The organism is Spirosoma aerophilum, from assembly GCF_054782495.1.
Map to the genome: position 1 here is coordinate 1 of NZ_BAAGSJ010000050.1, position 57,671 is coordinate 57,671.

General features: G+C 51.3%; 46 protein-coding genes and 1 pseudogene (1 of these 47 running past the window's edge). 25 read left to right on the top strand and 22 right to left on the bottom strand.

What is annotated here, in order from left to right; translation table 11 throughout:
• Both ACYVK4_RS32505 and ACYVK4_RS32510 read right to left on the bottom strand, forming a co-directional pair.
• Positions 1-1,360: SdrD B-like domain-containing protein (locus tag ACYVK4_RS32505; protein ID WP_461131749.1), on the bottom strand; the 1,360-nt coding region annotated here is incomplete at its 3' end.
• 115 nt (positions 1,361-1,475) lie between these two features.
• The gene (locus ACYVK4_RS32510; protein ID WP_461131750.1) at positions 1,476-1,715 is read right to left on the bottom strand and encodes a hypothetical protein; all 240 of its coding nucleotides are present in this window, start codon (positions 1,713-1,715) and stop codon (positions 1,476-1,478) included.
• 394 nt (positions 1,716-2,109) lie between these two features.
• Here ACYVK4_RS32510 and ACYVK4_RS32515 point away from each other — a divergent pair, with 394 nt between their 5' ends.
• Positions 2,110-3,030 carry an RluA family pseudouridine synthase gene (locus tag ACYVK4_RS32515; RefSeq protein WP_461131751.1) on the top strand — a complete coding sequence of 307 codons (921 nt, stop codon included), beginning with the start codon at positions 2,110-2,112 and terminating at the stop codon, positions 3,028-3,030.
• A 122-nt stretch (positions 3,031-3,152) separates the two neighbouring features.
• Here the strand turns inward: ACYVK4_RS32515 and ACYVK4_RS32520 are convergent, their stop codons facing one another.
• Positions 3,153-3,836 carry a glycosyltransferase family 2 protein gene (locus ACYVK4_RS32520; RefSeq protein WP_461131752.1) on the bottom strand — a complete coding sequence of 228 codons (684 nt, stop codon included), beginning with the start codon at positions 3,834-3,836 and terminating at the stop codon, positions 3,153-3,155.
• Positions 3,837-3,875: 39 nt separating this feature from the next.
• Entirely contained in the window at positions 3,876-5,339 is a 1,464-nt protein-coding gene (locus ACYVK4_RS32525) for an ArnT family glycosyltransferase (protein WP_461131753.1), read from the bottom strand.
• Between the two features lie 273 nt (positions 5,340-5,612).
• Here ACYVK4_RS32525 and ACYVK4_RS32530 point away from each other — a divergent pair, with 273 nt between their 5' ends.
• From ACYVK4_RS32530 to ACYVK4_RS32545, 4 genes are all read left to right on the top strand, one after another.
• Positions 5,613-8,384 (top strand): TonB-dependent receptor, encoded by a 2,772-nt coding sequence (locus tag ACYVK4_RS32530; protein ID WP_461131754.1) that lies wholly within the window; start codon positions 5,613-5,615, stop codon positions 8,382-8,384.
• Positions 8,385-8,547: 163 nt separating this feature from the next.
• A complete protein-coding gene (locus ACYVK4_RS32535; protein ID WP_461131755.1) occupies positions 8,548-9,264 on the top strand; it encodes a DUF4405 domain-containing protein in 717 nt (238 codons plus the stop codon).
• 461 nt (positions 9,265-9,725) lie between these two features.
• Positions 9,726-12,251: a DUF5686 family protein gene (locus ACYVK4_RS32540; protein ID WP_461131756.1), complete on the top strand. Its 2,526-nt coding sequence runs from the start codon at positions 9,726-9,728 to the stop codon at positions 12,249-12,251.
• A 335-nt stretch (positions 12,252-12,586) separates the two neighbouring features.
• Positions 12,587-13,441 carry a hypothetical protein gene (locus tag ACYVK4_RS32545; RefSeq protein WP_461131757.1) on the top strand — a complete coding sequence of 285 codons (855 nt, stop codon included), beginning with the start codon at positions 12,587-12,589 and terminating at the stop codon, positions 13,439-13,441.
• A 172-nt stretch (positions 13,442-13,613) separates the two neighbouring features.
• Here ACYVK4_RS32545 and pgmB read toward each other — a convergent pair whose 3' ends face one another.
• From pgmB to ACYVK4_RS32560, 3 genes are read right to left on the bottom strand one after another with little or no spacing between them, the layout of a single operon-like run.
• A complete protein-coding gene (gene pgmB, locus ACYVK4_RS32550; protein WP_461131758.1) occupies positions 13,614-14,267 on the bottom strand; it encodes a beta-phosphoglucomutase in 654 nt (217 codons plus the stop codon).
• A gap of 41 nt (positions 14,268-14,308) precedes the next feature.
• Positions 14,309-15,040 carry a DUF4386 domain-containing protein gene (locus tag ACYVK4_RS32555; RefSeq protein WP_461131759.1) on the bottom strand — a complete coding sequence of 244 codons (732 nt, stop codon included), beginning with the start codon at positions 15,038-15,040 and terminating at the stop codon, positions 14,309-14,311.
• Between the two features lie 29 nt (positions 15,041-15,069).
• Complete coding sequence (locus tag ACYVK4_RS32560) at positions 15,070-15,519, bottom strand: hypothetical protein (protein ID WP_461131760.1); 450 nt, start codon at positions 15,517-15,519, stop codon at positions 15,070-15,072.
• A gap of 280 nt (positions 15,520-15,799) precedes the next feature.
• Here ACYVK4_RS32560 and ACYVK4_RS32565 point away from each other — a divergent pair, with 280 nt between their 5' ends.
• Positions 15,800-16,417, top strand: a complete 618-nt coding sequence (locus ACYVK4_RS32565) for an OmpH/Skp family outer membrane protein (RefSeq protein ID WP_461131761.1) — start codon at positions 15,800-15,802, stop codon at positions 16,415-16,417.
• A 170-nt stretch (positions 16,418-16,587) separates the two neighbouring features.
• Positions 16,588-17,385, top strand: coding sequence for an SDR family oxidoreductase (locus ACYVK4_RS32570; RefSeq protein ID WP_461131762.1), 798 nt, complete (start codon positions 16,588-16,590; stop codon positions 17,383-17,385).
• A 39-nt stretch (positions 17,386-17,424) separates the two neighbouring features.
• Here ACYVK4_RS32570 and ACYVK4_RS32575 read toward each other — a convergent pair whose 3' ends face one another.
• The 3 genes from ACYVK4_RS32575 to ACYVK4_RS32585 all read right to left on the bottom strand — a co-directional run bounded on the left by ACYVK4_RS32575 (position 17,425) and on the right by ACYVK4_RS32585 (position 21,831).
• Positions 17,425-17,988: a Crp/Fnr family transcriptional regulator gene (locus ACYVK4_RS32575; protein WP_461131763.1), complete on the bottom strand. Its 564-nt coding sequence runs from the start codon at positions 17,986-17,988 to the stop codon at positions 17,425-17,427.
• Positions 17,989-18,088: 100 nt separating this feature from the next.
• Entirely contained in the window at positions 18,089-19,687 is a 1,599-nt protein-coding gene (locus ACYVK4_RS32580) for a sensor histidine kinase (protein ID WP_461131764.1), read from the bottom strand.
• A gap of 266 nt (positions 19,688-19,953) precedes the next feature.
• Complete coding sequence (locus tag ACYVK4_RS32585) at positions 19,954-21,831, bottom strand: glycoside hydrolase family 13 protein (RefSeq protein ID WP_461131765.1); 1,878 nt, start codon at positions 21,829-21,831, stop codon at positions 19,954-19,956.
• A gap of 152 nt (positions 21,832-21,983) precedes the next feature.
• On the opposite strand from ACYVK4_RS32585, the gene ACYVK4_RS32590 reads away from it, so the two are divergent.
• The 3 genes from ACYVK4_RS32590 (at position 21,984) to ACYVK4_RS32600 (ending at position 25,918) form a co-directional block, all read left to right on the top strand.
• On the top strand, positions 21,984-23,717 hold the full coding sequence (locus tag ACYVK4_RS32590) for an alpha-amylase family protein (protein ID WP_461131766.1): 1,734 nt from the start codon (positions 21,984-21,986) through the stop codon (positions 23,715-23,717).
• A gap of 60 nt (positions 23,718-23,777) precedes the next feature.
• On the top strand, positions 23,778-24,659 hold the full coding sequence (locus ACYVK4_RS32595; protein ID WP_461131767.1) for an N-acetylmuramoyl-L-alanine amidase-like domain-containing protein: 882 nt from the start codon (positions 23,778-23,780) through the stop codon (positions 24,657-24,659).
• Positions 24,660-25,051: 392 nt separating this feature from the next.
• Positions 25,052-25,918 (top strand): hypothetical protein, encoded by an 867-nt coding sequence (locus ACYVK4_RS32600; RefSeq protein WP_461131768.1) that lies wholly within the window; start codon positions 25,052-25,054, stop codon positions 25,916-25,918.
• Between the two features lie 277 nt (positions 25,919-26,195).
• On the opposite strand, the gene ACYVK4_RS32605 is transcribed toward ACYVK4_RS32600, so the two are convergent.
• From ACYVK4_RS32605 to ACYVK4_RS32615, 3 genes and pseudogenes are all read right to left on the bottom strand, one after another.
• Positions 26,196-27,803 carry a S53 family peptidase gene (locus ACYVK4_RS32605; RefSeq protein WP_461131769.1) on the bottom strand — a complete coding sequence of 536 codons (1,608 nt, stop codon included), beginning with the start codon at positions 27,801-27,803 and terminating at the stop codon, positions 26,196-26,198.
• 92 nt (positions 27,804-27,895) lie between these two features.
• Positions 27,896-28,347 (bottom strand): annotated as a pseudogene (locus tag ACYVK4_RS32610) (EamA family transporter).
• A gap of 153 nt (positions 28,348-28,500) precedes the next feature.
• Positions 28,501-28,713 (bottom strand): hypothetical protein, encoded by a 213-nt coding sequence (locus tag ACYVK4_RS32615; protein WP_461131770.1) that lies wholly within the window; start codon positions 28,711-28,713, stop codon positions 28,501-28,503.
• A 186-nt stretch (positions 28,714-28,899) separates the two neighbouring features.
• Here ACYVK4_RS32615 and ACYVK4_RS32620 point away from each other — a divergent pair, with 186 nt between their 5' ends.
• The 6 genes from ACYVK4_RS32620 to mnmE all read left to right on the top strand — a co-directional run bounded on the left by ACYVK4_RS32620 (position 28,900) and on the right by mnmE (position 35,060).
• Positions 28,900-30,477: a serine hydrolase domain-containing protein gene (locus ACYVK4_RS32620; protein ID WP_461131771.1), complete on the top strand. Its 1,578-nt coding sequence runs from the start codon at positions 28,900-28,902 to the stop codon at positions 30,475-30,477.
• 3 nt (positions 30,478-30,480) lie between these two features.
• Positions 30,481-31,005, top strand: a complete 525-nt coding sequence (locus ACYVK4_RS32625) for a GNAT family N-acetyltransferase (RefSeq protein ID WP_461131772.1) — start codon at positions 30,481-30,483, stop codon at positions 31,003-31,005.
• 163 nt (positions 31,006-31,168) lie between these two features.
• Positions 31,169-31,549 (top strand): response regulator, encoded by a 381-nt coding sequence (locus ACYVK4_RS32630; protein WP_461131773.1) that lies wholly within the window; start codon positions 31,169-31,171, stop codon positions 31,547-31,549.
• A gap of 100 nt (positions 31,550-31,649) precedes the next feature.
• A complete protein-coding gene (locus tag ACYVK4_RS32635; RefSeq protein ID WP_461131774.1) occupies positions 31,650-32,411 on the top strand; it encodes an MBL fold metallo-hydrolase in 762 nt (253 codons plus the stop codon).
• Positions 32,412-32,528: 117 nt separating this feature from the next.
• On the top strand, positions 32,529-33,620 hold the full coding sequence (locus tag ACYVK4_RS32640; RefSeq protein WP_461131775.1) for an oxygenase MpaB family protein: 1,092 nt from the start codon (positions 32,529-32,531) through the stop codon (positions 33,618-33,620).
• A 63-nt stretch (positions 33,621-33,683) separates the two neighbouring features.
• On the top strand, positions 33,684-35,060 hold the full coding sequence (gene mnmE, locus ACYVK4_RS32645; protein ID WP_461131776.1) for a tRNA uridine-5-carboxymethylaminomethyl(34) synthesis GTPase MnmE: 1,377 nt from the start codon (positions 33,684-33,686) through the stop codon (positions 35,058-35,060).
• Positions 35,061-35,296: 236 nt separating this feature from the next.
• Here the strand turns inward: mnmE and ACYVK4_RS32650 are convergent, their stop codons facing one another.
• Complete coding sequence (locus ACYVK4_RS32650; RefSeq protein WP_461131777.1) at positions 35,297-35,863, bottom strand: DoxX family membrane protein; 567 nt, start codon at positions 35,861-35,863, stop codon at positions 35,297-35,299.
• A 177-nt stretch (positions 35,864-36,040) separates the two neighbouring features.
• On the opposite strand from ACYVK4_RS32650, the gene ACYVK4_RS32655 reads away from it, so the two are divergent.
• Positions 36,041-36,598, top strand: coding sequence for a hypothetical protein (locus tag ACYVK4_RS32655; protein WP_461131778.1), 558 nt, complete (start codon positions 36,041-36,043; stop codon positions 36,596-36,598).
• 19 nt (positions 36,599-36,617) lie between these two features.
• Here ACYVK4_RS32655 and ACYVK4_RS32660 read toward each other — a convergent pair whose 3' ends face one another.
• From ACYVK4_RS32660 to ACYVK4_RS32680, 5 genes are all read right to left on the bottom strand, one after another.
• A complete protein-coding gene (locus ACYVK4_RS32660) occupies positions 36,618-37,154 on the bottom strand; it encodes an arsinothricin resistance N-acetyltransferase ArsN1 family B (protein ID WP_461131779.1) in 537 nt (178 codons plus the stop codon).
• Positions 37,155-37,169: 15 nt separating this feature from the next.
• Complete coding sequence (gene mgtE, locus ACYVK4_RS32665; RefSeq protein WP_461131780.1) at positions 37,170-38,522, bottom strand: magnesium transporter; 1,353 nt, start codon at positions 38,520-38,522, stop codon at positions 37,170-37,172.
• Positions 38,523-38,583: 61 nt separating this feature from the next.
• Positions 38,584-39,402, bottom strand: a complete 819-nt coding sequence (rsmA, locus tag ACYVK4_RS32670) for a 16S rRNA (adenine(1518)-N(6)/adenine(1519)-N(6))-dimethyltransferase RsmA (protein ID WP_461131781.1) — start codon at positions 39,400-39,402, stop codon at positions 38,584-38,586.
• A gap of 199 nt (positions 39,403-39,601) precedes the next feature.
• Positions 39,602-40,063, bottom strand: a complete 462-nt coding sequence (tnpA, locus tag ACYVK4_RS32675; protein ID WP_461131782.1) for an IS200/IS605 family transposase — start codon at positions 40,061-40,063, stop codon at positions 39,602-39,604.
• A 304-nt stretch (positions 40,064-40,367) separates the two neighbouring features.
• Positions 40,368-42,137, bottom strand: coding sequence for an Ig-like domain-containing domain (locus ACYVK4_RS32680; protein ID WP_461131783.1), 1,770 nt, complete (start codon positions 42,135-42,137; stop codon positions 40,368-40,370).
• A 213-nt stretch (positions 42,138-42,350) separates the two neighbouring features.
• On the opposite strand from ACYVK4_RS32680, the gene ACYVK4_RS32685 reads away from it, so the two are divergent.
• The 7 genes from ACYVK4_RS32685 (at position 42,351) to ACYVK4_RS32715 (ending at position 53,205) form a co-directional block, all read left to right on the top strand.
• Positions 42,351-43,862 carry a hypothetical protein gene (locus tag ACYVK4_RS32685; protein ID WP_461131784.1) on the top strand — a complete coding sequence of 504 codons (1,512 nt, stop codon included), beginning with the start codon at positions 42,351-42,353 and terminating at the stop codon, positions 43,860-43,862.
• 82 nt (positions 43,863-43,944) lie between these two features.
• Entirely contained in the window at positions 43,945-44,388 is a 444-nt protein-coding gene (locus tag ACYVK4_RS32690) for a hypothetical protein (protein WP_461131785.1), read from the top strand.
• Positions 44,389-44,526: 138 nt separating this feature from the next.
• Complete coding sequence (locus ACYVK4_RS32695) at positions 44,527-46,017, top strand: hypothetical protein (protein WP_461131786.1); 1,491 nt, start codon at positions 44,527-44,529, stop codon at positions 46,015-46,017.
• Positions 46,018-46,142: 125 nt separating this feature from the next.
• Positions 46,143-49,577 carry a hypothetical protein gene (locus ACYVK4_RS32700; protein ID WP_461131787.1) on the top strand — a complete coding sequence of 1,145 codons (3,435 nt, stop codon included), beginning with the start codon at positions 46,143-46,145 and terminating at the stop codon, positions 49,575-49,577.
• An 89-nt stretch (positions 49,578-49,666) separates the two neighbouring features.
• Complete coding sequence (locus ACYVK4_RS32705) at positions 49,667-51,010, top strand: hypothetical protein (protein ID WP_461131788.1); 1,344 nt, start codon at positions 49,667-49,669, stop codon at positions 51,008-51,010.
• Positions 51,011-51,116: 106 nt separating this feature from the next.
• Positions 51,117-51,692 carry a retropepsin-like aspartic protease family protein gene (locus tag ACYVK4_RS32710; protein WP_461131789.1) on the top strand — a complete coding sequence of 192 codons (576 nt, stop codon included), beginning with the start codon at positions 51,117-51,119 and terminating at the stop codon, positions 51,690-51,692.
• Between the two features lie 49 nt (positions 51,693-51,741).
• Positions 51,742-53,205: a WG repeat-containing protein gene (locus tag ACYVK4_RS32715; protein WP_461131790.1), complete on the top strand. Its 1,464-nt coding sequence runs from the start codon at positions 51,742-51,744 to the stop codon at positions 53,203-53,205.
• Between the two features lie 198 nt (positions 53,206-53,403).
• Here ACYVK4_RS32715 and ACYVK4_RS32720 read toward each other — a convergent pair whose 3' ends face one another.
• Genes ACYVK4_RS32720 through ACYVK4_RS32730 form a run of 3 tightly spaced genes read right to left on the bottom strand, consistent with a single transcriptional unit; the run spans position 53,404 to position 55,691 of the window.
• The gene (locus ACYVK4_RS32720) at positions 53,404-54,261 is read right to left on the bottom strand and encodes a hypothetical protein (protein ID WP_461131791.1); all 858 of its coding nucleotides are present in this window, start codon (positions 54,259-54,261) and stop codon (positions 53,404-53,406) included.
• A 35-nt stretch (positions 54,262-54,296) separates the two neighbouring features.
• Positions 54,297-55,349 carry a hypothetical protein gene (locus tag ACYVK4_RS32725; RefSeq protein WP_461131792.1) on the bottom strand — a complete coding sequence of 351 codons (1,053 nt, stop codon included), beginning with the start codon at positions 55,347-55,349 and terminating at the stop codon, positions 54,297-54,299.
• Positions 55,350-55,355: 6 nt separating this feature from the next.
• The gene (locus ACYVK4_RS32730) at positions 55,356-55,691 is read right to left on the bottom strand and encodes a PKD domain-containing protein (RefSeq protein ID WP_461131793.1); all 336 of its coding nucleotides are present in this window, start codon (positions 55,689-55,691) and stop codon (positions 55,356-55,358) included.
• A 143-nt stretch (positions 55,692-55,834) separates the two neighbouring features.
• On the opposite strand from ACYVK4_RS32730, the gene ACYVK4_RS32735 reads away from it, so the two are divergent.
• Positions 55,835-57,671: the 5' end (the start) of a PAS domain S-box protein gene (locus tag ACYVK4_RS32735; RefSeq protein ID WP_461131794.1), read on the top strand. It continues 1,868 nt past the right edge of the window; the window shows 1,837 of its 3,705 coding nt (coding positions 1-1,837); the start codon lies at positions 55,835-55,837; its stop codon lies off the right edge, out of view.

Here is a 57,671-nt window from a genome sequence, read left to right on the forward strand (position 1 = left end):
GGGTACCGCTGGTGCCGTTACAGATCGTCAGGCTCGACAAGGTGGCCGTCACCGATGGGTTCACCGTTACGGTTGTCGACGTTACCCCCGGACAGGTTCCATAGGCTGTTGGGGTACAGGTTACGGAATAGACTGTCGTTAAGGTTGGAGCGACTAAAACACTGGTGGTAGTCGCACTAGACGTGTTAGCACTCCACAGTAAGGTTCCGCCCGTACAGCCAGATACCGATAGGTTTGTACTCTGTCCCTGACAGATCACCGGGTTCGTGGGTGTAATAGCCAGTGTTGGTACAAGTCCATCCTCTACAATAATAGGACAACACCCATTGGCAGGGCAACTAACATTAGCGGTCGTCGTAAATGTGTAACTGCCCGACTGCACAATTGTAAAGCTGTTTCCACTACCAACAGGTGTAGTACCGCCATTTCTAAACCATTGAACGTTGGTATATTGAGCCGGCAAACTGGCCACATACTCCTCCCCGGCACACAGCTTGATTGGAACGGTAACACACGTTCTGGCCGAATTATTGGCGGTACTGCTCTCGGTATCCGTTGTCGTTGCATAAGCTGTGTTATACAGAACACCCTCAGCACGTGTTGTGGTTGTGACAGTCAAACTCGTACTGGCACCGGCGGTTATTGTACCGATATTCCACGATAAGATACGGGTAGCTCCATAAGCCGCCGTTGTGGCTGTTGGCGACGAGGACACATAAGCAAGCCCAACATCGAGCGTGTCCCGTACAATTACGTTTGTAGCGGCTCCGCTTCCCGAGTTGTTTACCTGTATCGTGAAGGTTGCATTGCTGCCCAGCGTGGTCTGGGAGACATTCGTCGTTTTTGTAACGATCAAATCTGGATTACCTGCCACGAAACCAATGTCGTAAGAATTATCCTGCGTATTTGTGCTGTTGGTTGTCAGAAAAATAACAGCGTTCCCACCAATTAACTGAGCGTCACTGTCCACTTCCCGGTTACTTCCCTGCTGATAACCGGTCAACTTCAATCCAGTAGGAAAGTCAGTGGGATCAATACGAACTTCATAAGCGGTATTGGCAACAAGTCCCGCGGCAAATGTGTACTGACCGTTGTTATCCGTTGTTGTCTGGGCACGTTCGATCCCGCTTTGGTACAACCGAAGACGAACGTTTGCAATACCTGGCTCTCCGGCGTCCTGTATACCGTTTCTATTGTAATCCAGAAAGACAAAGTCACCGATGCCCAATAGCTTGGGGGCTGATTCCTTATGGGGCACATAGCCCTTCGTCAGCTGGCTCATCAGCAGTAAGGCCAATAGCCAACAGTACATCATCATCTGCCTGGGCAGGGGTAGATTAAATTGTAGAGTTTTATTCATTGGTTAAGCGAGTAAAATATTCATCAAACGGCAAGCACATATCTACTATAATCATTACTTAAACTATTCATTTTTAAGGCGTTACCGAAACTATCACGCAAGCAGGCGCGGGACATTAACAGGTTATAGAATCAAGCGTAACGACGGCATCCAGATAGCAAATCCCCGATGTGGCGTATAAACGAATGGCATAGGCCTGGTCAACGACAGGATTAGGCAGATTACTGAATGTAACGGCCCCTGCGGTAACCAGTGGATTCGTCGTTGCCCCTCGTGTCAGGAAGATCATTACGATAAACCCAGCCCCAGTGCAGCGGTGGATTGAAGCCGTAAATGAGCGATACACGTCTTTCATAGATTAACACAAGAAGACTTCATTCAAAGCCTCGAGCGAAGTTTCTTAGTTATAACTTATCAATATAAACTGACTATTTATTAATATTAAATACCATTGATTAACATATTATCCAATTTCGTGCCAATAGTGAACATTTTATTACATATAGAATTATGTAAAATAAATTTTCAGTAACTTGTTTATTATCAGAGCAGGATGCCAAATTGTGTTCATTAATATCCTTAAATCTTAAATTTTGGCACCGCGTTTTTGTATCCACTAATCAATATTACATTGATAAAATGAACTTGCTTATTCATTAATAAAGAAGAAGCAGGAGGTTCAGTAAATAGTCGGGTAGAAGAAAAGAAGCCTACAGGTAAGATCAGGAATGAAAACGTACCTTTGTAGCATGGACAATGCAAAAGAGCCCCGGCGGCAACGCGGCCAGCGAACAGATGTTAAACTGACGGTATCAGAACCCATCGAATTGATGGCCTTTCTGCTTGCTCAACTACCGCACAAAAACCGAAACAATATCAAGTCATTACTCAGTAACAAACAGATTCTGATCGATGGCAAAGTTTATACTCAATTCAATCACCCACTCAAAGCCGGTCAGATCGTTACTGTCGCCGGAAACCGGGCTCCTGAAACCTCTCAGTACCGGGGGCTGACCATTCTCTATGAAGATCAGAGCCTCATTGTCATTAACAAACAGGCAGGGTTGCTTTCCATGGCAACCAATAAAGAACGGGATCGCACTGCTTACGGCATTCTGAGCGACTACGTCAAAAAGGAAAATCCGAAGAACAAGATATTTATCATCCACCGACTGGATCGTGAAACATCGGGGGTTATGATGTTTGCCCGGAGCGAACAGGTTCAGCGGCCGATGCAGGAATCCTGGAATGCAACAACCAAAGAGCGTACCTACGTGGCCCTTGTAGAAGGGGTTCCCACGTCTGAGAAAGGCCGGATCACCTCCTACCTCCGCGAAAGCAAAGCGCTCATCGTGTACTCGAGCCAGAACCCTGACACCGGCCAGTTGTCCATTACCAACTATACCATTTTGAAGGCGAATAACGGGTATGCCTTACTGGAGCTGGAACTGGAAACAGGGCGCAAAAATCAGATTCGGGTACATATGCAGGACATCGGCCACCCCATCGCGGGCGATACCAAATACGGGGCGACCACCGACCCCATCGGTCGGCTGGGTCTTCACGCCGAAACACTTGCCTTCGAGCACCCCATCACCGGGCAGCCCATGCGTTTCAGCGCCCCCGTCCCCAAGTTATTTACGAGTCTGTTGAAAGAACGGGAGGAATAAGTCCGTAAGCGGCTTCGCCCAGGTTGGTAAGTCAGTAAGTGGCTGACGCAGGACTGCAAAACTCATGCGTCAGCCACTTACCGACTTACCAACTTGGGCGAAGCCGCTTACGGACTTACTAACTATTTCACAATCCTATATTTCAGCAATACCCAGATTGCTTCGATGCCATCCAGCCAGGATATTTTTTTTCCTTCGGCGATAGAGCGGGGATAATAGCTTATGGGTAACTCCCGAATACGAATACCCTGCTTGGCTACTTTGGCCGTAACCTCAGGGCAGAATTCAAAGCGTGTGCATTCTAAAGGAATTGAGCGGAGTAAGTTGGCATCAAACACTTTATAACACGTAGGCTCGTCGGTGAGCCGCTGATTAAAGAGGATATTGGTCAATAGGGTAACGACCTGCCCACCCACGTAGAAGCTGAAGTAAGAATGGCGGTTTTCCGGTTTGAGGAACCTTGAACCGTAAATTACCTTCTCTTTCCCGTCGACAATTGGCTGTACCAACGCCAGATAATCCTGAGGTTCATATTCCAGATCAGCATCCTGAACGATTGCTATTGTGCCGGTCATGTGTTGTATGGCCGTACGAATAGCAGCGCCTTTACCCTGATTCTTTTCGTGGAAAACAACCCGAACGTTAGGCACTGAGCGATAGGTGTCGAGTCGTTCGCGGGTACCATCTGTAGAACCATCGTCAACAATAATGATTTCTTTGTTTATGGGAACCGCCTGAATTTTTTCAAGTAATATATCAATAGACTTAATCTCGTTATAAGCAGGAATGAGAACAGATAGCAGCATAAAGCAAAGATAAGCGATAACAGAAGAACAATATTCAGGTTACTTACGTACCCAATAAATCAAGGGGAAACGGGGATTTTTAACCTGTACGAAATTTTTTCTCAATCCAGCCTGAAGTTGTCGGATGGCATAGGCATTGACGGGCTTTGCCAGTGCCGTACTATCATCAATCAAACTTGACCGATTGCCAAATATAACCAGCTTCAGGCTGGTGTCAGCCAGTGCCTGTCCGTAGGTATCCGGATGCGACTCGATATAATGGGTCGTCTGCATTTCCGTAAAAATAAAGGGCACATTAGGCTCCCGATCCGACAGGTAATACAAGCTCATCGCATTATCAAAGATCAGTACCTTGCCGGTAGGACCGGCCAACTCCCGGATAAAACTACCAGCCTGCTCTTCGCCCGAATAATCGGCAATACTAACGAACCGTTTGATAGCATCGGGGCGATACAGAAATCCGCTGATGAGTAACAGAACGCCTGCCAGACCACCCCCAATCATTACCAGTCGGTAAGGAATATGTGTATGACGAGCTTCGTAGCGGATTAACCATTGGTCGATGATATACCCCAGGTGCAGGGCAAAAAAGACCGCTGCCGGGAAGAAGTAATGACTGGCCTGTGTTTTCAGCATGGCTACACAGGAAAACCCCGCCATCAATAAAGCCAGCCAGAGTGCTGGTGTCTGCCGGTACAGGCTCCGATACGGCTCCTTCCAGACAAGCACGAATGATACAAGAAGGAGCGTGAGCAGCCAACTCAGTTTAATGATAAACTTCAATAGGAAGATCGTGTGAGAAGGATAGCCGCTAAAGGGATAGATATACGTCCATTCCAGGTGAGCCTCCAGCCGATTGGTTGCGTAGAAATAGAGGGCTGAACCAACCAGCGGCAGGGCAAAGCCCAGAAGCACCAGCATACCCCGCCCCACCATGGGTCCGAATGTTAGACGACCGGTCAGCCACAGAACCAGGATAAAGGCGCCCAGGCCGGCCACGTAGAAGGCGGCAACACTTTTAAAGCACATCGCAACACCCAGTAAGACACCGGCAGCCAGCCATCGCCAATTCGGACGGCCGTTTTCACGAACGACCACAGCAAAGGCGTTCAGGCCAAAGATGGCCACCCAGCTTTCGGGCTCCAGGAAATTCATTTCCATGAAAAAACAACTACCGGCGCTTATAGCCACCGCCAGCAAAGCTGCCCGGTTACCAAACACCCGCCCGGCCCGCCAGGCCGACACGACAACCCCGGTAGCCAGCAGCGTTATCAGGGCCGAAACGCTCACGTGATTATAGCCCCCCAACAGGTTGAGAAGCACGCTGGTTGACGAGTACAGCAGGTATGATTTTGAGGGAATGAAGTCGTAGAGGGAATAGCCTTCGCTGAGGGTACGGGCAAGTACCAGGTATTCATAGGCGTCGTAACCGTAACCTGAATTATAGGCAAATAGAAAAAAGACAGGACAGAACAGGGCCAGAAATAAAAAAAGTCGCGTCATATAAGCCCAAAACGGCGTTGGCTAAGTTACTAATAAACCGACAAATGTACTCGATTACGAACAAGCCTCCACGTCTCCATTCACCTTTTTGTTGACCGATCACTCATTGTTTCAGTTACCAGGCCAGGGATAGCCAAGCGAAAAACCCCGGCATTTAGTTTATTCTTCGCACGGCTATTCTTCGCTTTCGACAACAAAAAAACGGCATTCAGCCAGATTGGTTTTCGGTTGTAGTAATACAGGTTCAATTTTGACCCATTAATAAAAGAACTCATGAAAGCCCTGTTACTATCTGTACTCATCGTTAATGCGACTGCTAGTTTCGCCCAAAATCCTACGCAACCCGGAGCACCTGCCAGCGGTACAGTAGTGACGCCGGCAACCACGGCTCCGGTAGCCGACCCTTTCGGGGCAAGACCCGCTACCACCCGCCCGGATAATTTCACTGCGCCAGGTGGCCCCACAACCATTGGGGTACAGCCACAACCGGGCAGCACCCCCTCAGAAGCCGAACCCATTGCCCGTGGCAACGGAAAGATCAGTGGTGTTCTGATGGATTCGACAACCAGCAAACCCGTTGAGTTCGCCACTATTGCCCTGCTCAACTTAACAACCAACAAACCGATAGACGGAACAACCGCCGATGCCAAAGGGAAATTTACACTTGGCAAAGTGGCACCGGGTCGGTACCGGCTTCAATACTCGTTCATCGGCTACAAAGACAAACGCAGTGCCGTGGTTACCATTGACCGGGGCAGTGATATTAACGTGGGCACCATTAAACTCTCGGCCGACGTTCGTACCCTGAATGAAGTAAACGTAGTAGGCCAGGCCGCTATGATCGAAGAGAAAGTAGACCGGCTCGTTTACAATGCCGATAAAGACATTGCGGCCAAAGGGGGCGATGCGGGTGATATTCTACGTAAAGTTCCCATGCTCTCTGTCGATCTGGACGGTAACGTAAGCCTCCGGGGTAGCAGCAACGTAACGGTCCTGATCAATAACAAGCCCTCGACCATTGTCGCCAGCAGCGTAGCCGATGCCTTGAAGCAGATTCCGGCCGACATGATCAAGACGGTAGAAGTTATTACCTCACCATCTGCCAAATACGATGCGGAAGGGTCTGCCGGTATCATTAATATCGTTACCAAGAAAACCACCTTACAGGGCGCTACGCTCGATGTAAACGGTGGTGTTGGCAACCGGGGCTCTAACCTGGGACTGAGCGGTAACTACCGCACCGGCAAAATGGGCTTTTCGCTCAGCGGATTCGGACGGGCAGAATACAACGTTAAAGGTGCATTCGCCAACGACCAGACAACCCGAAATTACGACGCAGCTACCAACACTTATTCAGCCAGCACCCGCACCACCCAAACGGCCAACACGCTCAGCCAGCGTCTGTTTGGCAACTACCAGCTGGGTTGGGATTACGACGTTGACAAGCGCACCTCGCTTACGGCCAGCGTTCGCTACGGCGCCCGTAACGGGACTGCCAATCAGTACAATCTGTTTACACAAACGATCAGCCCCAACAGCTACTTCCCGATCGTTAATAACCGGAACGTACAGACAAAAGACCTGTCGGGAACAGTAGATGCGAACCTGACCTATACCAAAATTTACAAACCACAGCAGGAATTCAGCATCCTGGCGCTCTTCAGCCGGAATAACCGAACCAACAATTTCGTCGCTGACATCCTGGGCGGTACCGATTTCCAGACGATTACGGCTCGTCAGAAAAACGATAACCTCAGCTACAACCAGGAATCAACCCTGCAAATTGACTATCAAACCCCTATCAAAACCAACCAGTTGCTGGAGTTTGGCGCAAAAGGTATCTTCCGGCAGGTGAACAGCCAGTTCCAGTATTTCCTGGCCAATGGCGATACCGGCGATTTCATTATCGATAATAGCCGCCTTGGCAACACGCTGGACTACGACCAGAATATTGCAGCTTCTTATTTGTCGTACACAATGACGACAAAGAGCAAGTTTACCATCAAAGCTGGCGCACGTTACGAATATACCTTCATCAATGCCCGGTTCAGCAACGAAAGCGCCGGAGCGGCCTCGTCCATTCCAGATTACGGCAACCTGGTTCCGAGCATCAATATTTCGAAAAGCCTGAAGGGCGGTAAGATCATCAAACTGGCTTATAACCGCCGGATTCAGCGTCCGGGTATTCAATTCCTGAACCCGAACATCAACGCAGCTAACCCAACTAACATTACGATCGGTAACCCATACCTATCGCCCGAATTGACCGACAACGTCGAGTTCAGCACCAGCGCCAACATCAAAGGCTTATACCTAAACGCATCGCTGTTTGCCCGTCGTACGGCCAACGAAATCACCGCTGTCCGTGATGTATCGAGGGAGTCGTTCGGCGACATTACGAACCCGGTTCTTCAACAAGTTATCCGAACCACCTATCAGAACGTGGGTCGTCAGGATGCCGTTGGCCTGAACCTGTTTGGTAATGGTACGCTGTTCCGTAAACTCCAGTTGGGTGGTGGCCTCGACCTCTACCATGTCAACCTGACCAATAACAACGCGAATCCAATTTATTCAGCATCGAACTCGGGTTGGGTAATTGGAGGCCGGATTCAAAGCAGCGTTTCGCTCACAAACGGCTGGGGCTTCCAGTTGTTCGGTGGCGGCCGGGGCAAGCAGATCCAGTTGCAGGGTTATCAGAGTCCCATGTATTTTTACAGCATTGGTGTCCGGAAAGAATTCAATAACAAGAAGGCCAGCCTGGGTATTGCCGGAGAGAACATCTTCAACCACCCCTTCACGCAGCGCTCCGAATTATCGTCGCCTATCCTGACGCAGAATTCTCAAACGAGCTTTTACAACGCGGGGGTTCGTATGACGTTTAGCTACAAACTTGGCAAAATGAGTTTCGATGCCCCACAGAAACGCCGGAAGTCGGTTAATAATGACGACGTAAAAGATGGCGAAGGCGGTGGCGACAACCAGCCACAAGGCACACAGCAGGCGGCTCCGGCTAGTGGTGGTGCCCGCGGTGGACGCCCACGCTGATAACAAGACATAGCTCCCGTACAGAGCTGAATGCGACTATACGGGAGCACAATCAATTAGATTAGGTTGGTGATCAATCCCTCTTGCTTTGCAGGAGGGGTTTCTCGTTTGCTCCCAATTGTGTTTATTTTACCTTTACCGTAACATTCACTTTAAGACTATTATGAAATCAAAAAACCTGGTTAGCCTGTCCGTTTCTGCCGTCTTCTTCGTGCTGTCCATTACCGGTCTCCTGATCTATTTTGGCCAGGGTGGTTATGTGGTTGACCATACCCACGCCTGGTTTGGCATTCTGTTTTTCACGGCTGCCGTGTTTCACATCGTCAATAACTGGGCGTCGATTGTTGGGTATTCTAAAAATCGACGGACGGGCAGTATCCAGAAAGAGTTAATCGTTCCGGTCGTTATCGTTGCCATTTTTGCCGCTGGCATCGGTTTCGATGTCCCTGTCTTCAAGAAGTTAGGCAACGCGGGCAAAGACCTCGTTCGGGGTAGTCGGCCACGCGGTGGACCACTGGCACAAACCGCCGTTGATTCCATTGCCAATGCCGTTGAAACTGCCTATGCAACAGCCTATACGAAAGGTGATACCGGTGCTCTGGCTGCGGTAATGCCCGTTAAAACAGCCCTATTGACCGAGGCTGGTACTATTTTGAGCGGTTCTGATCTTCAGAAGAATATCCTGAAACGAACGACACCGGAAGTGATAAAAACAAAAGTAGATCGTGCCGAAGCCCTTGACGACCACACGATTCTGGTATATGGTACATCCACCAACTCAACCGCCACATCGCCGTCCGTTTATTCACACGTGCTGAAGGAGCAGGAGAAGAAATGGAAGATCATTGCGGCACAACGGGCCTTCCCATCAGTGCAGTAAGAGCCGTTGACCCTGTTAAAATCCATCTAACTGAAAACATTTCAACTGGAGTTAGATGGATTTTTCATTTTATACAAGTGCTTAACAGGCTTCCTCTTTCCTAAATGCAGCCTATACCGATCGGTCTGTCTATACGTTTAACCCTGGATACGATCGGAAAAAGAAAACCCTTCACGCATTTGTAGCGCTGGTCGAGAAAGGGGATTACTATTGCCTGGGGTAAGCCAGCTTATTTTACACATGCCTAAAAAGGCTGCAACAAAACGACTGAACAAAGCGTACAGACATATATAAACCGAGACCTATTTCCTGGAAAAAGTCAATTTTCTTTTCCTTTATTACACTTATCCTTAACTGATTACGCCTTAACCTACCTTGCTAAGTTAAGTTTTTGGTATCGAGTAAACTCTATTGCTAACTCAGGGGTTAGTGAAGTAAGTACCTGTACGCCTGACTATTGAATGAAGCAAATTTTACGACTTACTTTCTGCCTGCTATTCATCGGTCCGGCGCTTTCAGTTATGGCCCAGACTACCTATGTGGTGTCGGGCCAGGTAACGAACGCGGTAACTGGTGAGGGTATTCCGTTTGCCAGCATTGCAGTAAAAGGCAAAACGTCAGGTACAACGTCGGATGTCAATGGCCGATACTCATTGCGCCTTACGCAGCTCTCCGATTCACTTCTGGTGCTCAGCTTAGGGTATAAGACGGCCTCTTACCCCCTCCTGCCGCAAGCCAGCCAAACGATCCATGCCTCCTTAACGCCGGCATCTACCAAACTAAAGGAAGTAAAGGTTTACGCGAAAGGAGGTGACCCGGCCTATCGTGTTATGCGGGAAGCCATTCGTCGGCGCGATGAGTATAACCCACTACGGTTATCGGCCTACCAGTACGACAGCTACACGAAAGTGGAAGGGTACATCAACAATTTTGCCGGGAAGCGTAAAAATAACAAGCGGTCTGGTCCCATCAGTCGGCTGCTGGGCAAACTGCCAGCCATTACGGATGCGAATGGCAAACCCGCCATACCGGTCTTTATTTCCGAGACAATCTCTAATTTTTACGCCCGTTCCAACCCCGAAAAAGTAAAAGAATATGTGCAGAAATCGCACGTAACCGGGGTGGGCGTTAGCGATGGCGGTCTGATCGCGCAGCTCACCGGTGCTTCTTTTCAGCAGTATAATTTCTACCGAAACTCGCTCAATATCCTCCGAAAAGATATTCCATCCCCCATTGGCAGCCAATGGGAAACCGTCTATACCTTCCGGATGCGGGATACCGTTGTGCTGAACAATACCGTTTGTTACACCATTGACTTTGGCCCCAAGCGAACCAGTGATCTGGCGTTTACCGGCACCATGCTCATCGATACCCTCCACATGGCGCTGACCCAGATGGACGCGCGCGTTGATAAGCAGGCTAACATTAACTTCGTCGATGAACTTCATATCGAGCAGGACTGGAGTGTAACCCCATCGGGGCTTCGTTTTCCGGTCCAGACGCAGGTGACCATCGACACCGACGAACCAACACCACGGGCTCCCGGTGCGTTGATTCGCTTCATTACATCTGCCAGTAATATTATCGAGAACCTCCCCAAGGATGTGGGCTTTTACGACCCGTCTCTCGAACTGGCCGATGACTTTAAAGAAACCGATGCGGCTTATTGGCAGAGCGTTCGTCCGACGTCCCTCTCGCCTAATGAGTTCAGGGCAATGAAGGTGGTCGATTCCGTACGCAGTATTCCCATTGTAAAGGTAGCGGGCGAGATCATTGCCCTGGGTGTTCTTGGCTACAAACCACTTGGCAAGCTGAACATCGAGCTAGGGCCGCTCTTATACTCCTATGCCAGAAACTCGATTGAGGGACAACGATTTCGCCTTGGCCTGCGCACCAATACGGGCTTTAGCCGGAAGTGGCAACTCAATGGTTATGTGGCTTACGGCACGCAGGACCAGCAGCTGAAATACAGCGCTAACATCGAATACATTCTGAGCCGCAAACCCTGGACTGTGGTCGGCGTTCGGCAGAGTTATGATCTGGAACGCGTTGGCGTATCGGCCGATAACATCGGCAACAACTCCCTCTTTGGTGCATACGCCCGTTTCGGCAACATCCGCCGACCGTATTTTCAACTTGAAAATCTGGCTTATTTCCGTCGTGAACTGGGGCGAGGATTTACGCAGACTGTTGCTCTCCGCAATCGCAGTTTTGAGCCCATGTTTCCCTTTGCGTTCAACCCGCAGCTAAGCGATAGAGACCAGTCTGTCCGCAGCCAGTATCAGATCACCGAATTAATTTCTGAAACACGCTTTGCGCCGGATGAAGTTATTCTGCAAAATGACAACGTTCGGGTGAGTGCCGGTGCCACGCGCAAACCAATTTTCACGCTGCGGTATTCCCTTGGCCTACAGAATGTACTGGGCAGCGATTTCAACTACCAGCGAGTGGCGTTAACGATGAAGCACTCGTTTCGGATGGGAGTTCTGGGCCGAACCTATTATACCGTTGGCGCGGGTATTATTCCGTCGACGGTCCCCTACCCGCTGTTGTATACTCCTTTGGGCAACGAGTCATCGTTTTACGTAGGTAACGCCTTTAACCTGATGAACTACTTCGAGTTCATCTGCGACCGCTGGGCTACCCTACAGTTTGAGCACAATTTCAGCGGCTTACTGTTTAACCGGATTCCGGGACTTCGCCGGCTCAAATGGCGTGAACTGGTCACAGCCAAGGTACTTGTCGGGAGCGTAACAAACACGAATCTAGCCGTTATTCCAGCCGCCACCGAAGCCGGGCAGGCTGTTGAAGGTTTTAGTTCGCTAAACCGAACGCCCTACATAGAAGTAGGTTACGGCATCGATAACATCTTTAAAGTTCTTCGTGTCGATGCCATTCACCGGCTTAGCTACCGGGACAATGTCGGACGAACGGGCATTCCCGTTACGCCGTTCGCCATCAAATTTTCGGGCTGGCTTTCCTTTTAGCCTTGTGCCAGGGGTTAAAAGAGTAAACATGGAACCCGCCCAGCCAAACATCTGACTACTCAGAAGGCTTCCTTTTTACCTTGCAGAACCAGTTGGGATCAGACAAAAGCTTTGATGGAATAATTCTGAAAATACTTCACATAGGCTGGCATTTATTTGTCGAATTAATAAAAACAAAATTAATGGTGTGGAAAGAATACGAAAAGGCCGCTTTTGTATGTAAACAAAAGTAACCGCTAATGCAGCGCCCGCATTTCGTTTTTGTTTATTTTTACGTTCAGTATCTTTCCATTTTTGCTTCTATCCTTTCCTAAAAATTCCCTTTTTTCATCGGTATGGAAAACCCAGCCAAATCAACCACCGAAAATGAGGTGGAAGCCCTTCGGCAGGCCATCAAAAACAAATATAAACAGTACCATCTTTTAGATAGAGACCGATTTCCCGAATTTGAATACAATACAAACAGAACTAACTACGAACCGCTGCGAGAATCTTTTAATGAGGAGTTTTATGCGGTAAGAGGTCTGGATCGGGCGAATAATACCATTCACATCCCCAGCACAAACACACTGGCCCTGCTCTTCACAGGCGACGGCTACCTTCCAAAAGGGAAAATTCTCAACACCTGTCGCTCCTATGCGGAAGGACGAACGCAAAAGGTGATTACGCCAGCCGTTTCTGATCCAGTAGCCCCCACACCAATAACACAATTAAAGGTCACATTGAGTAGCCGAATCAACAGGCGTACTCTTCTTCTGGTAAGTCTTGGCATCGCGGCCGGTCTTCTGACCTACGCGAGTATTTTTTATTCCCGCTCAGCGTTGCCCGCTGGTAAAGTAATCATTACGAGTCCTACCAGCGGCATGACCGTTCCCCGGATCATGATTGCCCAGGGGAAAGCACCCGGTGCAAAGCAGGTCTGGCTTGTTGTTCATAACCCGAAATATCCCGAGTACTACGTACAGGACCCAATTGGTGTCGCTAAAGATGGCGTGTGGGAAGGGTTGCTCTATACAGGAAGCGTTGCCAAAGGGAACATTGGCATGCGATTTCAGGTACGCGCCTTTGCCAATCTGACCCAATCCTTACCAGAAGATCAAATCATCGATGCCTGGCCCAAAGCCGAGTTTTCGTCTGACATCATCGAAGTGGTAAGAGGAGCACAGGATGTCCTTACCCCTGCTCCGTAAGGGTTTTCGAGGTTACACTTCTTACTGATCTGTAACAGACCGTGCTACTGACCTGACTTTACAAACTATTCAGCGTGAATAACGGACATGGAGCAGCTTGATAACCAGCTGCTCCATGTCCGTTATTCACGTTGGTTTCTACAAATAGATTGACAATAAACATCAAACGTAATTAAGAGGCTGCCAGGACGGTATCTACGGTCAGGCTTTCCAACGAGGGAGCCACCAGATCCGCATGGGCCAGCGTCTCGGGGGAACCCAGTCCAACGACAAACATGCCGCCCCGCTTGCCGGCTTCAACACCCGCTACGGCATCTTCGAACACGACGCACTCATCCGGACGAACGCCCAGTTCATCGGCGCCTTTCGTAAATACTTCCGGATCGGGTTTGCCTTTGCTGATTTTAGTACCATCAATGATTGCATCGAATGCATCAGTCATGCCTATACGCTCCAGAATTAGCGGAGCATTCTTACTGACCGAGCCCAAAGCCGTTTTCAGCCCGGCTTTACGTACCTGTGAAAAAAACGTAGCGACGCCAGGCAGAATATCATCGGATGTCATTCGACTGACAAGTTCAAGATACCAATCATTCTTCTTGGCAGCTAATTCGGCTTTCTTGTCATCGGGCAGTGAGAGTCCGCCATGCGCCAGAATGAGGTCCAGTGAATCTGTCCGGCTCACGCCTTTAAGCCCTTCATTGAATTCTTCGGAGATGTCGAAGCCGAGTTCATTGGCAAGCCGTTTCCAGGCCTGATAATGGTAAATAGCGGTATCGACAATGACCCCATCAAGGTCGAAAAGAAATGCTTTTATCTGACTCATTTGTGCTTTATCGGCTAAATAAGGCGCAAAGGTAGACAGTTTTAGTCAAGAGCGGCCATGTGCTCACGGGTAGCCAGTCGCAAAAACTGAACGCCTACCATGATCAGCCAGATCAACCAGCCGGTACTCCCCATTAGCCCGGCCAGCTCCCAAACCGGAAAACCCGGAATAACGGTAGCAAACAACTCCCCTTGTGCCAGCAAATAGATAGCTGAAGCTGCATAACCAAACCAGCTCACCCAAACAGGAAATAGTTTTAGCTTATTGAACGCCGACGCCATCATAACCGTCCAGGCAATGGTGAAAAGCTGGCCCAGGTGTTCGCCCAGCACCACACCGCCGTATTGGTGAATCAGTTTAAACGATACCACGGTAGCCGCCCGAATGGCTGGATCGGTCGTGTGGACATAGGTCGAAGCCAGCACGGGAACAACGAAGGTCCACCGCAGGAGGCCAATGATCTGTACCAGACCCGACACGACGCCCAGCATGGTAGCCCAACGAACAAAATAGAGTTTGCTTTCGAATCGCTGACCGATGAGCACATAGGCTTCGAGCAACGGTAGGCCTGTCATGGCAAAGGCCCACCAAACCGCAATGAGGGTAGCTCCACCCGCCTGAAAACGTGTTAAGAGCAGGCCGGCATCCTGCCGGAGAATAGCCGGATAAGCGAAGATCACGGTCAGAACGGTGTACGGGATCATAACTAAAACAGCACCCAGTATCAGTAAATTACCAATAAGGCGGCTGGAAGGCTGACTGGTCGTTTTCATGGTTGGAATTGTTCGTTGCGTATCCATGATTACCAGGCAAATGCGTAGCTGATTCCCGGCGTCGGGTTTACTTTCAGGTCTTGTCCGGGTGCGGTCAGCACCGCTACGCCAATGCGGAGGTTAAGCCCTTCCCAGATCATCCATCGAAAACCAACTTCGCCCATGGCTCCATTTTTAGCTTCATAGTCCCGATCCAACCCCCGAACGTACGACGCAGACAGGTAAAAAGAAGATGGATTTGGCCGTTTGCCTACGGGCAGGAACCAATAGGTAAGGCCCGTTCGAACAAACGAGGTTGTAACACCCGACGTAAAGTTGGTCGGGTAATAGCCCGCATGAACGGAAACATGACTTCGGCGGTATTCAAGCCCGATAGAGGGGTTTCGGAAGCCATTGACACTGATTTCGTGCCGGGAAAATTGCTGGGCAACGAGGGGGCTTGATAAAAAAAGAAGGCAGGCAAGCAGGATAGCTTTCATATCGTCTTTTCGATTTTGATTAACGATACAAAGTTGGCCGACTGCCCGGCGCGTCTACTAGACAAATGTCTAATTCGATCAACGACTGCGTTTTATCCTCAGCCTATGCGGGCGATCACGCGCAGGCAGGAAGTTGTAAAATCGTCCATAGGAGACGATAGTCGATTGACATTGGCTTGTTTACTGACCCGTAGTGCTGTTAAAAAGTGTTAAGCTTGCCGATGAGTTAAAGTTTCTCTATAACTTGTTACTTAACAAACGTCCTCTTAGATAACCACCAATGAATTCGCCAGTCCACCCGTTTCGTTTCCAACTACACCTCACGCAAACACGTATTACTACATGCCTGGCAGCACTGATCCTGTTTTGCCTCAACACACACGCCCAACACTTAAAAGTTGGCTTTACCCGAATCGACTATATTATCTCCCAGCTGCCGGAGTCGAAACAGGTAAACGACCAGTTGACCATTCAGCAGACACAAGCTGAAAACGAATTAAAACGGCTGCAAAAAGAATTCAACGACAAGTACGCTGATTACCAGTCGAATGGCCCAAAAATGACTGAACCAATTCGACGGGATCGGGAAACGGAATTGCAGTCCTTACAAACCCGCGTCCAGGAGTTCAGCCGGACGGCTCAGGAATCGTTGCAGAACAAATACAAGCAATTGATGAGCCCTATCCTGAGTAAGGTTCAGCAAGCCATTGATAGTACCGCGAAGCAGAATGGTTATCATTATATTTTAAATATGGGTACGGGCGGCTCTTCCGATATCCTGTACGCATCGGAAGAAAACGACATTACAAACCTGGTACTTTCCCGTTTGAGTGTTGTGCCCACCACCACACCGAAGCCGTCAACGAAACCCACTCCACCGGCTCCAAAGAAAAAATAGTCGGTAGCGCTCCCTAAACTTTCTTCGATTCTCCAAAGAACGAAGGCAAATAAGAACGGCTTTCATACTTTAGGGGCCTAATTCCAATTAATAGTCCCACCGTTGCGCAGGGGTACCTGGGCGGCATCAACTTGTGTGGCTTTTAACAAACGTATTCAGCCACAACGCTTATGGCAAAAATTATTCTAATAACGGGTGCGTCGACCGGGCTTGGCGAGCACATGGCGAATTATCTGGTTAAGCAAGGTTACATCGTGTATGGCACATCGCGCCAGGCCGGACCGTCGAAGTCATTTCATGCGCTGAGTATGGACGTATGCAGCGAGGAAAGCATCCAACAGGCTATCGAACAAATAAAATCGGAGCAGGGTCGACTCGACGTATTGATCAACAATGCGGGTCTGGGCATTGCCGCGCCCATAGAACTCGTTTCGCTCACCGATGCCCATCGTGTGCTCGACACCAATGTGGTGGGCGTTATTCGGACCATACAGGCCGTGCTGCCGCTCATGCACCAGCAAAAATCGGGGCTCATTATCAACATCAGTTCAATAGCGGCCGAAGCGGGTTTACCCTACCGGGGCGTTTATAGTGCCAGCAAAGCAGCCCTCGACCGCCTGACGGAAGCCCTCCGCCTGGAAGTGGCTCCGTTTGGCATACAAGCCTGTACCGTACAACCCGGTGGCACAAAAACAGCCATCAACAAAAACAGATTGCGGGCCACTATCCCCGCTGCCAGCATCTATAAAGAAACATTTGACCGGACGTATGATCTGATCGATCAGAGCGTTAGCGAGGGAATTGATCCCGATGTATTCGGGCCGTTGATTAACCGGATCATCCAGTCAGATCGGGTAGACCGGCTTTATCGGGTAGGAAAACCCATCGAGAAGTTGTCGGTTCTGCTCAAACGCCTTTTGCCCGTTGGTATGTATGAGCGTATGATTCGCAACCACTACAAAATGTAACTTCGAACGATTTCATTCGCTTCGAACCACCTATCCCGCTCACCGAATCTGTCCGCGAATTCGGCTTAAGTGACGGGGTGTTACGCCCAGAATAGAAGCCAGATGATGGAGGGGCACTTCCTGTAACAGGCGGGGCTCCTCCGCCATTAGCTTTTGATAGCGTTCTTCGGCGGTTAGCGTCAACAGGTTAAACCGGCTTTCATCAATACAGTTGATCTGCTCCTCCAGCATACCCACATAAAACACATCGAACATCGGGATTTCCCGCCGTAGCTGGTCGAAGGCGGGCTTGTCAATGATCCAGACGTCACTATCAACCAGGGCGCGGATGGATTCGCGGGCGGGTTTTTGTTTCAGAAAGCTACTCAGCGACACAATGAAACCACCCGAACCCGTGGTGTAGGTGGTTATTTCTTCGCCTTCACGCGTGCAGAAATAGTGAAAAAGTCCCCGGTCAATAAAACCCAGTTGCTGACTGATTTGGCCTTCTTTCAGGTAGTACTCCCCTTTACTCACGACCCGACAACGGAACTGCCGGGTAATGACACTCCGCTGTTCCGGCTCGAAGCCACTTTCCTGAAAGAATGCCTCAAGCTTTTCCATGTTTTTTTGGATTGACGCGACCTGAACTACCCGGCGCGCTGCTCTCCTGCTCCAGGGTACAGGTGAATATAAGGCATAAATCAAACGAATACCAATTGATTCAGGCGGGCAGATAAACCGTGAAGACAGTCCCTTTCCCCATTTCACTGCTAACGCGAATAGCGCCGTCATGCTGCTCGACCACTTTTTTAACCACGGCCAGCCCAATGCCTGTGCCCTCAACCTGCTCCCGGTTGTGCAGCCGCTGAAAGACCTGAAAAATAAGGTCGGCATGCCGTTGATTGAACCCCACACCATTATCCGCTACGCTGATGGACCAATAGTCGCTATCAACCGATAAGTCCTGCAGTAGGTCCGTTGACAGGTCGATTCCCTTTACGAATACCGCCGATACCCTCACGACCGGCGCAATGGGCTGCGCCACATCATCCGTCCGGTAGAACTTAAGGGCGTTTGACAAGAGGTTGTGAAATAACTGCCGGAGTTGAAACCGATCGCCGGTCAGATCGGGCAGCGGCTGCCCATCGCCAAATTCAAGCCGGGCCCTGGTAAGTTGGATAGGGTGCCAGAGATCTTCGGCAATATCTTCGAGCAATTGGGTCAGTGAAAAAGGTCGAAACATCTCCCGCTGCGACGCAATGCGCGAGTAATCCAGTAAATCCCGAATAAGGGACGACATACGCTCCGAGGCTGCCTGCATTCGCTCGATCATGTAACGCCCCTCCCCGTCCAGCACCGATCCATACTGCTCTTTCAACAGGTCGCCAAACGACTGTATTTTTCGCAACGGTTCCTGCAGGTCGTGCGAAGCGATGTAGGCAAACGACTGAAGATTTTCGTTAGACCGCTTTAACTCCATATTGGCCGCTTCGAGTTGCTGGCGATAATGCCGGTTTTCCGAAATATTCATGTTCGAAATAACAATGCCATCACCTGATTTGGCGGCTACCCGCAGCCACCATTGCTCCCCATTGGCAAACTCAGCCAGATCCGGCTCACCCGTTTCTATAACACGAACATACTTAGGAAAATCGACCTCCCGCATAGCCGGTGGGGCCACCTCCGAAAACCGCTGGGTCATAATCGGTTCGGCCAGATCGCCCCACATTGCTTTTGCCTGTCGATTGGCCATTCGTGTTCGGAAATCGACAATCCTGTTGTCCTCGTCGCGAATCGCTTCGTGAAGCGAAATCGCTGCCTGGGCATTATCAAGCACCGTTTGAAACAAATCGGCCTGCTGTTTGATCGCCAGTTCTGCCTGTTTACTATCGGTAACATTTATGAAAGTGACAACGACCGTGTCTACCCCCTGCCGAACTGCCGACACCGTAAACCAGGCTTCCAAGCCGTTGGCGTCTTTATAGTATTGGGTTGTTTTTTCGGGCTGTCCGGTCTTGATGACCCGGATATACAGATCGAACAAGCCCGATTCGATATTACCGGGAAAGGTATCGAGCAGGCGTGTGCCAATAATCTGATCCGGTGTCATGGCTAAACTCTGTTCAACCGCCGGATTAGCCGATTGCATCAGGAAGTCTACCACCTGCCCGTTGGTGTCATACATAGCTGACATCGAAACAACGCTGTTCAGTGATGCATCGAAAGCCGATAAAGCCAGTCGAATCGCTTCGGGGGAACGGTGCGCGAACGGGTCAGTAAACGCTTGACCGCCCTGGCTACTAACAGACGACAAACTCATTAAATGATATTGTTAAAGGCTGGTTTATTATTAATCCATAAAGTCCCTAAATGACTACAAAAAGAGGATTTTGTTCAACAGATAACGACTATTTACCTTAAAATTATTGGCTATCCTTTTTCAGATATGCCGTTGCCATCCGGAGAGATCTTGCCCATAGACTTGCGTTAAGATCACTCAAATTTACAACGGCACATCAAGTTTTTACGAACAATATTTGAAGGCATAGCTCTGTAAATCAACATCGTATGGGGCCGCTAGACTGTTTATTTCAGCAACTCCAGTACAACCGCCGATTTGGCGGGTAACTTCACTAGTTTCAGATCGTTCAGTTTAGCGTCGGTCAGAACATCTCTGGCAGACGTAAAGCCTTTCATCCGTTCGGCAAAGCGGTTCGTGTCAATCGAGATTTCCTTATCGCCGGTGTTCGTTGCCACCATTACCGTTTTACTGGCATCGTAGCGAAAATACACATAGGTACCGTCCTGCGGCACAAATTGCATGAGTTTGCCGGTATGCATAACCGGATTATCGCGCCGGTAGGTGGCTAATTTCCGTACGAACTGAAAAGCGGCATTTTCCTGATTTGTTCGGCCAGCCGTCTCGAACTTGTTCTCCTTATCGCCCGGAAATCCTCCCGGAAAATCTTTACGAACTTCGGCATCACTCGGGTTTTTGGTCCCTTTCATTAAAATTTCGGTGCCGTAGTACCAATGTGGGATACCGCGGGTGGTCAGCAGCCAGGTAACCCCGATTTTATATTTATCGAAGTCATCACCAATGACTGACAGATACCGGTCGGTATCGTGATTTTCGAGAAAGGTGACCAGCTTATTGGGGTCGGCGTATACATCATCCTGCGCCAGCACCTGGTGAATTCTGTTCACGCCCGAGTCCCAGTCGAATCTCTGATTCAGGGCATCGTTAAAGGCATTATACAGCACGAAATCCAGCGCCCCCGGCTGGTTGCTTTTAAAGGGAAATCCAACGGTATTCTTAACAAAAAAAGCCTGCCCCACGGGGTTGTTCACCACCGACTCACCAAAAAGATGAATGTTCGGATACTCATACATCAGCGCTTTGTTACAGCGATTCATAAACGCAAGGTCGTTGTATTTGTAGGTATCAATCCGCCAGGCGTCGAGGCTGAACATCTCCGTCGACCAGATGGCATGTTGGATCAGGAAATTGGCAACGTAGGGATTGCGCTGGTTCATATCGGGCAAAAAAGCCGTAAACCAGCCATCCAGCAGTGTTTTCTGATCGGCTGAGGCCCCGTGCGGATCATAGAGGGACTGCTCTTTGTGCGTTGAGCCAGTGTAGGTTGGCCAGACGTTGACCCAATCTTTCATGGGCTTATCTTTAAAAAACCAGTGATCGTCGCTGATGTGGTTGTAAACGGCATCCTGCACCAGTTTCATACCCCGTTTGTGCAGGGCCGCTGCCAGGTCAATATAGCCCTGGGTGCCGCCGAATCGCTTATCGATCTTATAGTGATCGGTGAAGTGATAGCCGTGGTAGCCCGCCTGATTGCGGTCGGGGCCTTCCTTTTTCAGCGTTTCGTCATTATCAAGTACCGGCGTTAGCCAGAGGGCGGTAACCCCCAGGTCTTTCAGATAATCGAGCCGGTTAATGATCCCTTTAAAGTCGCCCCCATGCCGCAGATATGGATTTTTGGTATCGGCCTGCGTATCCAGCATATCAGGAAATTTGTCATTCGACGGGTCGCCGTTGGCAAACCGGTCGGGCATGATCAGGTAAATAAAGTCGGCGGCCGTAACTCCCTGCCCTTTCGGCGATTTGTCGCGCGCTTTCAGTTCAAATGGCTGCGTCAGGGTTTGACTTCCCCGTTTCCCAACGACCTTAAGGGTGCCCGCTTTGGCCGAGGGCGTAATGGTCAAATCCAGAAACGCATAATTTGGATTTTCGACCGTATGGGTTTTCACCAGCTTCACACCGGGATAGGAAACCGAATACGTCAATGAACCGGCATTGGGCCCGTAGACCAACAGTTGCAGGTTCGGGTTCTTCATTCCTACCCACCAGTTGGTGGGGTTCAGACGCTCGATCCGGGCAGGCTGCGCCTGTATCGGGTGGAAGCCTATGGATAGGATGACAACCAATGTAAAAATGATCCTTTTCATATATTGATCAAGCATAAACTCACTGAATTCTGATTTTGACTAAAAATAATGCAACAATAATGCAAAAATAACCCATCATTTTCGTCAAAAAAGGGCATAGTTTTGTATTCAGTGATTGTACAGGTTTCCGTAGTCCGATTCAACCTACCTCTATGCATACGACGTCTGTTGTCCCCATGATGGATAAACTGATTATTTATCAGATTTTTACACGCCTGTTCGGCAATCAGTCGATCACCAATAAATGGAATGGTTCGTACGCTGAAAACGGTGTTGGTAAATTCAATGACATCAACACCGCAGCCCTACAATCAATTCGCCAGTTTGGGGCTACACACGTCTGGTATACCGGTGTTATCGAACACGCAACTCAAACCAATTATTCGGCCTATGGTATCCGTCCCGACAACCCGGCGGTGGTAAAAGGCCGGGCCGGTTCTCCCTATGCCATCAAAGACTACTACGATGTTGATCCGGATCTGGCGGTTAGTGTGCCCGATCGCATGGCGGAGTTCGAAGCCCTCATTCAGCGGACCCATTCGCATAGTCTAAAGGTCATTATTGACTTCGTTCCCAACCACGTAGCGCGACAATATCAGTCGGATGCCAAACCCAGCCCTGTTGCCGATCTGGGTCAGAACGATGATACATCGGTGGGCTTTTCGCCAAATAACAATTTTTATTACCTGCCCGGCCAGATTTTCAACTCCCCGGTTCCGAACCAGCTAACCAGCGATACGCCCGTTGGCGGCTGGGGTATTGAATCGCCCGCCAAGGTCACCGGCAGCGGCTCGATTACGGCCAACCCTGACATTAACGACTGGTACGAAACGGTAAAGCTGAATTATGGCATCAACGTCTTTGACTGGAGCCATCACTTCGACCCCATTCCGGACACCTGGCACAAGATGCTCGATATTCTGCTGTTCTGGTCAGCCAAAGGAGTCGATGGATTCCGGTGCGACATGGCGCATATGGTGCCCATTGAATTCTGGAAGTGGGTCATCCGTCGGGTCAAACAGCAGTATCCACATATCATCTTCATTGCCGAGATTTACGACCCCGGCTTATACCGGTCGTTTATTTTTGAAGGGGGTTTCGATTACCTCTACGACAAGGTAGGTCTGTACGACGCTGTCCGGCGGCTGATGGAAGGGCATGGCTCATGCTACGAACTTACGCGCGTGTGGCAGCAGGAATCAGGCGATTTTGCGCAGCATATGCTTCGTTTTCTGGAAAATCACGACGAGCATCGCATTGCCTCCCGTTTTTTTGCCAACAACCCCTGGGCGGCCGTTCCCGCCATGACGCTGTCCGCAACAATGCATACCGGCCCTATCCTGCTGTATTTCGGTCAGGAGGTGGGCGTTCGGGCCGAGGGTTCGGAAGGGTTCAGTGGCGACGATGGCCGAACAACCATTTTTGACTACTGGGGCGTAACCGAATGGCAGGCCTGGGTGAGCCATGGGCGGTATGATGGCTCGGACCTGACGGATGACCAGCGCCAGCTTCGGGCATTCTACCAGCAATTGAATTACCTGATCAGTGGCTCTGATGCTATTCAGAATGGGTATTTTTATGACCTTCAATATGTGAATGACAATGGGCAAAGCCCCGGCTATGATGCGCATCGGCTCTTTACGTATCTGCGGTACACCGACCGTCAGAAACTATTGATTGTCTGCAACTTCTCTGAACAAAACAGTTATGATACGGTAATACGTATTCCTTCTGCTGCCTTCGATGCCATGGGCCTTAACGCATCGAAACCCCTTCAACTGCAAGATATTTTTCTGACGAATGATAAAATTGAGGCAGTTGGATTGTCAGGGGTACCGTTATTCCTACCCCCGTGGAGTGTTCGGGTACTGGAGATTAAATCGTAAAAATTTGGTACTTTTTTAGCCTGTCTTCGTCCTATGAACAGGCTACCCAACTATTAATCCATGGCGAAACTGTTTACTGCATTATTTATTCTGATAGCTTCTGTACTTGTACATGCGCAGGATAGCACATCCGGCGATTTGCGATCGTTGACGCTGGTCAGTGGCAAAACTCCCGCTGAGTTGGCAATCAGTATCGGAAAGCAGTTTCTGGGAAAGCCTTATATTCCGCATACCCTCGATCAGAATCCGACCGAACAACTGGTTGTCAACCTTCGGGAGTTTGATTGTACGACCTATCTGGAAAGCGTACTGGCGCTCACCCTTGCCTGGCAGGATGTGGCCAGCAAGCCCAACGCAACCCTCTCCGAACCGGCATTTCGGCAATACTTAACCCGGCTCCGCTACCGGAACGGCCGAATCGATGGGTATGCCAGCCGATTGCACTATTTCTCGGACTGGCTCCGCGACAACGAACAGAAAGGACTGATCAAAGACGTAAGCAGCGAACTACCCGGCAACCTGACGGTGGCCAAGCCGGTTTCCTACATGACAAAGGCAACCTACAAATACCCGCACCTCAGCAATCCAGACGTCTATAAACAACTGGCGTTAACCGAAGCCTCCCTCAGTCAACAATCGTTTTCATTTATCCCCACAAAAAACATCCGCCAGGCAGAGTCCCAGCTTCGCGAGGGGGATATTGTCATGCTGTTGGCCGCCCGGCCCGGCCTGGACATGAAACATGTGGGACTGGCCATACGACAACCCAACGGCAGAATGCATCTGTTACATGCCTCCTCCGAGCAGGGCACTGTTGTCATTTCTCCCTACCCCATCAGCGATTATTTGCTGCTGCACAAACGCCTGTCGGGCATTCGGGTGGCACGATTGCGGCCAGATGCCATCAACTCCGGGCTCTCGGGAGCCGTACAGGGGAAGTAAACTTTTCCGGTAAACACCATCTCGTCTTTCGTCTGGTCAATATACTGAACAGCCAATGAACTGCCGGCAGGCTGCCTCAGCGTGCTGATAACGCCTGGTTAAAACCAGACTGTTCATTCTTGTATCGAATCAAGAATTAGCAGACTCCATTTTAGAAAATACACCGATTTCAAGATAAACCCGTTACCTTTTGCGAAGCTTCTATTTACTTTATAAAAATAAGTATACAAATATACAATATAGTACATTTTTCAGCGCTCATGAGATTAACACATGCGTTATCTATTCTCTTAATCGGATCACTCTGTAGTTGTAATCAGGCTAGTCAAAATAAACTTCTTACAATAATTGGTTTACCAAACAAAACGTCAGGTAACTCCCTGGCGGACAAATTGATTACTGTTCCGTACACGATAAATGATATAAAAGCAGACTCAACGCTTTTCAGTGAACCCCGGAAACTTGTTGATCTAACCGATGAAACCCTGTCAGAATCATCGGGTCTGGCATTGAGCCATCGAAATGCCGGCTGTTTATGGACGGAGCAGGATTCGGGCAATTCAAACCAGATTCAATTATTGAACCAGGACGGCTCGGTTGTAGCCCGCTTCACACTCGACGGTCTGGAAAATCGGGATTGGGAAGACATCGCCGTAGGGCCTGGACCGATACCCGGAGAATCGTATATTTACCTGGGCGAGATAGGCGATAACCGACGCCGAAACCCCGAAAAGATCATCTACCGGTTTCTGGAACCAACGATCAGCGGACGCCAGCTTCCCGTTGACGGGCACATCTCGACCATTGACGCCATCCGCCTGCAACTTCCCGATGGGCCACAAAATTCAGAGGCCTTCCTGATCGACCCAACGACCAAAGACCTGTTCATTTTCTCAAAAAGTGACAAGACAACACTATATCGGGCCCCCTACCCGCAGTCGGTAACGAGGACCACGCTGATGGTCCGCCAGTTGATTATCCCTTTTGAGCGGATAACGTCATCGGCGATCTCAACCGATGGCAGCGAAATTCTAATGCGCAACTACACCCAGCTTTTCTATTACAAACGCCAGCCCGGTGAATCAATCACCAAAGCGCTCACACGAAGGCCCCGGTTAGTACCCCTTGCCAAGGAGGCACAGGGCGAAGCTGTTGGCTGGGCCCCCGACGGGTCCGGTTACTACACGACTTCTGAAGAAACTTTTGACACAACACCCGCCCTTTCGTACTACGGGCGTAAAGGATACGGTCGTCCGTAACAATTTCATAATACGGATGATAAATACCTGATTTATAATTTTACGCCGAAATCATGATCTTCTGAATTGCATGGTACGGCACTGGATAAACGAGTTAATGAACCTGGTGGCAGGCAATAGCCGGTATGTTATGTATTCGCCTACAGGTCAGCTTTTGTTCATTTTGCTTATTCTGTTCATTCTTTCAATACCGCTGCTGTTATTTTTCTTTCTCTAAAACACACGGATGGTTCACCGTGCGCCCCAACCATCGCACGACAAACCATCGGCTAAGACCCTAGGCAACGGTACCTTTGTTCCCTAGCAGGGCCGCCAGTTTCGTTCCATCGGCTACTCCTAATCCAGTACAGGCGTCCCAGCCAACTGAAGCTGCATACCCTTTGTTTCCGTTCGTTGTGCTGTTGTTACCCTGAGTAATGTCTCTGAAAACGCCCGGATTAGCATAAATGACCGGGTGGATATACCCCACTGGCTTCCCCCCCCGTTTTTGATTGATCAACGCAATCAGTCCCGCCATGAGGGGAGCCACGGCACTGGTACCGCCAATGACTAGGTTGGAACCATCGACCCGAACGGCATAGCCCGTAGCAGGGTCGGCAACGGCCGCTACATCGGGAACGCCCCGGCCAATACGCGTTTTATCATTGACCGATGGAGGCACGTGGCTCGCCTGCTGGTAGGCAGGTAGATCGAATACATCGCTGATGCCACCACCAGTAGCGCTGGTTTTACTTTCGTGCCAGACGATCTCTTCCGTTATGGCATTGCCGGTAGCGGTGAGTTTCGTGCCCCCACAGGCTAACACAAAGGGACTCGATGATGGAAAATCGACGTGCGCTTTTCCATCGCCCACGCCGTCGTCGGAACCCGTATCACCGGCAGCGGCACAAACCGTTATCCCTAAAGCGGCTGCCGCCTGAAACGCCTGATTATAGGACGTGAGGGCTTGTGGGGTCCAGTTTACCTCGGCCGCTCCCCAGCTAATGGAAATAACGGATGGTTTATTGGTAGTGTCATGAATGGCCGTGGTAATGGCATCCAGGAAGCCTTGATCTGTATTCGGAGCAAAATAAACTACGATTTTAGCCCCAGGTGCAACGCCCCCCGCTACTTCAATGTCGAGCATCACTTCGCCGTCGGCCCCGTCGGCAGTACCGGGTGCATTGTGCCCCCCATCAACCGAAACAGCAACGACCGTGGGGGCTTTAATGCCCAGTCCGGCAAAGTAGGCCGTAATATCTGCTTTTCGGAAGCCCCCGCCCAGCTCGATAATAGCAATGGTCTGCCCTTTACCGGTGGCCCCCACCGGGTAATTATACAGGCGGGCCAACTGGGGGGGCGTAAAGGAAACACTACCTGCCCGGGGAGCAATTTGCGAACCATTGCCCGACGTTGGGCCATAGACCTGAAAATGCGGCCTGGCCAATGGTCGGTTATCTAAGCCAAAAACCCCCTCAATGCTATCAACAAGTTCGGCCGGCACGCTGATTGTCCCCGTCCGCCCTCTGAAGACGGTTCCATCAGCCAGGCGGTAGTTTTGGAGGGGCACCCCAAAGGCCTGTTCCATCTGGGCAACGGTGCCCCGAAGCAAAACACTGCGTCGGGCGGGACTGCTTTCAACCAGACTTAAGTCATATGCAGAGGCAAATTCTTCCACCAACTTCACAATGGCCGGGTCGGCACCGTATTGGCTGGCATAAGCCGTTCGGCTCACGGGTTTTGCTACTTCGGAGCCCGTATTGACCAAAGGTGTCAAAGACTTTTTCCGGCGAATCCGGACGGTTACGGTTACGATCTCATTCGGGTCCAGCGTATTGGATGCTGTAGCCTCTGGTACCGGCTTTTCACTGCCGGGCAGCATAACAAGTTGATCAAAAGCGCTCATAACAGTTGGGTTATAGGGAAGTGTGATGTCAGTTTGTAATTAACCAATCATAGCTTCATTTGTCAGATTAAATTTTAACGGGAAGGCCTTGCTCACAGGATCAACACCAGCGTTCCGGCAATGATCAGTGCCGCGCCAAGAGCGGCTTTCCAGGTCAGTACCTCGCCCAGAAAAAGAACCGAAAGCAGAATGGCGATCGCTACGCTCAATTTATCAACAGGGGCCACCTGCGAAACTTTACCAACTGTAATGCTCTAAAATAAAATACCCAGGATAAGCCGGTAGCTACCCCGGATAAGAGCAGGAAAATCCAGTTTTGGCGGGTCAGGGTGGGTAATGACTCGATGCCTCCGCGCCAGAACACCAAGCCCCAGGCCACCAGAAGAATGACTACCGTGCGAATGGCCGTTGCCAGATCGGTATTTACTCCCTTAATACCAACCTTAGCCAGTATAGCGGTTAAAGCCGCAAACAGGGCAGAAAGCAGCGCGTATATCCACCATATAGTCCTCAATTTTAGACATGACTCTGTTAACGGGTTCAACGAACCCGTCTGACGAACAACGTACCATAACTAATTAAAGGCCCCACCCTTGTGACTCATCCACGGTGCGATCAGTCTAAACAAATACAAAAACCAACCTATGATAATTGCCAGAATATAGCCCGGATAGCCTGTTGGACTCCGGGCTATTTCTTATTCTGACTTCCCCATTGTTTCCAGCCGCTGCCGAACTCGTTTAAGTGTCTCCCGGCTAGCACCATCACCCGCCCGAAGGCCGGTTATCGCTAGCTCTACCGTATTTTTTAAATCGAATGTTGAGTCCCAGGCCGCGATCTGGAAGTAGCCTTTGGGCGGCAATTTGCGTCCTTTGAAGAACGCGATCAATTTTTCATCCTCACTGTTCATTCGGCAAAAATAGGTACCGGTCAACCCCGAAGCCGCGCAAAAAATGACTATCTGATTCAGCGGGACAGATGCATGCTTGAGCGTCAGCTACGATATAAACACCCCATTTCGTACCCATACAAGGCTCTTCCGGCGGTTATTTTGTATGTTAGCAGGTCTGAACTGTTATACATCTCACGGGTCGATATGAGACTAATTTTTCCTGCTCTGTTTTTTACTGCCTCCACTGCCCTGGCGCAGCCATTGTCACCCAACCGGACGGTACTACATACCGCTAATTACCAGCCGCCCGTTTTCACCGATGCTGACCGACTGAACAAATTGGGAGCGGCTTTCTCCCTCGTCGAAAAGCTTTACAAAAACGAAGCGGAGAAACGTCACATACCTGGCCTGGCCTTCGGTATCGTGCTCGATGGCAAGCTGGTCTATTCAGGTGGGTTTGGGTACGCCAATGTAGCCACCAGGACACCGGCAACGCCTAAATCGCTGTTTCGCATTGCGTCGATGACCAAGAGTCTGACGGCCATGGCGGTTCTAAAACTCCGCGATGAAGGGAAGCTGCGGCTCGACGATCCCGCCGAAACCTATATTCCCGAGCTAAAGAACCATAAATACCTTACCGCCGATGCCCCCCGGATTCTGGTTCGAAACCTACTCGCTCACTCGGCGGGTTTTCCGGAAGACAACCCCTGGGGCGACCGCCAGCTGGCCGACTCAGATGATGACCTCACGAAGCTGATTAAAGGGGGCATTTCGAACGCTAACGTACCGAATTTCGCTTATGAATACAGCAACCTCGCCTTCGCCATGCTGGGGCGGATCATCAACGTTGTATCCGGGAAGCCCTACCAGCAATACATTACCGAAACCATTCTGAAACCGCTGGGGATGAACGATACCCAGTGGGAATATGCTAACATCTCGGCCGACAAACTGGCCCTGGGCTACCGTTGGCAGGATGACGGCTCCGCAGCGGGCACCTGGCTTGCGGAACCTCTGCTGCACGACGGCTCACACGGCGCTATGGGTGGTCTGATCACATCCATTGAGGATTTCAGCAAGTATGTGGCTCTTCACCAGGCCGCCTGGCCACCGCGTAATGATGTCGACAACGGACCTGTCAAGCGTAGTTCTATCCGGGAAATGCAGCAACCCTGGACCTTCGCGGGTTTGTCGGCGCAGGCCAAAAACGCAGCCGGTCAGGTGTGCCCTATAACGAGCGGGTATGGCTATGGCCTGCGCTGGAATAAAAACTGCATCGGTCAGGTCGACGTCGGGCACAGTGGCGGATTACCCGGCTTTGGCAGTCAATGGCGTATCCTCCCCGACTATGGCCTTGGCGTTATTGCGTATGGCAATGTTACCTATGCTAGTTTGGGCTCGGTGAACTCGGCGGTACTCGATACGCTGGTGGCTATGGCGAAGCTACGTCCCCGGCAGTTACCCGTTTCCAGTATACTGGCCCAACGAAAAGCCGAACTCCTCAAACTTCTTCCTAACTGGACAAACGCCGAGCAGAGCGGCATATTCGCCGAAAATTTCTTCCCCGACAAGTCGGTGGCCACCCGCCGGAAAACGGTGCAGGACCTGTATGCCAAAGTGGGCACGATTAAACGTGTAGGCGAATTGATACCCGAAAACCAGTTGCGGGGGCACTTCTTGCTGGAAGGCGAGAAGGCAAACATTGATGTATTTTTCACACTGACTCCCGAAACCCCGGCCCTGATCCAGCAACTGGATTTTCGGGAGGTAGGTAACGAATAGCGCATGAACCAGGTTTTCACGACTACGGCCACCGAAGCGGATATTCCCGCGTTGGAACAACTGGTCAATGGGGCCTACCGGGGCAATAGTTCCCGTCAGGGATGGACGACGGAAGCGGATTTGCTTGATGGTATTCGCACCAGTGAAGAATCGTTGCGGGCCATGATCCAAAATCCCAACGCCCAGATTTTAACTTACAAAGACGCGGGACGCCTACTGGCCTGCGTCTATCTGGAGTTGAAAGCGAGCGACCTTTATCTGGGTATGCTAACCGTTTCGCCCGATGTTCAGGCCAGCGGCATCGGCCGGCAACTGCTGCTGGCGGCAGAGCAGATCGCTCAGCATCGAGGATGCCGGGCCATCACCATGACGGTCATTACGGTCCGGCATGAACTCATTGCCTGGTACGAGCGACGTGGCTATACCCCTACGGGCAAGGTTGAGCCATTTCCCGATGACCCCCGGTTTGGCATCAAGAAGCAGCCGCTTGAGTTCATGGTGATGGAAAAAGTTCTATCAAAAATATAACGGTCTCTTCTACCCTATTTGTTAGGCGATTACAGGCAACTGGCAGAATTGTATGGCGTAAAAAGCGTACGTAGCGGCCTTTTGTGTGTAATGCCTTTTTGCGTTTGCCGATTTAACTCTATAATTTCACCACAGTATAACGATTCACGATCTCTCAAGCCTTATGTCAGCTTCCAAACGCGTCCTGATTGCCGAAGATAGCTCTGTTATCCAGAATCTGGCCCGCAAAATTCTAGAGTTTCAGAATTACGACATCACCGCCGTCAAGAACGGTGAGCAGGTACTGCAAATTCTCGAAAAAGAAGATTTCAGTATTCTCCTGTTAGACATCAACATGCCGTTGATGGATGGCATGGAATGCGTTCGGCGCGTTCGGGCCCTGTCCGACCAGGAAAAAGCCGGTGTACCCATCGTTGCCATCACCGGTAACGCCAAAAACTACACCGAAGAAGAATTCAAAACCGCCGGTTTCAACGATGTTCTGGTGAAACCCCTCAACTTCGACCGACTGGTAGAAGTCGTTAATCAACTGACGGATAAATAAAAAGGAAAGGAGGAAAACGAGGAAGGGGAGTAAAGGGAGTAAAAGGATTTATACTACCAAATCCCTCTCCTCCTTCCTCCCTTTACTCCCCTTCCTCCTTATGCTAATCACCCTGCTTGGTACGGGAACATCGTCGGGGGTGCCGCTTATTGGCTGTACCTGCGACGTGTGTCGGTCGGTTGACTTTCGGGACAAGCGACTCCGTACTTCCGTTCACATTTCTGTGGACGGATTAAGTTTTGTTATTGACACAGGCCCGGATTTTCGTCAGCAGGTACTCCGGCTTAATCTGCAACAGCTCGATGCCGTGCTGTTCACCCACGAACACAAAGACCATACGGCAGGGCTCGACGAAATCAGGGCGTATAATTTCCGGTCGGGAAAAGACATCCCCGTATACGGCCGACCAACGGTGCTGGCCCAGCTTCAGCGCGAATTTGCTTACGTTTTTGCCGAAACAAAATACCCCGGCACTCCCCACGTTCAGCTTCATACCATCATCAACGAGCCGTTTGATGTGCTCGGCATTCGGTTTACGCCCATCGAAGTTATGCACCATAAACTACCCGTTTATGGCTTTCGAGTCGGTGATTTCACGTACCTCACCGATTTAAATTATATTTCCGATGAGGAATTGACAAAGGTTTACGGCACAAAGGTCTTGGTGCTGGACGCTCTTCAGATTCAGCCGCACATCTCCCATTTTTCACTCGACCAGGCCGTTGCTCTGGCCAAACGGATCGGTGCCGACCGCACCTATTTTATCCACATCAGCCACAAACTGGGCTTGCACCGGGAGGTTGAAAAAGAACTGCCCGACACTATCCGACTGGGCTATGATGGGCTGCAAATAAGCCTGTAGTACCGTTCTTTCGGGTCGGTCATACTCGTTCTTCGCAAACAAGCCAAGCCGGAAGGGGCGGTACTACAAACCAATTCCGTCTACGCATCGTTACCCAGTCAGATTCATAACCGAACGATGCTGACTGCCATAAAGCCCTCCCGTCCCTTTTCAAATGCCTTGTTAGACCGTTACCGACAGCAGGGCGATGCCCCGGCTGATGCGGCCATTGCTGCGGTTGTCGAAACTGGTGGCCCGACGGCCCTGCGTTCGCTCATGCAATGGCTTGGAGACACCAGCAATTTCTCGACGGAGAACCAATACCCGGCCATCCAAACCTTTTTCGCTGAATACGGGACTTTACCCGACTGGGCTGAACCCGACCGGATGAAACGGGGCATGGCTTTTTTCAAAAAGCACGCCCAGCAAATCGGGCTGACGCTCGGCTTTTTCTCACTCCCCTACTCCTACCTGGGAGCCAACGGTGCACAAGTGCTTTGGCTTACCGAACGCATAAAAAATGATACCGCCCGCCGACTCCAGGAAACCGGCGAGTGGGTATTTGCCGTCAATAACGCTAAGGAATGGTCTTTCGGCGCGATGGGCAGCCGGAACGAGGCAACTGCCATCCGCCGTACGCAGAAGATCCGGCTGATTCATGCCGGTGCCCGCTGGTTTTCGCTCCACTCCGGCCGCTGGAATATGGATTGGGGCTACCCGGTCAATCAGGAGGATATGGCCGGTACCAGCCTCTCGTTTTCCTATGTCGTTTTGCAGGGATTACGAAAAGCAAAGGTGAGCATGACCGGGCAGGAAGAGGAAGATTACCTGCATCATATCAACGTGATTGGTTACCTCAATGGCGTGGCCGAAGAACTAACACCCGCCAACCTCCGCGAAGCCTATAACCTTGGCACCGCCATTGCCCGTCGGCAATTTGCCCCCTCCGAAGCGGGCGTCGGACTGACCCGTTCGCTGTTGAACGCCATTGCCGCTGTGGCCGCGTCCAGTCAGACAGCGCCGAACGGGTTCGGCCCAGCGGCAGGCTCTTCGGAAACGAAGGTACTGGGACCGGAAACGATTCGGAACCTCGCAGCCGGGGAAATGCGTTTCTTCATGGGCGATGAATACGCCGACTGGCTCGGCATCCCAAACGTACCCGTTGAGAAACGGGTAGCTGGGTTATTAAATCGTCTGCCTATTTTCCAGCGTCAGTTGTTGAGTCTTTAAGAAGGGATTTCCTGAAGAACGACACGTAACTAGCTGGCTCAAAACACAACTTACAACACGAACTTGTATCAATTAGAACCCATTGCGGCACTGGCCACAGCCCCCGGCATCGGTGCCATTGCCGTGGTCCGCGTATCGGGCGAAGGTGCCATTGAACTAACCAATCGTCTTTTTCGGGGAAAAGATCTGACCCAGCAGCCAAGCCACACTGCCCATTTTGGCACCCTTCGGAACGAAGACGGCAGCATTATCGACGAAGTACTGGCAACCGTTTTCCGGGCACCAAAATCCTTCACGAAAGAAGATGTTGTTGAAATTTCGTGTCACGGATCGGAATTCATTATCCAGCAAATTCTGCGTCGGCTTATGCAGGAAGGTGTCCGTTTGGCTAAGCCGGGCGAGTTCACCCAACGGGCGTTTTTGAATGGTCAGTTCGATCTGGTACAGGCCGAAGCCGTTGCCGACCTGATTGCATCCGACTCCGACGCCAGCCACCGGGCAGCCCTCAATCAATTGCGGGGCGGTTTCTCCCGACAACTCAAAGACCTACGCCAACAACTGATCGATTTCGTCGCCCTGGTTGAACTGGAGCTTGATTTTGGCGAAGAAGACGTTGAATTCGCCCACCGCGACCGGCTCCGTCAGTTGATGCTCGACATTCGTCGAGTGCTTCATCCATTGATCGAGTCGTTCTCAACCGGAAACGCCATTAAGAACGGAGTGCCAACTGTCATTGTCGGCAAACCCAACGCGGGCAAATCGACGTTATTGAACGCGCTGCTGAACGAAGAGAAAGCCATTGTCTCCGATATTCCCGGCACCACCCGCGATGTGATTGAAGATGAGCTATTCATTGATGGTATTCGCTTTCGGTTAATCGACACGGCCGGCTTGCGGCAGGCCACCGACCGCATTGAAGCCATCGGTATTGAGCGCACGCAGCAGAAAATGCGTGATGCCGCTCTCGTCGTTTACCTATTCGACGCCAAAAACGTAACATCGGCCGATTTACAAACGGCGGTCGACGAAGTACGGGCATCCGGCAAACCGTATCTGCTTGTCGGTAATAAACTCGACGCCATTACCGACGCCAGCCGCGAGTCCCTGGAAACGATGTTGGGCGAGCCCGTCGTCTGGATCTCGGCGGCCAAACAAACGCATCTGGACGAGCTGAAAGCAGCCCTTTCGGCCCGCGTCCGCACTGATGCCGCTGTGCAAACGGGCAGCGCCGTAGTGACCAACGCCCGTCATTACAACCACCTCACCGGCACCGACGAAGCCCTCGCCCGCGCCATCCACGGCCTCGACACCGGCGTCACCCCCGACTGGCTGGCAATGGACTTACGGGTAGCCCTGCAACATCTGGGTGAGTTGACCGGTGAGATTACAACCGACGATTTGCTGGATTCGATTTTCAGCAAGTTCTGTATCGGAAAGTGACGTTTTCGTACAGTACCTGTTGGCGAATAGCCTCATGTAACGTTTTCGGCAGCACCGCGGGTTGGTTGACAGTTGTTTTTTTGACTTCCTGCCCGATTATCAACCTACTAGCTGCGGTTGTCTCAACAATACTGGTGCCAGACTCGGCTTTATTTTCTGGTTGACGCTAGTGCTACTTTGTGGCTGGAACCGCCTAGAACAAGTTGCTCACCCATCATATCCATTGTTAACATCAATTAAGCAGTTGCTACTTTTCCGGCCAGACGTTTAACGCCATATACTCCCGGAATCCGGGTTCGCAAGGTACTCCGTAAGCTTTGAGGCTTCGCTACAATCCGGGCACCTGTCCAGGTGGCGGCAATCACCATGCCGGCAGCTACCAGCACAATATCTTTGATAATGTATTGAGCTGCCAGCGTTGGCGCATGAAGGGGACCGGGGAATAATTCGCCGGGGTAGATCACTAAAGGCGACATGGCCCCGATCATTTGCGCAGCCATCAGCCACACACCAACCCGCAAAAAACGGCCAGACACAAAGCACACCCCAATCAGGCATTCAAGAATAGCGACAAAATCCATCGCGTTATGGCCCGTGAACACGCCCATTGTCAATACCGTAGTGGTTCGAGTGGCGAGGGATTCGATTGGGCTGATGCCCGGAAAAAATTTCAGCAGGCCAAATCCCAGAAAAATAATACCCATCCCTATTCGCAAGAGTAGAATGCTATAGGTTACCATCCAGCGGTTAATACAGGTGTCCAGCCGGTCAAACTGATCAAACAGATTCATTATCGTTTTCATAGCCGCTGAAGGGTCTAGAGAGTTTACTTTTGCTTCAACTAACGGAATCGACCTAGCTTACCGATTTGTAAGTGTACAAGTCTTAATCAGCGATTAATTTAAAACCCTCTTTTCCAGCTTATGCCCTATTTTTCACTAAAAAGAAGCGTTTGTTCACTGTTTATCATTATTGGCTCAATGGCTTCCACAGAAGCTCAGGTGCAATCAACAGCCGATTCGGTTAAAGCGACGTTTAGTTTTAAAACCGCTCCCTGGTATGTCCGGGCGGTGCCTTTTGCCATTTATACCGGAGCAGGCAAAACGAGCGACCGGGGGGCGCAAAACATCGAAATTGGCAAAACGTTTCGGGTGATCGACCTGGGGGTGGCTTTTGGCCGAAATACGTTCAGGCCTGATACGACGCTGTTTCTTGAAGGCCGGGTTACCATGAACGTCGCCAATTATGGCATTTTCGCCAATGAAATGGCCCTTGGAGCAGGCAAGTTATTCGACTCCAAAGGAAGCCTGATGCTGGAACTGAGCTACAATATCTTCGCGCAATTATCACCTAAGCTTGGCTTCGGCTTCACAACGGGCTATTATGATTTCAGCAACGACTCTTTCGATAGCTCCAGGACTTTCTACGGGTTCATCCTCCGCTATGGCTTACCCCGTACCGATTCGGGCAGGATTGTGGGAATTGGGAGGGGTGGACGGAGTGGGCGTCGGGTACGAGCCAGGCATGGGCACCGGTAAAATCCTCCCATTAATTTCCTCAAAGAAGCTGAGAGATGGGAAGTGGTATAGCCGGATTGACCGGATGAGGCTGTAACGTTCGTTGAAACCAGGCAACGCTATGCCACGCCCCCATTTTAAACCCAATATTGTCGTAGGTACCGATGAACTCAAAGCCCATGGTCTGATGAAAGGCCTCACTCTTCGGGTTAGGCATCGTGATACCCGCATAGGCATTGTAATAACCCTGCCGATACAGAAACTCAAATAACATTGTATAAAGCTGACGGGCAATACCCTGCCGGTGACCAACGGGATGTACGTACACCGACGTCTCGACCGACCACTGATACGCCGGACGATCGCGGTGTTTGGATGCATACGCATAGCCCAGGATCTCGCCGTTTACCTCGGCAACCAGGTAAGGGTACTGTTGATGAATCGCTTCAATTCGGCGGGTGAATTCCGCTACGGTCGGAACTTCATATTCAAACGTAATGGTGGTACCCGTAATATAAGGGGCATAAATGGCCAGCATGGCAGGCGCATCGTCGGGGGTGGCGAAACGAATAGTCATAGCCAACGAATATACTTAAACTTCGGCGAGTAGCCACTGGGCAATCATAAAATAGACGCCGATCCCGATCAGGTCGTTGGCCGTCGTGATAAACGGCCCCGAAGCCACCGCCGGATTTATGCCTACTTTGTTGAGCAGCAAGGGCGTTACAGTGCCCATAAACGAGGCCAGCATGACCACCGCCAGTAAAGAGGTGGCCACCACAAAAAACAGGCGCGGTTCGCCAATGATGAAGGTGTACGTACCGGCAATCAGGCCCACCACCAGCCCATTGATGACGGCCCCCAGCAGCGTTCGCAGCAACCGCCGGCCAAGCGTTACACTCAGCCCCGATGTGTCGGCCAGGCTTTGCAGAATGAGGGAGGATGTTTGAATACCAACGTTCCCACCGGTCGATCCGATGATGGGAATGAAGGCGGCCAAAGCGGCAATTTTACCCAGTTCGCTCTGAAACCCATTGATAACCGTAGCCGCCATCAAGCTGCCCACGGCCCCGGCAATGAGCCAGGGAAGCTGCACTTTCGAGCGCTGCCAGATCGTATCATCCTCTTCTACTTCGCCCGAAAGACCCGAAATTACCTGGATATCTTCCTCAGCCTGATCGGTAATCACATCGACCACGTCATCAATCGTAATACGACCTAAGAGTCGCTGCTGAACGTTCACTACCGGAATGGCGTCGAGGTCATACTTCTGCATCACCTCCGCCACTTCGGCAACCGGGCGGTAGGTTTCCACAAAAACGATATCGTCGTCGTAAATATCCGCGATCTTGGCATTTTTCCGGGCCAGCACGATTTTCTTTAACGATACCAGCCCCAACAGCTTACCCACATCGTCAACAACGTAAACGGCGTAGACATTCTCAACGTCTTCGGCTTGCTGTCGGATTTCTTCAATACAGGCGTTAACGGTCAGGTTGACATTGATCCGAATCAGCTCTTTCTGCATCAGACTGCCCGCCACTCCATCTTCATAATGAAGCAGATCGAGAATAAATCGAGCCTGTTCCCGGTCTTCCAGAAAACCAATAACCTCCTCCCGAACCTGAATGGGCTGTTGGTTCAGCACGTCCACAGCATCGTCGGAATCCATCTGGTTGATGAACGGAGCGAGTTCAGCTGAGGTAAAGAGTTTCAGCAAAGCCGTCCGTTCGGTCTGGTCGAGATTGGCCAGTATCTCGGCCCCTACCGTTTTATCGAGCAGACTAAGCAGGTAATGAGCCGCTTCCGGTTCCAGTTCATCGAGAATTCCGGAAATATCCGCTGGAAACAATTCCTCCATCTCCGTCCGCAGCAACGCATCGTCGCCCGACTCGATGGCCGATTGAATATGATCGAGGTAGTCTTTGGTGAGTTCGAAAGTCATTGTTGGCAGGGAGCAAAGGGAGGAATGGGACAAATGGGAGGAGGGTAGACCTCTCATCCCTTTACTCCCTCTCGTCCCTCTCCTCCATTAACGAAGTTAAGGCTACGAACTCGGCCACGCTCAACTGCTCGGCGCGTTTGTCCATGTAGGGACTGGCGAGGGCAGCTTCGGGTGGACTTAAGGGTTTGAGGGCATTGCGAAGGGTTTTCCGGCGCTGGCTAAAGCCATGCTTCACCACCTGCGTAAACTTGCGTTCGTCGCAGCCCAGGTCGGTTACGCTGTTTCGTTTGAGCGAGATTACCCCCGAAAAAACTTTTGGCGGTGGATTAAATACACCCGGATCGACCGTGAACTCATACTTGATATCGTACCAGGCCTGCAATAACACACTCAGGATACCATAGTCTTTATTGCCGGGCCCGGAGGCCACTCGCTGGGCCACTTCGCGCTGAAACATTCCCACCACTTCGGGTACGCGTTCGCGCATCTCCAGCACTTTAAAAAGAATCTGGGTCGAAATGTTGTAAGGGAAGTTGCCAATAACGGCAAATGGCTCGGTACTATTCGGCTGTTTTGTCGGCAGGAAATCAGGACGGATGTTCAGAAAGTCAGCGCCCAGAATGCGCCCCTCCAGGGCGGGAAAATGGACTTTCAGGTAATCGACGGATTCGCGGTCGATTTCGATAACGTAGGTTTCAAACTGATCATTCTGCAACAGGAACTGCGTCAGCACGCCCGTTCCAGGCCCGATTTCAAGAATTCGCTTATACGGTATGCCATCGACGCCAGCATGTACGGTCAGGAGTTCAGCAATGCGCTGGGCAATACTCAGGTCTGTCAAAAAGTGCTGACCGAGTTCTTTTTTAGGTTTAACGTACATAGTTCCGATGGGTTGGGGGCCGATTTACTAACCCACCACAAAGGTAGGGGTCAACGGGTGAATAATTAGTGCCCATCCGGTTTAGGATTCTGTTATTATATGTGTCCAGCGATCCTTGGAAATGGATTGGTTATTGGCTAAAGTGATGTTGAATCAGACGACAGCATTAACACCGTGGAGTCGATGTAAACAAACGACGTTACTCAAGCCAATCAAACAAAAATCGTTCTTCGTAGGGTACCTCAAATTTTTGAAGGAAATCAAGGTACTCTTCCCGAAATGTCTTCTTCCGGTGATGCTCTTCCTGATTTAACACATAGTTATAAACGGCGTCAATCTGCGAGTGAGCGTATGAAAACGCGCCAAAACCTTCCTGCCAGGCAAATTTCCCTTTAACCCAATTATGGTCGTTGATCAGATTCGTTGTATTGTTTTTTATATCGCGAACCAAGTCAGATAAACAGGCAGACGGTTTCAAGCCAATAAATAAATGCACATGATCGGCCACCCCATTGACAATAATTGCCTTTTGATTTTTATTGGTAATCACGCCAGACATGTATTTAAAAACCTCATCGCGCCAAGGTTTTTGCAATAGACTTTCTCGACCTTTTACAGCGAAAACAACCTGAATGTAGATTTGAGAAAATGTGCCGGCCATGATTGTGGTTTAGATAATGACGTGATATGTCAAAATAATCCTATCACCCCTTCGGGGTTTTGATAGGTTGTTGGGGGATTCTATTTCTACAATCCTGTCACCCCTTCGGGGTTTAAATGGATGGAGATGGAGACTAGGTTTTTATAATCATAACACCCCTTCGGGGTTTAATAGTTGTTCGGTCTATCAACCCCGAAGGGGTGTTATGATTATAGACCATACAATCCCCCACCTACCAATCAAAACCCCGAAGGGGTGACAGGATTATGGACATGATTATACATTACATCATTAAAATCCCCAATCAAAAATCCAGATCCGTAAACTCGAAGTCCTGTTTCACGCGGATGGTCCCGTTCTCCTCGGTACCCGGATTATAGATGATCCGTTCGGGCTGGATACCCTTCTGCACATTGCCAATGTCGCGCTTTCGGTTTTTGTTGGCGTCGATGATTAGCCGTAGTCGGTACAGACCCGGTTTGAGTCGGCCGAAGCTAAAAGAAGGGGTATTGTAGGCTGTGCGTACCACCTGATATTTGTCGTCCAGTAGCTCGACAATAAAATTCGTTCCGGCGGGGCCTACCGTAGCCGGATTCACTTTACCGGCAAGCAAGCCGTAACTGTCGTCTTTGGCGATCAGGTACCGGGCTGTATAGCGGGGCAGCGTATCGCCCTGAACGCTGATGAACGATCCTTTCTGTAACCTGAAAAAGAGCGTGTCGCGCAGGTCCGTTTTGTATTTAATGACCAGTCGGGAGGAATTATTACTCCAGTTCAGATTGGCAGGCGTCAGCTTGAAAGGCTTTGTACTGTCGGCCCCAATGATGATCAGATCGGTTTTGTATTGAAATACCGGCTTGTTAAACGTCAGCGTAAACTCCAGATTATAATCAATCGGTTCGGTCGATGGCGGGCTTATCTGAACCGACAATGGGGTGCGATTTTTGGCGCGTGTCTTCAACGGTGAAAAATAGACCCGTTCCCGCAACTCGGTCATGTTTCCAACGGAGTCCTCGGCCATGATGGTCAGGTGCAGCGTATCGTCGGCAGCGCGGTTGGCGGGCCGGAACAGTCGGATCATCTTCGGATTCTCCAGAAACGAAACCAGGGTATCGCCCGGCGAACTCGTTGACGATACCGGCGAAGCAACCGGTGCTGCAGGCGCTACTGTCGTGGACGTAGCCGTGGTCGACGTAGCCGTCGTGGAAACAGCCGTCGTGGAAACAGCCGATGTGGATGTCGGCCGGCCATATCGAATTTTGTAGCTGGCAATGCCGCTGCTGAGTTCGAGCCCCAGCGTTTCGTCGGTGCGTTCGCGTCGACTGATGCGGGGCTTGCCATACCCCCGAAAAGCCACCATATTCACCTCCGAATAGTTCCGATTGAAGTTCAGCACACTATCGCGGAAGGCTACACGCTCGCCCGGTGTGTTGTTCACCAGGTTCAGATCTTTATCATCGAACCCATACACTTTATAAAGTCCCGCCTTAACATTTTCGATTCGGTAATTACCGCTGCTGTCCGTTCGGGCGAAATACTGGGGCCGTTTCCGATTGATGGGCAGCGTATCGGTGGCGGCAAATAAGCCAACAACAAAGCCGAGCAGTGGCTGACGACTTTCGTCATCGACAACGTTGCCCGTCAGATAAAGCGAGTCGATTGTAGACCCGGTACTGAACACTATTTTGGTATTTTTGGCGATGTTCCGCTCCGTGATGTCTTTGATGCCATCGGCAAAGTCAATGGTGTAGGTCGTGTTGGGCAAAAATGGCTTACTGAATGTCAGCCGAATGCCCAATGGTAAGGACTTCACCACGAAGGTGTTACTATCCTGGGGTGTAATCGTTATTTTTTGCTGTAAGTTCTCGCTGTTCACGTACTCATTGAACTCCAGTTCTACGGTCTTGCCCGTGTAGTTAAGCTGCCGGGCAGTGGGCATACTACTGACCAGTTTCGGAGCCAGCGTATCTTTCTTGCCGCCCGGTGGCTGAGCTACCTGCGCGCAGTTTTGAAATAGTAAAGGTAAAACCAGTAAAAAAAGTAATACGAAATGGCGAAGCGTCATATTGGGCATAATCAGAATTACAAAGGTAAACGTCCGTTTATCGTTTATCTGTACCGATTGACATAAAATGGCGCTATGGTTCGTTACGTTCTATAGTTATTTAAGAAAATTTAAGGCACTACGGCGTTTTGACAGTTAACCTGTAAGCTGAATTCATGTTTCACCCGTCAAAAGCTACCGGCAAAGTGATGCGAAAGCATGACTAAAAATAAAAAAACATTCATGATCCACCCTCGCGTTTATTTAGTGTCACTGATGGTTCTGTCGATGGGCTGGCTGGCGGGCTGTTCCAGTTCAGGCGATAAATTAGATGACCAGATCAGCGACGCTTTGAGTAACGACAACGCCATCGACGTTGACGAAGCCGACGCCCTGCGCGTCTTTATCAATCAGGAAAGCAAAGAACTCGGCAGCGACAAAAAGACGAAAGCCCTGCTGACACCCGATGGCAAAATCAACGAATCGGCACTGGTAGCCTATATTAAGCGTAACCGCACCTACCGCAAGTTAGCCAAAGAAGGCGACGCTCCTGCCATAGCGGTAGCCGGTGCGGCAACCTCCACCAAACCCCTCCGGCTCAAGCTGTATCTGGAAGCCAGTGGCAGCATGTTCCCCTATGATGCGGCTACCGGAAATGGGGCCTTCAAACGGACGCTGAACGATGTACTCACGGAGTTTGACGCGATCAACCCCAATCAGGGTAAGCTCTTTGTAGTCAACACCGAAGTGAACGACCTGGGGTTGTCGCTCCCCCAGTTTTTTAAAGAGAAAAACATCTTCACGGTAGCGAAGACGAAAGGAAAAACCACCAGTACCGACTTCGAAGGAATTTTCAGCGATATTCTGCGCAACACCACAGGCGATGACCTGAGCGTGCTGGTTTCGGATTTGATCTACTCCGACCCAAGTCTGACCGGTATGAGTGCCCAAAAAACCCTCGATGCCGCCAGTTCTCTGCTCACAACTGTTTTTAACCCCTACGCCAGCACACACTCCATGCTGGTGATCAAGCTCAAATCCGATTTCGACGGTACGTACTATAGCTGGAATAACGCCAGGAAAAAGTACACCGGCGAACGGCCTTACTACCTCTGCCTGATTGGCCGCAACGAAACCATGCAGCGATTGTATCAGGATCAAACCTACGCAACCATCCGCCGGTTTGACCAATTGCCCGGTTATGCGGATTCCTGGTTTTTCGGTCGCGACACCAAAGCCATTGAGCCGTTCTACAGTATTCTGGTCACCGACCCGGCCCGTAAAGGCCGCTTCAAACGGTCGGACGAGGAAGTAAAGAGCCACGCGAAAGCTGTTCACGCTATTGAAGACGTGCAACCTGATGTCACGGACAAAAGCCTGACCATTCCGATAGCCGTCGACCTGTCGGCCCTGCGTCTGCCTGCTTCGCTGCTGACCGATGCGAGCCAGTATGTAGTCGAAGGAAAAGACAATTTCAAGGTTTCGGGTGTGCAAACGTATTCGGGCGCCAACGGAACCACTCATAAGGTCTTGCTGACGACGGACAAACCCGCCCGTGGCGAACGGTCAGCCACCATTCGTCTAAAGCGGCAGTTCCCGCCCCGCTGGATCGCCAGTACCAACACCACCAACGATGCCTCGCCCGACGCCAACTCAACTTTTGGCATACAAAACCTCCTGCAGGGCGTCGAACGCGCTTACAACCCCAATAACCAAACCGAATATTTCACGCTAACCATTCAATTTAAAGAGTGAAAGAGCGAAGGAGTGAATGAGCGAAGGAAAATTCGCACTCGCTTTTCACTCTTTCACTCTTTCATTCTTTCGCTCTTTAATCATGGAAGAATCGCTTTATAACTTTTACAACCTGTTCGTTAACAACAGTCTGCTCGAAGATCTGTATCAGGAAGAACTGCTGTCGCCCCTGACGTGGACGGCCATTGGATTGGCCTTTGTCGTTGCTTTCGCTTTTTATATCTGGCCCTTCAACAAAGTCAGCTTCAGCGGTATGGGTAGCTGGCTGCTGATGACAGGCGTTAGTGCGCTGTTACTGTTTGTTATTACCCTGATTACCTGCTACCAGAAAGCCGGGCAGGAAATTCTCCGCGATGAAGCCGACCCCGATCAGGGAACACTTTTCGATCAGGGCGTAAGTGTCTTCCTGAGTTATGCCTTCGAGATGGCGTTACTTACGGCCTTTATTTTCTTTATCATCTCGATGGTGATGAAAAACTTCAGTAAAAACGCCAAACACCGGCCCATGCTGTGGCCATCGAAATAGAAAGCTGGCCATAGAGATGCATGGAGAAACACCGCTACGCCGGAGCGGGAATTACACAGAGTTTTTTAAGATAGAAAATTTTTCTCCGTGTAACTCCGAGCTTCTTCGTGCATCTCTGTGGCCAAAAAAACAAAAATTATGGCAAAATTATTTGTATTCGCTATTGGCGGAACGGGCTCGCGGGTGCTGAAAGCACTCACCTTCCTGCTGGCGTCGGGCGTGAAGATGAACAATACCGACGAGGTCATCCCGATCATTCTGGACCCCCACGCCACCAACGACGATCTGCTGAGAACCAAAGATCTGCTGCGTGAATATGGTACCATCCGGGCGGGTTTGCAGACCAAACCGTCATCGGGCTTTTTCAGCACCGAAATTAAAACGCTGAACCGGTCCATCGGCGGCAACGCAACCATTGCCGACACCTATGTTTTTGAACTACAGGGGGTTCAGCAGGAGAAGTTCCGGGACTATATCAACTACGAAGGGCTGGACGCGCCCAGCAAAGCCTTCGCTAGTTTGCTCTTCTCGGAAGAGAACCTGGAAACGAAAATGGACATCGGTTTCGTGGGCAACCCAAACATTGGCAGCACGGTGCTGAACCAGTTTCGGTATTCCGACGTGTTCCAGGCCTTTGCCGAGAACTTTGGGGCCAACGACCGGATTTTTATTGTCAGCTCTATTTTTGGCGGCACCGGCGCAGCTGGCTTCCCTATCCTGCTCAAGAACATTCGGGGGGCGCAGGCCATCGGGCAGATTCCCAATCCGGCCTTTCTGACCAATGCCAAAATTGGGGCCGTTACGGTGATGCCGTATTTCAGCCTGACCACCAACGAGAACAAACTCATTGACCCGGCCTCGTTCATTGCCAAAACGAAAGCGGCCCTGAACTATTACCAGAAAGGCGTGAACCCGTCGGTAAACGCGCTGTATTACATCGGCGACGATCAGACGAAAGCCTACACCTACGACCCCGGTGCAGGTGGGCAGAAAAACGAAGCGCACTTTGTGGAGATGGCATCGGCGCTGGCCATTGTCGACTTTATGAATACGGACGACAGCAGTCTGGCCGTTTCGAACGGTCGGCCGACGAACCCGATCTACAAGGAGTTTGGTATTGAGCAGGACGGACTGAGCATTCAGCTGGGCAATCTGGCGGCTGGCACTAAACAGCTTATCAGCTTACCCCTCTCGAAGATGGCCCTGTTCAGCACTTATATTAGCCAGCGACTTCGCCAGGCGGCCGGTACGGTTCAATGGTCCAAAGCCAACCCGCAAATTTCGACCTCGTTCCTCAATTCGGGATTCTTTACCAGCGTCAAAAACTTCGATACGGCCTTCCGGCAGTGGCTCACCGAAATGCGGAATAACAAACGGTCGTTTGAGCCCTTTCTGCTCGATGCAGCTAACCTGGGCCATACCGTTCGTGGTTTTGAGCCGAAAAAGAAAGGCATTTTTGGGGGTGAATCCGATGTGAAGCTCGACATTGTCGATGATCTGGATCAGACACTGAACAAAACCGCCGAGGGGAAAGCCTACGGCAGTGAAGCCGACAAATTCATTCAACTATTTTCAGAAGGCACCGAACAGTTCGTCCGCGACCGGCTTCCGAAGGTGATGGACTATTAATTTTTTCTGCTGTGGTGTCAGATTCTCAAATCTGACAAGCGAGGTTTCGAGAAACCTCGTCCAACGGTTTTGAGAAACCTCGCTTGTCGGTTATAAGTAACCGACAGCACAATCTAGGACAAAACATGCCAACAACATTCAGTTTACATAACCCTACTCCCGGTCTGCACTGGTACGTCAGTAAGCCACTTGGCACCGACCAGATCGCGGCTATTCGTGACCCACAGGGTGGTCAGACCGTTAAGCAGCCGACCTCGATCCCAAGCCCCTTTGCCCGGATGGACCTGGTGCGGTCGGCATTCCTGAACCTGGCCCTCAAACCTGACCTGAACGGTACGGTCAACGACCAGCGCGTCGTGTCGGACTGTCTCGACGTGGGCGAGCTATTTTTCAATTACGACAAGCTTAAAACATTTGTGACCATTACGCCTTTCGATGTCCGCACCGACCTCGACCGGCTGCGGCAAGCAAGTAGCCTGGGGCATAAACGGCTCGGCGATGCGCTGAAACTATTTCTGGATCAGGATGCCGCCGAATACAATTTCAACGACATCAACCGGCTTTTCATCCTCAGCTACCGCGGACGGGTGGTGGGCGGCACATCGCCCAAAACACTGTTTTTCAGTTCAGGCAATGATCTGAGCTGGGTGGATGTGTCGATGGGAAATGATCGTTTGTTCGATGCGTCGGTGACTCCGTTGCACCAGCGCGACATTGAGTATCAGAAATTCTGGTACGCCATCAAGCTCTTCATGCCCAACTTCCGCGACCGTTTCCGCGAGGTCGATGACTACCTGAACCGCAGTCGGGCGCTGCTGCAGCAACAGAACCCGACTATGTTCTACGAACACATCGAATCGCAGAATGGCCAGCCATTGTTAACGCGGGAGCAGTTCGATCAGGATTTTGACGAATTGACAACCGGACCCGGCGATGTCGTAGAGATACTGGGTTTCCCTTTACGCAAGAAAAAATCTGACGCCCGGGCCATTGATCGGGTCAGTGATTTCATTATCCGTTCGGACAAATACACGCGACTGAATCCGAGTCAGCCGCGCCCGATGGCGTTGCAAAATCGGTTTTTCCGACAGTTCACCTACGTGCCGCAGGCCCAGTGGAATTCGAACACACCGGTCCCCTACTATGCCCGCGAATCGTGGAAAGACAACCAGCGGCCCTTGCCCGGCCAACCCGGCAATTACCCCTGGCTTACCGTCAGCGATTTTCTGGAGCCGTATCTGATCCGGCTGCCGTTCCCAACAGACCGGGGTCGGTTCTTCGACGGGAACCTGCAAACGCCAGCCTCCGACAAGGGTTTTCTGCTGCCGCTGAAAAAAGATTTCTTCGATTTTTTCGACATTGAAGATCTGCTACAGGGACGTGTTCGGTTGAAAATGACCCCGCAGGGCGCAGGCATTAACGTGACCCTCGACATTCCCGTTACAGCCCCGAACCAGCCCGGCAACCAGTTTGTAACCTTCGAGCGGCTGTATAACCCGACTGTTGGCACCTCCACAACGCCCAACGAAACGACCAATGAGGGCATCATTGTCGAGAATTCATTTACGGTCAATATCTATCCGTTTGTCCGTTCAGGTGCCGTCAACGTGCCGGCCGATTACCGGGTGCAGCTCATCGAATCGGGCTTCGACAGCCAGAATCAGTACGAACTGACCTATTTCGGCCAGCGGAACAACACCGAGGTAAAAGCCGAGTCGAAACACCAGCGTACCGTTCGGCAGCAAAACACCGATGGGTCGAGTGTGTATTATGTGCTGCGCGAAGAGTTCGATTACCTGCAAACGCACGTCCGGGCCGACGGTCGCGAAATGAACGGCATCCTGATTCCCCGCTGGCAGGAGTACAGTGGCGGCAGCAAGGTGTTTGAGTTCTCGGTCGACTTCGGAACCACCAACACCCACGTCGAGTATAAGGTGGACGGCGGATCACCCCGGCCTTTCGACGTAGCCGAACTAACCCCACAGGTGGCCACGCTGGTGGCTCCGGCGCAGTACAACCCGGCCCTGTTCGAGTTGTTCTTGCTGTACGATCTGGAGTTTGTGCCGCCAACCATTGGCCCCGGCCGTCCCGATAATTTCCCGACGCGCACCGCCATTGCCGAACCCATGAACCTGAGTTTCAATCAGCAAACGCAGGCCCTGGCCGACTTTAATATTCCATTTTACGTCGAGCGGCAACCCGCCGGGTCGAACCGGATCACGACCAATCTGAAATGGGCCAAAACCAGCGATCAGACCGAACGACGGGTCGAAGCGTTCCTGGAGGAGTTGCTGATGCTCATCAAGAATAAAGTGCTGACCGAAGGTGGAAACTTATCCCAGACGACGGTGTACTGGTTCTTCCCGGCCAGTATGACACCCGGTCGGGTAAGCCAGCTCCGCGCCGACTGGCAACTGCTCTACGACCGCTACATTGGCGGATCGGCGGGTCGCCTGCGCGAAGTGTCGGAGTCGGTGGCACCGTTCTATTATTACAAGCAGAACCCCACATTAAGCGCGTCGGCCCGGCCCGTCATCAACGTTGATATTGGTGGTGGCACCTCCGACGTAGTTGTCTACGAGCGCAACGAACCCCGGCTGCTTACCTCTTTCCGCTTTGCGGGCAACGCCATTTATGGCGACGCCTTCAGCGAATACGGAGCGGCCAGCCATAATGGCTTCGTCCGCAAATACGCCGATCGTATTCAGACGCTGCTGGACAGCCAGAATCTGGGCAATCTGAGCGACAACAACCGGCGGATGCTGGACACAAACCGGTCGGAAGACATTATGGCATTCTGGTTCTCGATCGAGAAAAGCAACGATGTGAAAGCCAAAAGTATGCTTTCGTTCAACGGCATGCTGGCCAAGGATGAGGACATGAAAGTGGTGTTTGTGCTGTTTTTTTCGGCTCTGATCTACCACATCGCCCGACTGATGAAGCACAAAAACGTTGGCTTGCCGGGAGCGATAACCTTCAGCGGAACAGGATCGAAAGTACTGACGATCATCAGCGCCGACGATCAGATGCTGGGGAAACTTGCGCGGGTCATTTTCGAAAAAGTCTATGACCAACCCTACGATACCAGCGGGCTTACCCTCTTTTACGAACGGAAAGGCCCTAAAGAGGTAACCTGTAAAGGAGCCCTTATGCAGCCAAACAACAGCCGCCCGGTAGATACCGAAGCAATCAGTTATGTGTATCCGGCTACATTCGACGACGAGTTTCCGCAATTGACATACGCCGACCTCCGCAAACCCGAGGTTGTCGAGTCGCTGCTGAAGGAGACCAATTCGTTCATTGATTTCTTCTTCGCCATCAACCAGCAGTTTAGCTTTGTCCGGAATCTGAACGTATCGGCACGGTCGCTGGTGGTCGCACAGCAGGAGTTGCGCACCCATCTGGATACCTCGCTCATGGACGGTATACAACGCAAAGAGAATGATGTAGCGGCCGAATACAGCGGTATGATCGACACGTTGAGTTCACCCATCGAAGAAACGCTGTTTTTCTACCCACTCATTGGGGCGATCAACAAATTGGCCAATGCACTGGCATAAGTCTGGGCTAAACCTTCGGATTTATGTCAGTGTATGCACTGATAAAAGCAATCTCATTGTCAAAACCGGGCTGACGGTCCGGCACCACCATGAAACTGATACAACTAACGTTCCGATCGGCTTTTGTCTTTCTCGCATCAGCCACACTGGCAACGGCTCAGAATATGAACCAGGCAGCCGTGGATACGTTGACAAAAGACGTAGCCATAGCCGTTTTTTCGGGCATTAACCAGCCGAAAGCACAGGAAATCTATACGCAACTGGTGGAATGCGGAGATGGCTGCGACCCTCAGCAGGTAATTCGGGGGGTCGGGAGCTGGGACCAGGTTGGTGAAAAAATGCAGGAGCTGGCCACCTTAAAGAACACAGCGGCTTTTGCCGCTATGTCTCCTTCTGATGCTAACACCGCCATTCGAAGGCAACTGGCCCGGTTTTACGACAAGTACAAGAGCGACAAAAATTATGGTAAACCGCTGAGCCCGGCTGTTCAGGCGCAGATCGTTGCTAAAATTGATGGAATGCTCCCCCCGACCGCTGCTCCAGAGCCGTCGGCAGAAACAGACAAGGCAACAACAGCGCCGGAGACAACAGCCGATGATGACACGGGTCTGGACCCGGGTGCGCTCCAGCTCAGTAAGCTGGAACGTCAGGCGAAAGAAGCTCAGGAAAAACAACTTTGGATGATGATACTAGGTGCACTCGGTGGACTGGTCGTAGGTGCGGGAGCCGTTTATTTGCTGGCTTACCGATCCCTCAAAAATGAAGTGGATCGACTAACCGATGAGAACGCCCGGCTCAGTCGCCAGAATGACGGCCTGCGGAATAAACCCGTCAATGAGCCCCGGCAACCGCAGGGTGATCTGCGGCAGAAAGCCAACGGCTACGATGCAATTCTGGCTGAACTCGGGACCGACAACCCGCTGATGGCCATTCGGCAGCTGAAGCAGGCTACCAATCGGTCAGCGCCCTCTCCTGCTCCAGCCAACACCATGCGCCCGGTTGAGCCGGTAACAGAGCCACCCCTGCGGGCTGAACCCACGGCAGCTCCATTGGAAGTCAGCCCGGTTCAGGTACCGTTGCCCCCTGTTGAGACCCCGGCGCCAGCACGTTCGGAAGTGTTTTACTTTCCACCGCCTGACCCCACGGGCCAGTTCGACAGTCAGCAGAAAAGCCCCGCGCTTTCACCTGAATCAGCGTACCGGTTTAGTGTTAATGCCAATAACCCCACCATTGCCAGCTTCCGTTTCGAAGCCGAGCCGGGCCGCGTGGCGCGTTTCCTGACCTACCGAAATTACATGATCGAACCCGCCTGCGACAGCGAAAACAGCTATAGTACCGCGTTTACCCGCATCGCCATGCGTCGGGATGGCGAGGCTATTCTCGAAAACGGAGTCTGGCGGGTGAAGACGAAAGCGCAGATCCGGTATGAGTAACTAACTATTGGTTGAGGAAGAAGACGTCAAATGTTATATCTTCAAAATAGGGCCTTTGACGTCTCCTTCCCCCACCTACCAAACAACTTTGACTACCTGCCCAACTATGGTTCGATTGATCATCCTGGTATTGCTTACGGCCAATGTATTGTATCTGGCTGGCTGTTCGGGCTGTTCGCGGTCGGGGAGCCATCAGCCGCGTCGTACTAAACGGGGTTCGGCAAACAAAACCGAACAATCTTCACCAGAAACGCCCCCTTCCGCCAGGAAACCGACGCTAACAAAAATGGGCAGCGGCCCAACGGAAGTAGCGATGGAAAAGTCGAATGGCGTCTACAAAGTGCCGGTCATCGTGAACGGTCGCCCCATGAAGTTCATTCTGGATACGGGTGCCAGCCTGATTTCCATTACCGCTGCCGAAGCCGATTACATGGAAAAACAGGGCACCATTACCGATGACGATATAGTGGGGCAATCCCGGTTTCAGGATGCCAATGGCACCATTTCGCCCGGTGCGGTCATTCGGCTAAAATCCGTTCAGATTGGCGACCGGGTTTTAGAAAATGTTAATGCGAATGTTGTCAGTAGTGCCAAAGCACCCTTGTTACTGGGGCAGTCGGCCTTATCCCAGTTTGGTAAAATTTCGGTGGATTATCGGCGTAATGTTGTGACGTTCGATTGAAATTCGGTGTTTTGTCATTTAAACAGGCCAAAACCTGCTCTCTCTTTCCATGACCGAACCCGAACTGACTGACCGACTTCGTGAAGCCATTGTGCTGAATGGCCCCGATATCTGGCGTACAAACGGGTATCTTCAGGATGCCCAGCAAATTGGAATACCACCGGCCGATGCCACAAAACTAGCAACGTCCATTGTTCAGGAAGTTGCCAACAACACCCTGCTTTTTCAGAATATACAGGCCCGTATTGTCCGAATGGCGCAACCGTCGCGGGCCTACTTATACGACCAGGATCTAAATCAGATCATCAACGCAGCCAGTTCACTGAAACTGTCGCCTGATTTTGTCCGGCACGAATGGGTACCCACGGTCCTGAACCGGCTGGCCGCCGAAACAAAAGCGCAGGAGCCAAAGTCGACTCCGCAGCCCGTTGTTACGCCAACGCCCCCTCCTCCTGCGGTCGTTGAGCCCGTTGCGGCACCGACCTTCGAAGACCTGCTGGAGACGAAGCCCGATAAACCCAAGCCAGAAGCCACGGCCGCCGATCTGGCCATGCCCAACAATCCGGTTGTTGAACCGCCCATCTATGTAGCACCTCCGGCCCCTGTTGTCGAGCCGGTTTTCCAACGACCCGAAAAACCAGCCAGTCCACCTGAGCCGCCCCCCGTAGTTCGGTCGTTTACGGCAACGCCCGCGCGGGTCAAAAAAGGGCAGCCCGTTACCCTGGCCTGGGAAGTCGAAAACTTACTGGCTGTAACGATCGACGATTTGGGCGAAGGCTTGTCGCCGAAGAATCGGGGCTGGGTGAAACCGGTAAAATCCATGGACTACACCCTGTTCGATGCCAACAATAATCCGCTGAGCACGGTCCGGGTTGAGGTTATTCCACCCGACCGAAGTGGGCTGTATGGGGTTTTGTTCGCAATGGCCCTACTGGCGGTGATCTACTGGTTCATCAAAAGCAACAATTCCAGAGATAACGAACCGCCAAAGTCCAGCAATAAATCGGAGCAGACCACCCGTTCTTCGCGCGAGGAACGGCCCAATAGAAAAAAAAACGTTAGTCGGGAGGAGTCCCGGCCGGAAACCGAGATGACTACGGAGGCTTCCGACCCACCCGTTGGACCAGCCAGCGAGCCAACTGTCTCCCTACCGGAACCGGCAAAAAAAACGGAGTCGCCCCTCAGCAAACCAACACCCACCCCGGAGGAAAGGAGTGCCTCGGTTGAGCCATCTCCTAAATCGGCACCAGCCACCCCGGCCGATGCCCGACTGGGGAAATATGAAGAAGCCTTTGGCGATAAACCCTACGACAAAGTGGAACTGGGTGCCGACGAGCGCGGCTGGCGTCGTGCCCGCAGCAACGGCCGCTGGGGATTCATCAACGAAGCCGACCAATGGGTTATCCGCCCCGAGTACGAAGCGGTAACGCCATTCCGGGGCAACACCGCAGCCGTTTTCCTGAACGGCCAGCTATTAAAAATCAATCGGGAAGGGGAACAGGTGAGGAATTGACGTTTAGTGGGTAAGCGGCTACGCCTAAGTCGGTAAGTCGGTAAGTCAGTAAGTTGGTAAGTCGGTAAGTCAGTAAGTGGCTGACGCCAAAGCAATGTGCATGCGTCAGCCACTTACTGACTTACTGACTTACTGACTTACTGACTTACCTGACTTACCTGACTTACCTGACTTACCCGAAGCCGCTGACCGACTCATTCACGGTCCCACCGTTACGGAGAGCCGCTGGAAGCCGGTCCAGTAGCCGGAGGAGGTCAGGCCGATACCGTTGCCGGGGAGCATTTTGAACGAGTACGGACTGCTTCGAATTTCGGCGGCATTGATGTAAAAATGGAGTGCGTCGCCTTTGCGCTCGATACTCAGCCGGTTGCGATTCTTTTCAACGGAGACACCGGGAGAGAAAAAGTCACCGGGCATGTAATCGCTGAAGGTTTGCCCGTTGGCAATTCGCTTTATCGATACCTCACCCTTTGCATTCAGGGTAAACGCGCAGTAGTTGAGCGAATCTTTCACGCCGAACAACACCCCACCCGTAGGCACCTGACCTGAATCGGCCAGTACGTCGACTTTAATGGTAAAAAAATCAGCGTGGTTCAGATTGATATTGACGGGCAGTTCAACGGCCGTGAACGCCAGCTGTTTTGTGTTCGTGTTTCGCTTTCGGATACTGTACTTCCCCAGCCCTATCTGGTAGTAATAATCACCTTTGTTTCCGGCACGCCATCCATTGCGATTCGTGGCAAAGTCACCCGTGAATGCCGGTCGATAATCGGGGGTACCCGTTGGCGAAGCGGCCGTTCCGTTGGGTGGAATGGTCGTACCGGTTCCGGTTGCCGGGTTGGCCGGGGTAACAGGTGATGCAGCCGACGACCCGGTCGCAGCGGCTTGTCCAGCACCCGACGGGCTTACCTTTACCGGCGACGCTGGCGTTAACTTGACGTTCACCCACTCACTCGAAGTGGAGAAAACGGCAACTTTAGGTCGGCGTTGTGCCGATTGCGCAAAGCTATTTAGCAAAAGCAGGGTTACAAAGCTGATGGTCAGGAGGAAGCGCATGATCAGATACGTTTAAATGGATTTCATCACTTCGGTTAAAACGAGTAACGCACAACAGCAGTCGGCTGGCCCGCCTGCAAACCAGGCCGTAAGGAAAGGGGTTGGTTCTGTCGTCTTTCCTGATTCAGTTTACTATTGTGCAGGCCTTTGATGAATGTCAGGACAACATCAGCGGCCGCCACGATCACCGCGCCACGGGTCGCTAAAAAATAACGGTGATGATGGTCGTTTGCGGTTTGATAATAGGGTTCGCCAGCGGCCATATTTTTTTGCTGTTCGTAGATACGGTATTCATCCTGTGCTTTTTGGCGCTCCATAAAGCCATAGATCAGCAGCCCATAACACCCCACCGTAACCAGCGGCCTCAGCCCTATTTTAGGCTTTGGTGTCTGTACAAATATATTACCGATACCTGGTGCCACGGCTGATACCAATGCCCAGGCAGGGCCGTTGTAGCGTCTTTTTCGAGGTTGCGGGTCATCAACCGGTGCCGGTGTTAAGGGACTGGCTTGTGCCGAAGTACCAGTCGGCGCTGGCTCTTCCACTACAGGATCAGCCGCAAAAACCGAGCGTTTAGGCTGAGCGGGTTTCGACTTTTGGGCGGCCGCCGGTGGTGCCGCTGAAACGACCTTCGACTCAGTGACGGGCGCTTTTGCCGGTACGGCTTCGGGTGCTGCCGGTTTAGGCGCGGGTGCCGACGGCGTTGGTTTTTGCAGCACTACCGGCTCAGCAGCTGTCGCCGGGGGCATGTCCGCAACGCCTGTTTTAACGAATACCCTGGCCTGGATTTCCTCGTTGAGCGGGTAACCGTTTGCCCGTGCGTTCCAGATAATACGCCTGTCGGAACCAGCGGTGATTCGCAGCCCTATATCGCCCCGAACAAATTCAGGCGATACCTGTAAGGTACCGCGTAATCGGCTGAGCACCGAAAAATAGACTGAATCTCCGGGCCGGGTGTTGATGAGGTCATACCGGATTTCGAGCTGCATCGAGTCAATAGCGCGCACACGAACATTGCGAACACGTTCCTGTGCCTGACTTGAAAGAGCCGCAGTGAAACAAAAAAAACAAGTAAATAGTAGGCGCATGGTGGGTTAGTTTTTGACGGTAATTTGCCGTGTAGTGGTGAATTTATCGTCGCAGGAATTCGCGAGTATGAGCGTAATGGTATACGTACCCGCCTTGTCGTAGTTATACGTCACCCGCGACCCAACGCGATTGATTCCTTTTCCATCGCCGGGGTCCCAGCCAATGACGCCAATGTCGCCCTGTGGGTTATCGAGAAAAAAGGTGACGTCTAAAAAGCCAGCGGTATAGCCAATACCTGCCGATGGCTTGGCACATACCGGGAAGTTCTTCTTCACCAGGTCAAAGGGTTCACAGGCCGTCATAGCCAGTAATACCAGGAAATAGATTGATCGTTTCAACATAAATGGGTGATGGATTCTACCAAATTAAGTAAAGAGCCTGATGCTGCTATAAACCAGCGGGATTCATTTTCCATAATAGACAAAAACCGGGATTTTTCGTAAATTTATAAAGTCTGACGACACATTAACTCACTCAATTACCCATGCGCTGGTCTTCCAAAACCAAAGATGAACTCGTAGCCGAAATTCAGCGGCTGCAACATGAACGCAACGGCGAAGCGATAACGGATGTACTTCCTGCTTTCGACGTTCGCCTTACCGTTGACCAACTGAATCTGGTTGGTTTAACCATTGAACGCGATGGAACCCTCAGCTACGCTAATCCTTATACCTATCGGGTAACGGCCTGGCAACCCGAGCATATTATCGGTAAAAACTTCTTCGATGTTTTCATACTCCCCTCCGATCGTGTCAGGCTCGAAAAGGAGTTTGAGGATGCCCTCAGTAAAGGAGGCTTTCCCGAACAGAAAGAAATTACACTCCTGGCCCGAAGCGGAGCCCTGCGCAGCGTACAGGTCAACTCATTCATAATCAACGGATCACCCGGTCTTGTCTCATCCTTCACGATCATCGGCGAAGATGTTACCAACAAACGTCGGGTGGCATCGGCGCTCTCCAACACCAACGCCCAGCTTCAGGACCTTGTCGATAACACGTCCGACCTGATCCAACTGCTTACCCTCGACGGCAAGTTCATTTTCGTGAACCGGGCCTGGCGGGAAGCGCTGGGCTATACCTCGGAAGAGATCTCAGCCCTTACATTGACCGATGTCCTCCATCCCGATTATGCCGAGAGTACCCTTGGCCTCCTCAGGCGCATTCAGGAAGGCGACAAACTGCCGTACGTCGAAACGGTGTTTCGGGATAAGGCCGGAAAGACCCTGTTCCTCTCGGGCAGCGTAAACTGCCGTTTTGATAATGGCCGACCCACGGCGTTTCGCTGTATCCTGCACGATACCACTGGCAAAATCCGGGCCGAAAAATCGCAGAAACTGTATTATAGTATCGCCAACTGGACGATTAATACCCCGAACCTTGGTGAGCTATACCACAAAATTCATGAAGAGCTGGGTAATATCATCGATGCCCGCAACTTCTTTATTGCCCTCTACGATTCCAGCAAAACGTATTTATCATTCCCGTACTACGTCGACGAATATTTCGGCGGCAATATGCGGTTTACCAAACGGAAGCTTGGGAATGGCTTAATCGAATATACGATTCTGGCCAACAAACCCTTGTTCTTGTACGAAAAAGATATTCGGCAACTGGCCGACCGCGAGCATGTTGACCTGTACGGTCAGCTCCAGCCGCAGGTTATGCTGACAGCACCGCTTCGAATTGGCGATGAGATCACGGGGATCATCGGCGTGAAGTCGTATGACGATGCCCAAACGTACGGCCCGCGTGACCTCGAACTGCTGGAGTTCATTTCCGGACAGGTGGCCCTGGCCATTGCTCGGAAGCAGTCAGAAGCACGTCTGGACAAACAAAACGCCCGCCTGAACGCCATCTTCGACAGTAGTACCTACCTGATCTGGTCGGTCAACAAATCGCTGAAGCTAACCTCCTTCAATAAAAACTATGCCCGGCTGATCGAGTATCAGCTGGACGAAGTGCCGTCCGTTCAGGCCAGTGCTCCTGATCTGGGCTGGCGGATGATTGGTGAAGAAAACCGAAAACGACTTGAAGAACGGTATCGGCAGGCGTTTCGGGGATTTGCCCAGAACTTCGAGCTGTTTTTTGAAACACCGAAAGGCGAAACGTACCTTGAATTTCACCTGAACCCCATTTTACTGGCAGGGGGCGTTATTGACGAAGTATCGGGTATTGCCCGCGACATTACCAACCGCAAACGGGCCGAAATTGCGACCCGCCAGAGTGAAGAGAAATTCCGGGGTATCTTCGAGAATTTGCAGGACATATACGCCCGCGTCGATCGCAAAGGGCGTATTACTATGATTAGTCCCTCCATCTTCA

Bases quoted from the DNA above. Each gene is read 5' to 3' on its own strand.
- ACYVK4_RS32545 (WP_461131757.1), top strand. From the start codon at position 12,587: ATGGAAAACCCAGCCAAATCAACCACCGAAAATGAGGTGGAAGCCCTT.
- rsmA (WP_461131781.1), bottom strand. From the start codon at position 39,402: ATGTACGTTAAACCTAAAAAAGAACTCGGTCAGCACTTTTTGACAGAC.
- ACYVK4_RS32685 (WP_461131784.1), top strand. From the start codon at position 42,351: ATGATCCACCCTCGCGTTTATTTAGTGTCACTGATGGTTCTGTCGATG.
- ACYVK4_RS32695 (WP_461131786.1), top strand. From the start codon at position 44,527: ATGGCAAAATTATTTGTATTCGCTATTGGCGGAACGGGCTCGCGGGTG.
- ACYVK4_RS32715 (WP_461131790.1), top strand. From the start codon at position 51,742: ATGACCGAACCCGAACTGACTGACCGACTTCGTGAAGCCATTGTGCTG.
- ACYVK4_RS32575 (WP_461131763.1), bottom strand. From the start codon at position 17,988: ATGGAAAAGCTTGAGGCATTCTTTCAGGAAAGTGGCTTCGAGCCGGAA.
- ACYVK4_RS32620 (WP_461131771.1), top strand. From the start codon at position 28,900: ATGAGACTAATTTTTCCTGCTCTGTTTTTTACTGCCTCCACTGCCCTG.
- ACYVK4_RS32730 (WP_461131793.1), bottom strand. From the start codon at position 55,691: ATGTTGAAACGATCAATCTATTTCCTGGTATTACTGGCTATGACGGCC.
- ACYVK4_RS32635 (WP_461131774.1), top strand. From the start codon at position 31,650: ATGCTAATCACCCTGCTTGGTACGGGAACATCGTCGGGGGTGCCGCTT.
- ACYVK4_RS32640 (WP_461131775.1), top strand. From the start codon at position 32,529: ATGCTGACTGCCATAAAGCCCTCCCGTCCCTTTTCAAATGCCTTGTTA.
- ACYVK4_RS32705 (WP_461131788.1), top strand. From the start codon at position 49,667: ATGAAACTGATACAACTAACGTTCCGATCGGCTTTTGTCTTTCTCGCA.
- ACYVK4_RS32520 (WP_461131752.1), bottom strand. From the start codon at position 3,836: ATGCTGCTATCTGTTCTCATTCCTGCTTATAACGAGATTAAGTCTATT.
- ACYVK4_RS32555 (WP_461131759.1), bottom strand. From the start codon at position 15,040: ATGAAAACGACCAGTCAGCCTTCCAGCCGCCTTATTGGTAATTTACTG.
- ACYVK4_RS32650 (WP_461131777.1), bottom strand. From the start codon at position 35,863: ATGAAAACGATAATGAATCTGTTTGATCAGTTTGACCGGCTGGACACC.
- ACYVK4_RS32660 (WP_461131779.1), bottom strand. From the start codon at position 37,154: ATGACTATTCGTTTCGCCACCCCCGACGATGCGCCTGCCATGCTGGCC.
- ACYVK4_RS32680 (WP_461131783.1), bottom strand. From the start codon at position 42,137: ATGCCCAATATGACGCTTCGCCATTTCGTATTACTTTTTTTACTGGTT.
- ACYVK4_RS32560 (WP_461131760.1), bottom strand. From the start codon at position 15,519: ATGAAAGCTATCCTGCTTGCCTGCCTTCTTTTTTTATCAAGCCCCCTC.
- ACYVK4_RS32700 (WP_461131787.1), top strand. From the start codon at position 46,143: ATGCCAACAACATTCAGTTTACATAACCCTACTCCCGGTCTGCACTGG.
- ACYVK4_RS32585 (WP_461131765.1), bottom strand. From the start codon at position 21,831: ATGAAAAGGATCATTTTTACATTGGTTGTCATCCTATCCATAGGCTTC.
- ACYVK4_RS32630 (WP_461131773.1), top strand. From the start codon at position 31,169: ATGTCAGCTTCCAAACGCGTCCTGATTGCCGAAGATAGCTCTGTTATC.
- ACYVK4_RS32690 (WP_461131785.1), top strand. From the start codon at position 43,945: ATGGAAGAATCGCTTTATAACTTTTACAACCTGTTCGTTAACAACAGT.
- ACYVK4_RS32530 (WP_461131754.1), top strand. From the start codon at position 5,613: ATGAAAGCCCTGTTACTATCTGTACTCATCGTTAATGCGACTGCTAGT.
- ACYVK4_RS32725 (WP_461131792.1), bottom strand. From the start codon at position 55,349: ATGCGCCTACTATTTACTTGTTTTTTTTGTTTCACTGCGGCTCTTTCA.
- ACYVK4_RS32580 (WP_461131764.1), bottom strand. From the start codon at position 19,687: ATGAGTTTGTCGTCTGTTAGTAGCCAGGGCGGTCAAGCGTTTACTGAC.
- ACYVK4_RS32525 (WP_461131753.1), bottom strand. From the start codon at position 5,339: ATGACGCGACTTTTTTTATTTCTGGCCCTGTTCTGTCCTGTCTTTTTT.
- ACYVK4_RS32510 (WP_461131750.1), bottom strand. From the start codon at position 1,715: ATGAAAGACGTGTATCGCTCATTTACGGCTTCAATCCACCGCTGCACT.
- ACYVK4_RS32605 (WP_461131769.1), bottom strand. From the start codon at position 27,803: ATGAGCGCTTTTGATCAACTTGTTATGCTGCCCGGCAGTGAAAAGCCG.
- ACYVK4_RS32625 (WP_461131772.1), top strand. From the start codon at position 30,481: ATGAACCAGGTTTTCACGACTACGGCCACCGAAGCGGATATTCCCGCG.
- ACYVK4_RS32540 (WP_461131756.1), top strand. From the start codon at position 9,726: ATGAAGCAAATTTTACGACTTACTTTCTGCCTGCTATTCATCGGTCCG.
- ACYVK4_RS32515 (WP_461131751.1), top strand. From the start codon at position 2,110: ATGGACAATGCAAAAGAGCCCCGGCGGCAACGCGGCCAGCGAACAGAT.
- tnpA (WP_461131782.1), bottom strand. From the start codon at position 40,063: ATGGCCGGCACATTTTCTCAAATCTACATTCAGGTTGTTTTCGCTGTA.
- ACYVK4_RS32590 (WP_461131766.1), top strand. From the start codon at position 21,984: ATGCATACGACGTCTGTTGTCCCCATGATGGATAAACTGATTATTTAT.
- ACYVK4_RS32655 (WP_461131778.1), top strand. From the start codon at position 36,041: ATGGCTTCCACAGAAGCTCAGGTGCAATCAACAGCCGATTCGGTTAAA.
- ACYVK4_RS32615 (WP_461131770.1), bottom strand. From the start codon at position 28,713: ATGAACAGTGAGGATGAAAAATTGATCGCGTTCTTCAAAGGACGCAAA.
- ACYVK4_RS32570 (WP_461131762.1), top strand. From the start codon at position 16,588: ATGGCAAAAATTATTCTAATAACGGGTGCGTCGACCGGGCTTGGCGAG.
- ACYVK4_RS32565 (WP_461131761.1), top strand. From the start codon at position 15,800: ATGAATTCGCCAGTCCACCCGTTTCGTTTCCAACTACACCTCACGCAA.
- ACYVK4_RS32720 (WP_461131791.1), bottom strand. From the start codon at position 54,261: ATGCGCTTCCTCCTGACCATCAGCTTTGTAACCCTGCTTTTGCTAAAT.
- ACYVK4_RS32595 (WP_461131767.1), top strand. From the start codon at position 23,778: ATGGCGAAACTGTTTACTGCATTATTTATTCTGATAGCTTCTGTACTT.
- mgtE (WP_461131780.1), bottom strand. From the start codon at position 38,522: ATGACTTTCGAACTCACCAAAGACTACCTCGATCATATTCAATCGGCC.
- ACYVK4_RS32710 (WP_461131789.1), top strand. From the start codon at position 51,117: ATGGTTCGATTGATCATCCTGGTATTGCTTACGGCCAATGTATTGTAT.
- ACYVK4_RS32535 (WP_461131755.1), top strand. From the start codon at position 8,548: ATGAAATCAAAAAACCTGGTTAGCCTGTCCGTTTCTGCCGTCTTCTTC.
- pgmB (WP_461131758.1), bottom strand. From the start codon at position 14,267: ATGAGTCAGATAAAAGCATTTCTTTTCGACCTTGATGGGGTCATTGTC.